Source organism: Sedimentitalea sp. XS_ASV28, assembly GCF_041224545.1.
In the GTDB taxonomy this organism is placed as follows: domain Bacteria; phylum Pseudomonadota; class Alphaproteobacteria; order Rhodobacterales; family Rhodobacteraceae; genus Sedimentitalea.
Map to the genome: position 1 here is coordinate 1 of NZ_JBGFGP010000135.1, position 55481 is coordinate 55481.

Sequence of the window (55481 nt, forward strand, 5' to 3'; positions counted from 1 at the left end):
CGCCACTGCAAGCGCGCCGAGCGCTTGAGCAATTTGAGGGCTCCGCGCCCGGCGCGCTTGCCCAAACCGAAACCCATGATTATCAAGATCAAACCCGCAGACTCTCGTTATGAACGAGGGACCGAAGGGGGGCAGGTCACAGGCAGAAGACCCTGGCCGTTCAGGTCCCTTATCGCCGCGCAGATGGGCCGCTGAAGCTGCTCGTGGACCGCACCGGCATCCAGTTTCCCGGCGACGGCGAACGGCAAGCGCGCAAGCACGATGTGCAAGGCCGTCGCCAATGGCGCAAGGTTCATCTGGCCATGGATAGCCACCTCCGACATCCGCGACATCGAGTTCCCCCCCAGCCGGGAAGGCGACAGCCCCGTCCTGCACGACCTGCTGGGCCAGTTCCCGGCAGAAGAGAAAATTGGCACCGTCACCGCCGACGATGCCTATGACAGGCGTTGCTGCCACACCGCCATAATCGCGCGTGATGCTGTGCCGATCATCGCGATACGCATGAATGGGCCGCCTTGGAAAGAAAACTGCCCGGCTGCCAAGGTCCGCAATGAGACATTGTGCGCCGCCCGCCACTACGGCCGGGCGTTCTGGAAGCGCTGGACCGGATATCACGCCCGCAGCCGGATCGAGGCAAACCCTCTCATGATTTACAGGCAAACCACTGCCCGGCAGTGGATGCGCTGCCTGAAAGCCTTCGGTGAGCGCATCATGGCGAGAGACCCCGACCGCCATACCGCCGAAATCCACATCCGCATTGCCCTAATGAACCGCTTCAACGCCCCCGGCACTGCCGAGATTGTCCGTATGGCATGACGTCAGTGGGGCAGGGGGAAATCAAGCCTCAAGCCGGAGTTCTGCAACAATGCCTACTCACGATGCCAAGTTAGCGTCGAAGAACATGCACTCGTCGCTAAGCCCGCCACAGAGGGTGTCGCCAAAAGACCGCAGTATCCTATCCTCCGGTTTTTACCGCGTCCGCTGGCGTCGCGATGAAATGGCTGCAGCGCAAACTTTTGCTTGCCTTCTTATGATCGACCCCCTATTGAGCGGCATCCTGCATGAACCTGCCGTTGGCGGGGGATTCGCATGTCTATCATTCATCCACCAGGTCAAAGGTGACCCTGCAGGGGGCCTTCTGGTGTTTTGAGAAAAGGAAAAGGCGATGAACGCCCAGGAACTTCGTGACAAGACTCCGGACCAGCTCCGCGAGGAACTGGCCAACCTGAAGAAAGAGAGCTTCAACCTGCGCTTTCAACAGGCGACCGGCCAGCTGGAAAACACAGCCGGCATCAAGGCCGCGCGCCGCAATGCGGCCCGTGTCAAGACCATTCTGAACGAAAAGGCCGCTGCTGCGGCATCCGAGGAGTAATCAGATGCCCAAGCGTATCCTGCAAGGCACCGTGACCAGCGACGCCAACGAACAGACCGTGACCGTTTCCGTGGAACGCCGTTTCACGCATCCGGTTCTGAAGAAGACCATCCGTAAGTCCAAGAAATACCGGGCTCACGATGAGAAGAACACGTTCAAGGTGGGCGACACCGTTCGCATCATCGAATGTGCACCCAAGTCGAAGACCAAACGCTGGGAGGTTCTGGAGGCATAAGCCTTCCGGACCGTCCGGTACAATCGAAACCCTGGGGCAGAACATCAGTCCCCAAAGGTCGGGAGAAACCACATGATCCAGATGCAGACCAATCTGGATGTTGCTGACAACAGCGGCGCACGCCGTGTTCAGTGCATCAAGGTCCTGGGTGGTTCCAAGCGTAAATACGCATCCGTCGGCGACATCATTGTCGTCTCGGTCAAGGAAGCCATCCCGCGCGGCCGCGTGAAAAAAGGAGACGTCCGCAAGGCCGTCGTCGTGCGCACCGCCAAGGAAGTCCGTCGCGAAGACGGCACCGCGATCCGCTTCGATCGCAACGCAGCCGTCATCCTGAACAACAACAACGAGCCGGTCGGAACACGTATCTTTGGCCCGGTCGTTCGCGAATTGCGCGGCAAGAACTTCATGAAAATCATTTCGCTCGCTCCGGAGGTGCTGTAACCATGGCTGCCAAACTCCGCAAAGGCGACAAGGTCGTCGTGTTGGCCGGCAAGGACAAGGGCAAGGAAGGCACCATTTCTTCCGTTGACCCGAAAGCCGGCAAGGCCGTTGTCGAGGGCGTGAACATCGCCATCCGTGCCACCCGTCAGAGCCAGCAGAGCCAGGGCGGCCGTATCCCCAAGGCGATGCCGATCCAGCTCAGCAATCTTGCGCTGATCGACGCCAATGGCAAACCCACCCGCGTGGGTTTCAAAATGGACGGCGACAAGAAAGTGCGCTTTGCCAAAACCACGGGGGACGTGATCGATGCTTGATTCCGCAAACTACACCCCGCGTCTCAAGGCCGAATACGCAGACCGCATCCGTGCGGCGCTGAAAGAGGAATTCGGCTACAAGAACGACATGCAGATCCCGCGACTGGACAAGATCGTCCTGAACATCGGCTGTGGTGCAGAAGCTGTCCGTGACAGCAAGAAGGCAAAATCGGCGCAGGAAGACCTGACCGCGATTGCCGGCCAGAAGGCCCTGACAACGCGTGCAAAGAAATCGATCGCCGGTTTCCGCGTGCGTGAAGACATGCCTCTGGGTGCCAAGGTGACCCTGCGCGGCGAGCGGATGTACGAATTCCTCGATCGCCTGATCACCATCGCCATGCCCCGTATCCGCGACTTCCGCGGCGTGTCGGGCAAATCGTTCGATGGCCGTGGCAACTATGCCATGGGCCTGAAGGAACACATCGTGTTCCCCGAGATCGATTTCGACAAGGTCGACGAAACCTGGGGGATGGACATCATAATCGCCACCACAGCGAAGACCGACGCTGAAGCCAAGGCGCTGTTGAAGCATTTCAACATGCCCTTCAATTCATAAGCGCGGGAAGGATTAGACATGGCTAAAAAAGCAATGATCGAGCGCGAGAAGAAGCGTGAACGCCTGGTGGAGAAATACGCCGCCAAACGTGCCGCTCTCAAAGAGATCGCGAATGACGAGAGCAAGCCGATGGAAGAGCGTTTCAAGGCGCGTCTCAAGCTTGCAAAACTGCCGCGCAACAGTTCGGCGACGCGTCTGCACAACCGGTGCCAACTGACCGGTCGTCCGCATGCGTATTATCGCAAACTGAAAATTTCGCGGATCGCGCTGCGGGATCTCGGCTCTGCCGGTCAGATCCCCGGCATGGTGAAATCGAGCTGGTAAGGGAGAGACTGTTATGAACGATCCTATCGCAGACATGCTCACCCGGATCCGCAACTCGTCGCTGCGCGGCAAGTCCACCGTCATGACCCCGGCCTCCAAGCTGCGGGCGTGGGTTCTGGATGTGCTGGCCGACGAAGGCTACATCCGCGGCTACGAGAAAGTCACCGGTGCCGACGGCCACCCGGCCATCGAGATCAGCCTGAAGTACTATGAAGGCGAGCCTGTCATTCGTGAGCTCAAGCGGGTCTCCAAGCCCGGTCGCCGCGTTTACATGGGCGTCAAGGACATTCCGCAGGTCCGTCAGGGGCTGGGTGTGTCGATCGTCTCGACGCCCAAGGGCGTGATGTCGGACGCAAGCGCGCGCGCAGCCAATGTTGGCGGCGAAGTGCTGTGCACCGTATTCTAAGGAGGTCTCTCGATGTCTCGTATTGGTAAGAAACCGGTCGAGCTGCCCAGCGGCGTTACCGCCACTGTGTCGGGTCAGACCATCGAAGTGAAAGGCCCCAAGGGCGCCCGCAGCTTCAGCGCCACGGACGACGTGACCCTCGCGGTCGAGGACAATGTCGTTACCATCACGCCGCGCGGCAGCTCCAAGCGGGCCCGCCAGCAGTGGGGCATGTCCCGCACCATGGTCGCCAATCTGGTGACCGGCGTTACCCAGGGGTTCAAGAAAGAGCTTGAAATCCAGGGTGTCGGTTATCGTGCGCAAATGCAGGGCAACACGCTCAAGCTGAACCTCGGCCTGTCGCATGACGTCGATTACGTTGCACCGGAAGGTGTCACCGTGACCGCGCCCAAGCAGACCGAGATCGTTGTGGAAGGCATTGACGAACAGCTTGTTGGTCAGGTTGCCGCGAACATCCGCTCCTGGCGCAAGCCCGAGCCCTACAAGGGCAAGGGAATCCGCTACAAGGGCGAGTTCATCTTCCGCAAAGAAGGCAAGAAGAAGTAAGGACCCAGGATATGGCAAACAGCAAAAGAACCCTGTTTCTGAAGCGCCGCCTGCGCGTTCGGAACAAGCTGCGCAAGGTCAACGCCGGGCGCCTGCGTCTGTCGGTGCACCGCAGCAACAAGAACATCAGCGTCCAGCTGATCGACGATGTGAATGGCGTCACCCTGGCGTCCGCGTCGTCGCTCGAAAAAGACCTGGGCGTTGTCGGCAAGAACAACGTCGAAGCCGCTGCCAAGGTGGGGTCGGCCATCGCCGAACGCGCCAAGAAGGCCGGTGTTGAAGAAGCCTATTTCGACCGTGGTGGTTTCCTTTTCCACGGCAAGGTCAAGGCTCTCGCCGATGCCGCCCGCGAGGGTGGCCTGAAAATCTAGGACCTGCAGGCGGCCTTCCGGGGCCGCCTCGATGATCCGGGGGCATGATGATGCCCACCAGGATTGAGACAATGGTGCCGAGCACCGCAAGACAGGAGGCCAGCATGGCCAGAGAACCCAATCAACGGGGCGGTCGCCGCAATCAGCGCGATGAAGCTCCGGAATTCGCAGATCGCCTGGTCGCGATCAACCGCGTATCCAAAACCGTCAAGGGTGGTAAGCGCTTCGGCTTTGCCGCGCTGGTCGTTGTCGGCGATCAGAAAGGTCGCGTCGGCTTTGGCAAGGGCAAGGCGAAAGAGGTCCCCGAGGCCATTCGTAAGGCCACGGAACAGGCCAAGCGTCAGATGATCCGCGTTCAACTGCGCGAAGGCCGTACCCTGCACCACGACATGGAAGGCCGGCATGGCGCAGGTCGCGTTGTCATGCGCACCGCGCCGGAAGGTACCGGTATCATCGCCGGTGGTCCGATGCGTGCGGTATTCGAGATGCTGGGCGTCAAGGACGTCGTGTCCAAGTCGATCGGCAGCCAGAACCCCTACAACATGATCCGGGCCACCATCGACGGTCTGCGCAAGGAATCCAGCCCGCGTGCTGTTGCGCAACGTCGCGGCAAGAAAGTGTCCGACATCCTGCCTAAGCGTGACGAAGCGCCTGTGGCGGAAGCCGCAGAAGCGTAAGGAGACGGGAACATGGCAAAAACCATCGTCGTCAAGCAGATCGGCAGCCCGATCCGCCGCCCGGCCAAACAGCGCGCGACGCTGATCGGCCTGGGACTGAACAAGATGCACAAGACCCGCGAACTGGAAGATACGCCCAGCGTGCGTGGAATGATCAACAGCATTCCGCACATGGTCGAGATCGTCGAAGAGCGCGATTAAGTCGCCTTTGAAGCGAAAACAAAAAACCGCTCCGGAGTGATCCGGGGCGGTTTTCTCATGTGTCGGCCACGGTTTTCTGGCGGGCTCAGGCCGTGGCACCCACCATGCCGACGATGTCATAGGTCTTGCGCAGGATCGGGGCGGTAATCTCGCGGGCGCGGGTGGCTCCACGCGTCAGAATACGGTCGATTTCGGCCGGATCATCCATCAGGCGCGCCATCTCGGTGGTGATTGGCGACATGCGTTCGACAGCGATGTCGGCCAGCGCCGGCTTGAACTGCCCAAACTGCTTGCCTGCAAATTCGTCGATAACCTGCTGCTGTGTGCGGTCGGTGAGCGCGGCGTAGATGTTCACGAGGTTGCGCGCTTCTGGCCGGTCATCCAGCCCGTCGATCGAATCGGGCAGCGGCTCCGCGTCGGTCTTGGCCTTGCGGATTTTCCTGGCGATGGTGTCCGCATCGTCGGTCAGGTTGATCCGGCTCATGTCCGAAGGATCGGATTTGCTCATCTTCTTGGAGCCGTCACGCAGGCTCATCACGCGGGTCGCGGTGCCTTCGATGACCGGTTCGGTGATCGGGAAGAAATCGACACCGTAATCGTGGTTGAACTTGGTCGCGATGTCGCGTGTCAACTCGAGGTGCTGTTTCTGATCCTCGCCCACGGGGACGTGGGTGGCATGATAAACCAGAATATCGGCGGCCATCAGCGACGGATAGGCATAGAGCCCAAGGCTCGCCTTTTCCGCGTTCTTGCCGGCCTTGTCCTTGAACTGCGTCATGCGGTTCATCCAGCCGATGCGGGCGACACAGTTGAAAATCCAGGCCAGTTGCGCGTGTTCGGGCACCTGGCTCTGGTTGATCAGGATGGATTTCTCGGGATCGATGCCGCTGGCGATGAACCCGGCGCAAAGCTCGCGGGTGCTGTGGCGCAGGTCCTTGGGATCCTGCCAGACGGTGATCGCGTGCAGATCGACCATGCAATAGATCGACTCGACCCCCTGGTTCTGCGCATCGGCAAAGCGTTTCAGCGCGCCGAGATAATTGCCGAGATGCAGGTCTCCGGACGGCTGGATCCCCGAAAAGACGCGGGGCTGGAAACTGGTATCGGTCATCTGGAGCAACTCCCGTCTGGCAAATCTGGTCGGCCTCGCTTACCCATGAGGCGGGGTATCGTCAACAGGCGCAACGAACAGGCATCGAGGAGTCCGGGCAGATGAATGAACAGGGCAGTGTTCCCGCAGTGAATCCGATGCCGCCGGTGGTGGTGGCAATGTTCTTTTTCATCATGGGGATCGAACTGGTGTTCCAGCTGGGCACGCGCGGAATCATCGGCGGCCCCACTGCCGTTGGCTGGCGGCTGGATGCGATGCAGACCTATGCGTTTTCTGCGGCGGTGTTCGACTGGATGATGGCGAACCATCGCTGGCCGGTCGAGCATCTGATACGCTTTGTAAGCTATCCGTTCGTTCATGCGTCTTTCACGCATGCGCTGTTTGTCGGTGTCTTCCTGCTGGCGATGGGCAAGATGGTGGCCGAGGTGTTCGGAAGCATTGCGTTCCTCGTGATCTTCGTGCTCTCCGGTATCGGTGGGGCTTTGGCCTATGCGCTGATGCTGAACGATCCCGCGCCTCTGATCGGTGGCTTCCCGCCGGTCTATGGGCTGATCGGAGCCTTTACCTATATGCTCTGGATGTCGCTGTCGCGGGTTGGTGCGAACCAGACGCGGGCCTTTACACTGATCAGCTTTCTGATGGGCATACAGCTGGTGTTCGGTCTGATCTTTGGCGGAAGTCCCGATTGGGTCGCCGATCTTGCCGGTTTCACGACCGGGTTTTGCCTCTCCACGGTGCTGGCGCCTGGCGGTCTCGCCCGTTTGCGGCGGCTGGTACAACGCAAATAGGCGCAGCAGTCCCGCGCGGATCAGCGGCGCCGCAGCGCGCCGCGAAACTCGGCGAGCCGAAAGGCGCCGATGAGCTGGCCCACGCCGAAATATGTCACGATGCCCGCAACGATCAGACTTGCGAGCGCCAGATAACGCAATCCCGCCGTATCAAGCGCGTCGGACAAGAGCGCGGCAACCACGACCAGCACCAGGCCCATTACCGCGGCGGCCGCGCAGATGCGCCAGAGACGGCGGTAGAACCGGTCGTCAAATCGCGCGACCTCGCCCATCGCGCGGGTGCCGAGCGCCAGTTGCAACGTCATTGTCCACGCGGCAACCGTGGTGCCGATCGCGGCGCCGATATAGCCCAGAAGATAGGCCATCGCGACGGCGACAACGACATTGACGATCATTGATATTACCGCAAAGCGAAACGGGGTTCGGGTGTCTTCTCGGGCAAAGTAAAGCGGTTGCAGGACCTTTTGCAGAACGAATGCCGGGAGTCCCAACCCATAGACCGCAACCGCAAGCGCGGTGGCGCCGGCATCGGCCGCGTCAAAGGCCCCGCGCTGAAACAGAACCGAAATCATCGGGTAGGGGATCACCACAAGGGCTACTGCCGACGGGATGGTAAGCGCCAGCGAGACCTCGCCCGCACGGCTGAGCGCGTTGCGCGCGCCGGTATCGTCGCGGGCGGCAAGACGGCGCGACAGGTCGGGCAGCAGCACGACGCCCACCGCAATCCCGACCACACCCAGCGGCAGCTGATAAAGACGGTCCGCATAGCTGAGCCACGCAATTGCCCCCTCGTAAAAGCTGGCGACCTGGCGGCCCACAAGCAGATTGATCTGAACGACCCCTCCGGCCAGCATCGCGGGCAGCGCAATGATGGCCAATCGCTTGATATCCGGTGTCAGGCGGGGCCGCTGCGGCGTGATGCGAAAACCGGCGCGTCTGGCCGCGACCCAGAGCAAGGCCAGTTGTGCGATACCGGCCACCAAAACGCCCCAGACAAGGAAAGTACCGTGGCGCATTCCTGGCTGCTGCATGGTGCCGTCGCCGCCGCCAGAGATGAAAAGATCGGTTTCGGCGAGGAGCAGGGCCAGGATCAGGATGACGTTCAGCAGAACCGGGGCGGCTGCGGCCGCGGCAAACCGTCCGGTGGCGTTCAGGATGCCGGAGAGCAGCGCCGCCAGCGAAATGAACAGGATATAGGGAAAGGCGATCCGCCCGAACAGCACCGCGAGATCGAACCGCTCATCCCCGGCAAAGCCGCTGGCCATGGCGAGCACCAGCCACGGCATGCATACCTGCGCCAGAAGCGTGAATACGATCAGCAGCGAGCCGAGTGCCGCAAAGGCATCATTGGCAAAGCGTTGCGCATCTCCGCCGATTTCCAGCTTCTTCGAGAATAACGGAATGAAAGCGGTATTGAACGCGCCCTCTGCGAAAAAGCGTCGAAACATGTTCGGCAGGCTGAACGCCACGAGAAACGCTTCGGCCACGGGCCCGGTGCCCAGCCAGCCGGCGATGAGAATGTCGCGCACGAAACCGAGGACCCGGCTGAGCAGGGTCCAGACTCCGACCGTCAGAAAGCCCGACATCAGGCGAATGGGTTTCAAGAAAAGGTCCTTTCACGCGCGAGGACGGGGTGTGCCGGTCATGGCGAACGGCGCGTCGCAGCGCCAGATTTCACGTTTCCGCCCGATCCGTTCCATCGGCAATCGCCTTGCGCAGCTTGGCTTCGAGCGAACGTTGCTTGGTTTCCGAATAGTATTTCAGCCCGAACATGTCCTTGACGTAAAAGGAGTCGACCACCTGCTCGCCATAGGTCGCGATCACTGCGTTGGCGATGTAGATATTGGCGTTGGCAAGGGTCCGTGTCAGATCATAGAGCAGGCCGGGCCGGTCGCGGGTGTCGACTTCGATGATCGTGTATATATCCGAACCTTCGTTGTCGAAGCTGATATGTGTCGGCACGTTGAATGCCTTTTCACGCTTCTTGATCTTGTCGCGGCTCTTGAAGGCGTCGCTGGCGATCACCTCTCCCTTCAGGGTCTTGTGGATCATCTTGGTCAGCCGGGGCAGGCGCTCGGCCTCGTAGGGGTGCCCGTCGCTGTCCTGTATCCAGAAGGCATCGGTCACGTAACCGTCCTTGGTGGTATAGCTGCGCGCGTCCACCACATTGGCCCCGACAAGCGCCAGCGCCCCGGCCAGCCGGGCGAAGATGCCCGGATGATCCGCCATCACGAAACAGGCGCGCGTGGCATCGCGATCGGGATCGGGATAGAGGTGGATCATGATCCCGCTGGGGTCACCCGAATCCTCGAGCGCGCGCAGCATCCGGGCGAAATCTACATGCGCGGTCACGTGCAAACCCTGCCAATACGGCGGGTAGTGACGCTTGGTTTCGGTGGCGAGTGCGGATTTGGGCCAGTCCGACAGCGCCGCACGCAGCGCTTTCTTGGCGCTGGCGCCGCGGTTCTCGCGGTTGAGGTCTTCCATGCCGGTTTCCAGCGCCCGCCGGGTCTGACGATAGAGGGCGCGGATCAGCGCGGCCTTCCAGTTGTTCCAGACATCCGGACCGACGCCGCGAATGTCGCAGACGGTCAGTACCGTGAGCAGGTCGAGCCGCTTGACGGTCTGCACCGCCTTGGCAAAATCACGAACGGTGCGGGGGTCTGCAATGTCGCGCTTTTGCGCCATATCGGACATCAGCAGGTGATAGCGGACAAGCCATTCCACCGTTTCCGAATCCGCCTTGTTCAGCCCGAGCCGTGGCGCCACCTTGCGAGCGATCTGCGCCCCGAGAATCGAATGATCTTCCGGACGGCCCTTGCCGATGTCGTGCAGCAGCAGGGCGACATAGAGAACCTTGCGGTTGACACCCTCCTTGAGGATCGACGACGCCACGGGCAGAGATTCGATCAACTCGCCCCGTTCAATCTGGGTCAGGTTGGCAATGCACTGGATGGTGTGCTCGTCCACCGTATAGCTGTGATACATGTTGAACTGCATCATCGCGACGATCGGTTCGAATTCGGGCACAAATGCCGACAGGACCCCCAGTTCGTTCATGCGACGCAGCGCGCGTTCCGGATTGCCATGCTTGAGCATCAGGTCGAGAAAGATGCGCCGGGCCTCACGGTTGTGACGCATGTCATTATCGATCAGCTTGAGATTCGACGCGATCAGCCGCATTGCATCGGGATGGATGAGCATTCCTGTGCGCAGCGCCTCTTCGAAGATGCGCAACATGTTCAGGTTGTCCTTGAGGAACGCGTCAGGGTCCGCGATCGCGAGTCGGTTCTTGACGACCTCGTAGCCCGGTTTGATCTTGGGTCTGCGGCGGAAGATGCGTTCGAGCAGAGGTTCGGACTTGGCGTTGATGTCTTCCAGTTTGCTCAGGAAGATGCGCGTCAGGTCGCCGACCGCCGTGGCGTGGCGAAAATAGTTCTGCATGAAGATTTCGACGCCGCGTCGTCCGGCCAGGTCCTTGTAGCCCATGGCCTCGGCGACCGCGACCTGCATGTCGAATGTCAGCTTTTCGGTCGGCCGGCCCGCGATCAGGTGCAGGTGCGCGCGCACGGCCCAGAGAAAATCCTCGGCCTTTTCGAACGTCGCGAATTCATCGGCCTGAAAGACACCCAGCGGAACGAGCTCGGCTGCGTCCTGAACACCGTGGATGTATTTTGCAATCCAGAACAGCGATTGCAGATCGCGCAGGCCACCCTTGCCTTCCTTGACGTTGGGCTCGACCATGTAGCGCTCGCCCTGTTTCAGATGGCGCGCTTCGCGTTCGTTCAGCTTGGCCTCGACGAAATCCAGCCCGTTGCCGGTAAAAAGCTCGGTATCCAGCCGCGTATCCAGCTTTTTCGCAAGCGGTGCGTGCCCGGCGATGAAGCGATGCTCCAGCAACGCTGTGCGGATGGTGAAATCCTCCTGTCCTAACCGGATGCAATCCTTGATGGTGCGGCTGGCATGTCCGACCTTGAGACGAATGTCCCAGAGAATATAGAGCATCGACTCGATGACGCTCTCGGCCCAGGGAGTGATCTTGTAGGGCGTCAGGAACATCAGGTCGACATCCGAGAACGGCGCCATTTCACCGCGGCCATACCCCCCGACCGCGATCACCGCGATACGTTCACCGGCTGTCGGGTTGGGTCGGGGATGCAGATGGGTATGGGCGACCATCAATGCGGTCATGACCAGCCCATCGGTCAGATAGGTATAGGAGCGGGTCAGTTCACGCGCGGCAAAGGGTTTCTCGGCAAAAGCCGCAGCGATGGCGGCCCGACCGCTTTCCTGCGCTTTCCGCAAAATCCTGACGGTATCCGACCGCAGGGCCGCATTGTCTGCCGCATCCTGCGCGGCGGCGACAATCTCGTCCTGCACCGAAACAGCATCGAAAATCGCGGTTTCATCGCAGATCAGCGGGCCGGGCGCGACCGGATGGTAGCGGCCCGGCGCGGCGGGATCAGAATCCGGCGCCGGAGAAGCTTGTTGGTGCAGGGTCAATCACAACCACCTGTTTGTTCTGAATTGTCGCCACCGCGAGTCCACGCTCGTTGGTGCCATCGGGCCGCAGGCGGAAGATGCCGCCGACCCCCTGAAAACCGGCCCCCTGGGTCAGGGCCCCACCGGTCAGCGCGTCGGCCTTGCCGGCACCGACCAGCGCGCCGATAGCCGCGATACCGTCATAGGCCAGACCGCCGATCGGGTGCGGGCTGCCGCCATAGGCGGCGGCATAGCGTGCGTTGAATTGCTGCGACTTGCCCGGATCGGGAAGCGCGAACCAGCCACCCTGAACCCCGGGCAGCGCCAGCGTCGGCGCGGGAATATCCCAACGGGTCAGGCCGACAAATTGGGTGGTGGCAGGCGAAACGCCGGCTTCGGGCAGCAACTGGCTCAGGAGCGGCAGCGCGCCCGCAGTTGTTGCCGCCAGAAACAGCGAGTCGGCGCCGGTGCTGTCAACCATGGATTTGATCTGCGGCACGGTCGCGATGACCGATTGCTGCGACAGGTCGTAGGGAACTGTCCCGGCGAGTCGCGCACCGCTGCCCCTGATGGCCTGCTGAATGGCGTCACGGCCCAGTTGTCCGGCAATATCGGTGCCATGAACGACAACAAAATTCCCCTTGCCACGGCTGGCGGAATAGCGCGCCAGACGGTTGGCCGTGTTGTAGAATGTCGGTCCGAGAATGAATACGTTGCCGCCCGCGATGGTCGGGTTGTTCGAGAAAGACAGGACGTTGATATTGCGCCCGCGCACCGCGAGCCCGACCGCGTTCGTCGATTCCGAATAGACCGGGCCGAGGATGATCCGCGCGCCGTCATTCACGGCCTGCGTTGCCTGTGCGGCCGCCGTGGCCGCGTTGCCGCCGGTATCGTACACCCGCAGGTCGATCTGCACGCCGTTCAGGTCGGCCATCGCGAGACGTGCCGAATTTTCGAGGCTGCGTGACAGAACCGCGTCGCCCGATTGCGGCGAACTGCGCGGCAGAAGCAGCGCCACCGGAACCGGTTTGTCGGTGTTGATGGTCGGCCCGCCTCCGGGTACTGCGTCACAGGCGGACAGCGCTGCGAGCGACAGCAGGGCCAGACAAAAGAACGCCACCTTGCGGGGCACGGCGAAAACGGCAAACATGGTTCGGCAACTCCCTCATGCGGCGGCCTTGCTGCGCCGCTCTAGCAAGTACGGGATAATAGACGTCAGCGGGAGAGGGTCCAGCGTTGAATCATCAAAAGGTCCGATTGCCGCCGGGGCTGTATTTCGTCGCAACGCCCATCGGAACGGCGCGCGACATCACACTGCGCGCCCTGGATGTGCTGGCCTCGGCCGACGTGATCGCCGCCGAGGACACACGCAGCCTGCGTCACCTGATGGAGATCCACGCCGTGCCGCTCGATGGGCGGCGGGTGCTCGCCTATCACGACCACAGCGGCGAGGACGCGCGCAGGAAGTTGCTTGATGCGCTGGCCGATGGGCGTTCCGTTGCCTATGCCTCGGAAGCGGGCATGCCACTGATCTCGGACCCGGGTTACGATCTGAGCCGTGCCGCACATGAGGCGGGGCATCTCGTCACCGTGGCGCCGGGTGCATCGGCGGTCCTGACCGCCTTGACGCTTGCGGGTCTGCCGACCGACGCGTTTTTCTTTGCCGGATTTCTGCCGAACGCTTCCGGGGCGCGCCGTGCGCGACTGGAAGAACTGCGGTCGGTGCCCGGCACGCTGGTTTTCTACGAATCGCCCAAACGTGTCGCGGCGAGTCTCGCAGATATGGCTGAGACGCTTGGTGCGGAGCGCCCCGCCGCGATCTGCCGGGAACTGACCAAGAGATTCGAGGAGGTGCGCAGGGGCGGCTTGCAGGAACTGGCCGACAGCGTGGCGAATGACAGGATCAAGGGTGAGATCGTGCTGGTGATCGACCGCGCCCGTTCAGAGGCGGTTAACGATTCAGACCTAGAAGGAGATCTGCGGGCGGCGTTGAAGGAACATTCGGTCAAGGATGCGGCCGATCTCGTATCGCAAAGTCACGGCGTTCCGCGCAGACGGGTTTACCAACTGGCGTTGACCCTTACAAAAACCTGAGCAGGGGTGGCATGATGGACGCGGAAGTCAGAGGCCGGATCGCGCATCATGCGGGCGACGCCGCCGAGCAACAGGTCGCGCGATACTACCGGCAGCAGGGCTATGACATTCTTGCGCGCCGATGGCGGGGTGCCTCGGGCGAGATCGACCTGATTCTGCGCGATACCGCCACCGTGGTCTTTGTCGAGGTCAAGAAAGGGCCAAGCATCGCCCGCGCCGCCGAACGGATCAACGTCCGCCAGATGCAGAGAATCATGATGTCGGCCCAGGAGTTTCTGGCGGATCAGCCATCCGGCGCGCTGACCGATATGCGGTTCGACGCCGCGCTGGTTGATGCGCAGGGCGCGTTCGAGATCGTCGAAAACGCATTCGGCGGTGATTGATCGGCATTGAACCCGTGGCCCCGCTGCGCCATGTATCAGGCGCAAGACAGAGGAACGCGCCATGAAGATTGCCTTTCAGATGGACCCGATCGGGAACGTCGACATCAACGCCGACAGCAGTTTTCGTCTGGCAGAAGAAGCTCAGGCGCGGGGGCATGATCTGTTCTATTACAGCCCGGATCGGCTGGCCTATCAGCAGGGCCGCATCACCGCACGCGGACAGGACATGCGTGTTCAACGGGTCGCCGGGCAGCCCGCGATCCTGGGTGATCTGCGCGATGTGGACCTGGCGGATTTCGACGTTGTCTGGCTGCGGCAGGACCCGCCGTTCGACATGCATTACATCACGTCGACCCATCTGCTTGACCGGCTCAGGGGCAAGGCGCTGGTGGTGAACGATCCGTTCTGGGTACGCAACTACCCGGAAAAGCTGCTGGTCCTCGATTTCCCTGACTTGACGCCGCCGACGACGATTGCCCGGGATCTGGACACGATCAAGGCCTTCAAGGCCGAGCACAGGGACATCATTCTCAAGCCGCTCTATGGCAATGGCGGTGCCGGGGTTTTCCGGCTCGACGAGAATGACCGGAATCTGACCTCGCTCTACGAATTGTTCACCGGATTTTCCCGCGAACCGCTGATCGTGCAGAAATTCCTGCCCGACGTGCGCAACGGGGACAAGCGGGTCATTCTTGTCGATGGCGAACCTGTCGGGGCGATCAACCGGGTGCCGGCCGAGGGCGAAACCCGTTCGAACATGCATGTGGGCGGCCGGCCGGAGCAGATTGGCCTGAGTGCGCGTGACAGGGAAATCTGTGCCGCGATCGGCCCGTTGCTGCGTGAAAAGGGTCAGATATTCGTGGGGATCGACGTGATCGGCGATTATCTCACGGAAATCAATGTGACCTCTCCCACCGGTATCCAGGAACTCGAACGCTTTGACGGGGTCAATATCGCCGAAAAGATCTGGTTGGCCATCGAAGGCAAACTCGGCTGACGTTCAGGCGGCGGCACCGGTGATGCGAAAGCTCAGCGCTTCGGCCACATGCGGTTTGCGGACGGTATCGCTGTTGTCGAGATCGGCTATGGTGCGCGAAACACGCAGGACGCGGTGATAGCCCCGCGCCGATAGGCCGAACCGTTCCGCTGCACGCGCGAGGATCGTGCGGCCGTCCTCGTCCGGGGTTGCGATTTCCTCGAGCTGAGCGCCCTCGACATCGGCATTCTGCCGGGGGCCCGTTGCATCGCCATAGCGTTCGGCCTGAACCTGACGCGCCGCCGCGACGCGACGGGCCACGTCTTGCGAACTGTCGCCGGATGCGGGAAGGTCGAGATCGGTAAAGGCCACCGGCGGCACTTCGAGCCGCAGGTCGAACCGGTCCATCAATGGTCCGGAGATACGCCCCATGTAGTCTTCGCCACAGGCCGGCACACGCGCGCAGGCGCGCGACGGATCCGTCAGATAGCCGCATTTGCAGGGATTGGCCGCCGCGACGAGCATGAATTTGCAGGGATATTTCACATGCGCGTTGGCGCGCGCGATCATCACCTCGCCGGTTTCGAGAGGTTGCCGCAGCGTTTCCAGCACGGCGCGGGCGAATTCGGGAAACTCGTCCATGAACAAGACGCCGTTATGGGCAAGGCTGATTTCGCCGGGGCGGGCATTGCGACCGCCACCGACAATCGCTGCCATCGAGGCGGTGTGATGCGGTTCGCGAAATGGCCGCGCGCGATTGATGCCGCCTTCGTCGAGCAGGCCGCAAAGCGACTGGATCATCGACGTGTCCAGCGCCTCGGCGGCTGTCAATGGCGGCAGGATGCCGGGAATGCGCGCGGCAAGCATGGATTTTCCCGATCCGGGCGTGCCGACCAGCATCAGATGATGCCGTCCGGCTGCGGCGATTTCCAGGGCGCGTTTGGCGCGTTCCTGACCTTTGACATCGCGCAGGTCACGGTCGGGCGCCGGTGCCGTCACTTCGCCGGGTTCCGCAGGGAGAATCGGGGACTGGCCGGTGAAATGCCGGACAGCGTCACCCAGGCTCGCGGCACCGATCACCTGTGTCGCGCCGACCCAGGCGGCCTCGGCTCCCGATGCTTGCGGGCACAGCAGCCCCCGCTCTTCCTGCGCTGCGGCCATTGCGGCGGGCAAGGCGCCGACGACGGGCACCAGCGAACCGTCCAGCGATAACTCCCCGAGGGCAACCATGCCTTCGATCACGTCCGGGGGAACGATCTCCAGCGCCGCCAGCAGCGAGAGCGCGATGGGCAAGTCGAAATGACTGCCCTCTTTGGGCAGGTCGGCCGGTGACAGGTTGATGGTGATGCGTTTTGACGGCAGCGCGATGGCCATAGATGCCAGCGCCGAGCGGACGCGGTCCCGTGCTTCGGACACGGCCTTGTCGGGCAGGCCGACGATCGAGAATGCCGGCAAGCCCGGGCTGACCGCGCATTGCACTTCGACCAGACGGGCATCGATCCCCTGAAAAGCAACGGTATAGGCGCGCGAGACCATCCAACCCCCGATCCATATGCGATCTGTTAACCGCTATCCGGATCATGGTTTAGGAATGGTTAACTCGAGGTCGTTCGGACCTGCGTCGTTGCAATGGCTTGTCTTGGAGAGAGTGAGAGGCTGGACATCGACCCAAGCGGGACTCGTTGTGGCTGCTTCCTTCCGGACCTGACCAGGTTGGCGAGGCGCTCGCCCGCGCCAACCTCTCGACTCCGGATATAAGCGCGTGCAGAGCGATTTGCAACCGATGTCAGATCGCGATGTCCAGCCGCAGGAACCCCTCTGGAGTGATCGGCCCCAGGTTCACGACGCGATCGCCAAGTTCGGCGATATGCCGTCTCGCCGCCGGGCCGGTCAGGGCGGTCACATGCGTGCCGGGCATGGGCACGAATCGCCAGGGCGCGGGCGCATCCTGCAACGGGTCCGCAGGCAGACGACCGCTGACATAATCCCCGATCACGTCGCGCAGCGCTACGGACGGCACGTCGAGCATCTGGATATCGGCCAGCAACGTGAAAGGGCGGCTGCCGCTGGCGCGATAGCTGTTCATCACAACGACATAGCGGTCTTCCGCTTTGACCGGATGATCGGCGTAGGTGACGTCGACGATTCTGCGGCTGTTCTGGCGGTCGGGGTAGGCCCCGGTGCCCCTGCTGCCGGAAATCGACAGGTCGATCCGGTAGCTCAACCCGTGGAGCACATCAAAGTCATGGCCGGGAATCTTTTCGTTGATCAGGGCCTGCCCGTCCGCGCCGGGCTCGATATGATTGAACAGCCGCGCCGAGACCTCTAGCCAGTCCCGCAATTGTTTTCCGGTCATGATCGCGGCGCGCAATTCGTTTGGAAATACGTGCAAATCCGCAAGGTGACGATAGGACAGCGGTCCCGCAGGAATGTCCGTATAATGGTTCGGCCCCGCCCGCCCCCCGAACCTGGCCGGGGCCGTTGCCGAGATCAGCGGAAGGCCCTCTGCCTCGGTTCCGGCGAGATAGGGGCGCACGGCGGCGGCCTGTGCGGCCGCGACCAGCGCCAGCGCGCGGTCGGGGGCAAAGAAGGAAAAATAGCTGTGCAGGGGAACGGCGCTGTACCCTACCGGCCGCCGCATCAGATTGCGGGTGCGGATGTGATCCTCTGACAATAGCCGAACCAGGCCGGGGTCTTCGGGGACAACCGAAGCCGTCTCGCCCCTGTCGGTGCGCCGCGCGATCGGGCGCAGATCGCAGCGAAACCCTGTCCGTGTCCACCCGCGCGGATGGTCCGCAACAAGGTCCAGATCTATGATGCCAAGATGCGAACCACAATTGCCGGCCATGACGACCGGCGTACCCTGAACCGAGCCGGTCTCGGCGTCCACCTTCTCGATGTCGCAATGATCCGGACCGGGCAGGCGCAGATGGGTGTGCCCGGAGATTACCGCGTCGATCCCGTCAAGCTCGGCCAACGGGCGCGCCGCATTTTCAAGATCGGTGTGATCTGGCGCATTGCTTAGCCCCGTATGGGCCAGGGCGACGATCAGGTCACATCCCGCCGCCTGCAAAGTCGGCAACCAGTGCCGCGCGGACTCCACGATCCCGCTGGTCGTCATGTGCCCGCTCAGGTGATGCGCGTCCCACTGAACCGTTTGCGGCGGAAGAAAGGACAGTACTCCGATCCGGATCGGCCACTCGTCATCGCCGCTGCGCAGCAGTCGGTCGAGGATGGCAAAGGGTTTGAAACCGGTCGTGTGAGGCGGGTGAATGCGCCGCATATTCGAACAGAGAACCGGGCAGGGGGCCCGTTGCAGCGCATTGATCAATGGTTTCAGGCCAAAGTTGAAGTCGTGATTTCCCAGCCCGATCGCATCATAACGCAGGTAGGAAAAAGCGCGTATCAGCGGATGGACACGATCGGGTTCTTTGGCGGCGGCGTCGCTCATCGGTGTGCCCTGAAACGCATCGCCATTGTCGAACAGCAACACGAGCCGGTCATCCATTTCCGCTTCGAGCCGGGCGGCGTTGATCAGCGTCGCCGTGCGGGTCAGCCCGACAGACGGATCCGGACGGTCGGCGTAATAATCGTGACTGAAAAGGTGCATGTGAAGATCGGTCGTCGCCAGCAAGCGCAAACGCACCCTGGTGCCAGTCGGCACGGGGCGTCGACCTGTCACAATCCTGTACCCTTCCGGGCGGGGCAAGCTGTTTTCATGGGTAGTCTGGCCCGAAGTCCCGGGTACAATTCCCGGTAAGCATATGAAAGCATGTACCGGGGTGTCTTAAAACAGGTTCCTGTGATCGACTTTGTGGCAGGACGGATGCCAATTGGCATCATCCGACGCGGCTTTGCGATTGAATTCCGACGGTGTTTTCTGCGATGCAGGCCCGATACCGCGCGGCGGTGGGATGGGCAACGATTTGGAAGTGACATGAAGCTGGCAGAACAGGTGACCTTTGGCGGCTCCGGTCTGGACCGGGCGGCACATATCCGCGGCGATGACGCGGCGCTCGCGGCGGCGCTCGCGCATCGCGATGCCGTGGCGGTCGTCCTCTGGCGCGGCAAGCCGCTTGTCAGGGACGAGGGGCGGGACAGGCTTGCGCTGATTCCGCTGGATCATCCGGTCCTGCAGGCCGGATATGCGGATGCGATCCTGAAGCCGGTGTTCCTCGGGCTGGATGAAGCCGGGGCGCCGCATTTCGCATGCGATATTTCGGCGTGGGAGCCCGGGGATCAGGACCTCGCGGCGCTCGGGCTGTTTCTGGATCCCTCCGAACAGGTGCATCCCGACCTTCCCCGGGATCACGTGTTCGCGGAACTGCGTCGCCTCATGACCCGGTTTCAGCGCCGCGATGCCGAACTTGCCGCCACCGCGAAGGCGATCATCGGCTGGCATGACAGCCATCGTTTTTGTGCGAGGTGCGGCGCGCCGAGCGAGATCACGCAGGCGGGTTGGCAGCGCACCTGCCCCAGTTGCAAGGCGCATCATTTCCCGCGAACCGATCCGGTGGTGATCATGCTGATCACGCACGGCAATTCGGTGTTGATGGGGCGCTCGCCAGGATGGCCGGACGGGATGTATTCGCTGCTTGCGGGTTTCGTAGAGCCGGGCGAGACGCTTGAGGCGGCGGTTCGGCGCGAGGTGTTTGAAGAGGCCGGCATCGAGGTTGGAGACGTCAATTATCTGGCAAGTCAGCCTTGGCCGTTCCCCGCTTCGTTGATGTTCGGATGCGCGGGGCGGGCGCTCGGGCGCGAGATCCGCATCGATCCGGTCGAAATCGAGGATGCGATCTGGGTGACGCGCGACGACATGATGGCTGCATTCGCCGGAGAACACGCTGTGCTGAAACCCGCGCGGCGTGGTGCCATTGCCCATTTTCTCTTGCAGAACTGGCTTGCGGACACGCTGGATTAGGCCGACACTGTCTGAACAGGACGCATGGAAGATATATGCAGTTTTCGAGCAAGGAAGACATTGAAGCCCCGGTGGCCGACGTTTTCGCCATGCTGTGCGAATTCGAAAGTTTCGAGCGTTTGGCGATCCGCCGCGGGGTCGAAGTCGAACGGCTGCAGGACAGCAACACCCCGGTGCTCGGGATGGGATGGCGCGTGGTCTTCGACCTGCGGGGCAAGCGGCGCGACGCGACCATCACGCTCGACGCCTACGACCCGCCAAACGTGATGCGGTTTACCACGGTTTCCAGCGGCCTGGCCGGCGCTCTGGATCTCGAACTCGTCCCGCTTTCGCCACGAAGGACGCGCATGGCGGTGGTGTTGAACCTCAAGCCGCGCACGCTGCCCGGTCGCCTGCTGATCCAGTCGCTCAAGCTCGCCAAAACCACTCTGACAAAGCGGTTCAAACTGAAGGTTGCGGATTACGCCAAGAGCCTCGAAGACCGGCATCGCGGGCTTGCTTAGGCGTAAATCGGCTCAACTTTAGATATCAGCCTCTGGCCGGATGACGCCGTCGGAAGTAATGTGGCGCCACGATGCCGAGCGCCATGTTGTACAGATTCAAATTCCTTGTCGTCCTGGCGTTGCTCTGCGCGCTTGGCGGGGCCGGTTTGGCGCATCGTCTTCCCGGATCGGTTCATGACCCCGCGCTCTCGGCCTTCGTCCAGGCGGGGGGATCGCTGGCCGATCTCTGCGCCCAGGATGACGGACTGCCGCAAGATGCCGTCAACGGGTGCGAGTTCTGTCGCCTGGTCGATAGCGTTGTGCTGGACGCGTACCAGGCCCGTGTGGTTTCGGATTTGGGCGGTCAATCCGTCTTGCAGGTCCCCGACCATCAAGACCATGACAACGCCGTTCGGCTTGACCAGTCGCGACCGGTACGAGGACCTCCTGCGATCTGAGGCGCGTGATGCACCAGTTGTGAAGGAACCTTGCCAGCCCCCGAACGTGTTCAGCGTGCCGGTCGCTGTTTCGGGGTAATGCTGCGGTAACGCGTGCCTGAAACGATATTCCAAAACTCAGATCAACCAACGGCACTCCGCAGAATGCATGCCGTAACTGGAGAACCCATATGGTTTCTATCGACCCGACCGAGGCATTGCCGGCCGAAGATGCCGCGCCAAAGCCCAACAAACTCTATTTTGCCGCATGGCGCTGGCATTTCTACGCCGGTCTCTATGTGATTCCCTTTCTTGTGATCCTAGCTCTGACAGGTCTTGTCATGTTGTGGGTCAGCGTGCTTTCCGGTCGCGATGGGGAATGGATCGCGGTTGTTCCAAAGGGCGAGACGCTCGCGGTTTCGGAACTCGCCGAGCGCGCCACCGATGCCGTGTCGGACGGCACGCTGGTACAATATATCGCGCCGCGTGCGGCCGACCTGGCCGCGATCTTTCGCGTCGATGCCGGGGGGGACGCCGTGATGGTCGCGATCAATCCCTATACCGGAGAAATCCTGTCGGAGATGCCGCGCAGGGCCGGTCTGTATGATCTGGCGAGTGATATTCACGGAACCCTCCTGCTGGGCGTCACCGGAGATCGCATGATCGAGATCGCGGCCTCGCTGGCCATGGTGCTGGTTGCGACCGGGCTCTACCTGTGGTGGCCCCGTGGAACGCGGGCCTTTCGCGTGCTGGTGCCCAACCTCTCTGCGCGCGGGCGGCAATTGTGGAAAAACCTTCATTCGACGATTGGCGCATGGGTGTCGGTCATATTGGTTTTCTTCCTGATTTCCGGGCTGTCCTGGGCCGGAATCTGGGGCGAAAAATTCGTGCAGGCATGGAATACGTTTCCTGCCGAAAAGTGGGGCGCGCCGCTTTCGGATGTGACTCATGCCAGCATGAATCATGGTGCCATCAAGGAGGTGCCCTGGGCGCTTGAACAGGCGCCGATGCCGGCGTCGGGTTCGGACGCGGGGTCGCGCGGGATCGCTGCGGCTTCCCCTGTCACTCTGGACAGCGTTACGGCCTTTGCGCGCCAGATCGGGTTCGAGAACCGGTTTCAGTTGAACGTGCCACAGGGTGCCGAGGGAGTCTGGACCATTTCACGCGATTCGATGAGCAATGACAGCAACCGACCCGCCGATGACCGCACGGTGCATCTCGACCGGTATACCGGCAGGATTCTCGCCGATGTGCGCTTTGCCGATTATTCCGTATACGGCAAGGGCATGGCTGTGGGGATCGCCCTGCATGAGGGCGATCTGGGTTGGTGGAACGTGGCGCTGAACACCGTGTTCTGCCTGTCGGTGATCTTTGTCGCGATCAGCGGGGCCGTGATGTGGTGGCTGCGCCGGCCGGCCGGAGCCTTTCGTCTTGCCGCGCCGCCGATGCCGCGCGATGTACCGCTCTGGCAGGGCGCCGTTCTGGTCGGGCTGGCGATATCGCTGGCCTTCCCGCTGGCCGGGCTGACCCTGCTCGCCGTTCTGGCCGCCGATGTTCTTGTGTTGTCGCGTATTCCGGCCTTGCGCCGGGTCCTGTCGTGATATGAGCCTGCGCCGGCCATCAGGGTCGGCGCAGGCCTTCAGTTGCGCCCGGGATCGGCCGGGTAAACGCCCAGTATCTCGACATTGGTGGTGAAGTAATTCAGTTCATCCAGCGCCAGGGCCACGTTGGGATCGTCCGGGTGGCCTTCGATATCCGCGTAGAACTGTGTTGCCGTGAACGAACCGTCAACCATGTAGCTCTCCAGCTTGGTCATGTTGACGCCGTTGGTGGCAAAGCCGCCCATCGCCTTGTAGAGTGCCGCCGGTATGTTGCGCACCTGGAACACGAATGTGGTGATCATGCCCGCGGTGCCCCGGCGGGACGTGTCGGAGTCCGGCGACATGATCAGGAACCGCGTGGTGTTGGTGGAGTTGTCCTCGATATGCTCGGCCAGTGCGTCCAGCCCATAGATTTCACCGGCCAACGGACTGGCCAGCGCCGCCAGCGAGCGGTCGCCGGCCTGTGACACATGCCGCGCGGAGCCGGCCGTATCGGCCCCGGTGACGCGGTGGATGCCATGTTCCTGCAGGAAACCCTTGCATTGACCCAAGAGTACGGTGTGGCTCATGGCGTGCTTGATATCGGGCACCTTGGTGCCGGGAAGGCCGAGCAGGTTGATGTGGACGCGAACGAATGCCTCTTCGATGATGTGCAACCCGGATTTCGGCAGCAGCGAATGAATGTCCGCGACGCGACCGTATGTCGAATTTTCAACCGGCAGCATGGCAAGCTCGGCCTGCCCGGTCTTGACGGCCTCGATGCTGTCCTCGAACGTCCGGCAGGGCAGGGCCTCCATGTGTGGACGGGCGTTGCGGCAGGCCTCGTGGCTATAGGCGCCGGGCTCTCCCTGGAATGCAATTCGGTTGGTCATCGATGGTTTTCCGTGCAACATGTTCAAATCGGGCGTTTCGTCGCGGTGTCTATACCTTGCCCAAGACAAGGGAAAGGCTTAGACAACGGCGAAACGGATCAAATGGACACGCGACCAAATGGATACGATGACCTTTACCAAGGCAGCGGGCGGTTTCCTCTCTGCTTTTCTGGTTCTCCTGCTCGGCAAATGGGCTGCTGCTGGTTTGTATCACGTAGGCGGGGATGGCAAAGAAGAACCTGCCTATGTGATTGAAACCGACAGCGGCGAAACCGTGGCCGAGGCAGAAGAAGTCAGCTTTGACGAATTGATTATGGCGGCCGACGTCGACAAGGGCGCCAAGGTTTTCAAGAAATGTTCGGCTTGTCACAAGCTTGAAGATGGCGCCAATGGTACCGGACCGTTCCTTTACGGTGTGGTCGGCCGCCCGGTCGCCTCTGTCGCCGGTTTCGGGTATTCCGACGCCTTGAAGGGTGTGGGCGGCGACTGGACCCAGGAACGGCTGAGCGAATTCCTGACCAAGCCGAGCGCATTTGCATCGGGCACGACGATGAGTTTCGCGGGCCTGAATAAGCTGACCGACCGGGTGAATCTGATTGCCTATCTCGACAGCCTCGACAACTGACCTCGGGTTATCGTTCAAACGAAAAGCCGCTGCAGGCCGCAGCGGCTTTTTTTGTGGTCGCCCTGTTTGCATGGTGGCATCCTCGTCGCTCTGTTACAGGGCAATTTCCGGTTTCTCACATTTTCGCAACTTGTATGTTGGCCCCTCGCTCCATTAGCGTACATCGGCAAGCGACAAGGCACTCCAAGGTGCCGTCTGACAGAGGAAGAGCAAGATGAACCACGACCCTGCCGCGCCGGCCACCCGCATCCTTTTACTGCAACGTCAGGTCGGGATCGTGGGATTGGCGCTCGTGATGGTGCTGGGTTTTGCAACGCTTGCTCTTGCAGAGGAAAAGATCATCAAGAGCCACGGGTTCACGGAATTCGGCGATCTGAAATATCCCGAGGGGTTCGCGCATTTCGATTATGTCAATCCGGATGCGCCCAAGGGGGGCGAGATTTCGATGGCCGCCGTGGGCACGTTCGACAGCATGAATCCCTATTCGCGCACCGGGCGTTCCGGGGCGCTTGCCTCGGAGCAGTTCGAGAGCCTGATGGTACGGTCATATGACGAACCGGGTTCGTTTTACGGATTGCTTGCCGAAAGTCTGGAATATCCCGAAAGCCAGGACTGGGTGATATTCAACCTGCGGCCCGAGGCGCGGTTTTCCGATGGCACGCCGGTGACGGCGCAGGATGTCGCCTTCTCCCACGAGATATTGCTGGAACAGGGGCTTCAATCCTATCGGGACGCCGTGCGCAAGCGCATCCCGCGCGTCGAGGTTCTGAGCGATCACCGGGTCAAGTTCTATTTCACGCCGGGTATCTCGCGGCGTTCGCTGATCACGCAGGTGGCGAATACCTCCGTGTTTTCGAAAGCCTGGTTCGAGGCGGATCCGGACAACCGGCGCATCGACCGGCCACGGCTGGATCCGGGCATCGGTTCGGGACCCTATGTTCTGGATGTCGTCGATGTGAACCAGCGCATCACCTATCGACGTAATCCCGATTACTGGGGCGCCGAGGTCAATGTTAACGTTGGGCGCCACAATTACGATCGCATTCGCATCGAGTATTTCGGCGATTCCGTTGCCGCGCTCGAGGGGTTCAAGGCCGGAGTTTACACGGTGCGGCCAGAGAACAGCTCCAAGAACTGGGGCACTGCCTATGATTTTGCAGCGGTCAATGATGGCGATGTTGTCAAGGTGACGCTGCCGGATGGCAATCTGGCGGCACCGGCGGGTTTCGTCATGAACCTGTTGCGTCCGGTGTTCCAGGACATCCGGGTGCGCGAAGCCGTGCAACTGGCATTCAATTTCGAATGGACCAATGACAGTCTGCAATATGGCCTGTTCAGGCAGAGACATGCCTTTTGGCAGGATACCGACCTGGAAGCCCAGGGTGCACCCGAAGGACGCGAGAAAGAGGTTCTGGAGGCCCTTGGCGAGTTGATCGACCCGGCGGTTCTGGACAGCGATCCGGTCATGGCGCACACCTCAAGCGTCGATCGTCCGACGGATCGCAGAAACCTGCGCCGGGCGATGAAGCTGCTGGATGCCGCCGGTTGGGCGGTCGGCGACGACGGCGTGCGCCGCAACGCGCGGGGCGAGATTCTGGCCATCGAATTTCTGATCGACAGTCCGACCACCGCCCGCGTCGTCGAGCCCTTTATTGCCAATCTCAAGAACATGGGCATCGCGGCGTCGCTGAACCGGGTGGATTATGCACAATATTCCAGCCGCAGGCGCGACAAGGATTTTGACATGATCTTTGCCTCGTATCCGCTGGATCTGGAACCCTCGACCGAGTTGATGCAGTTTTTCGGCTCGGAAGCACATGAGTATTCGGTGTTCAACCCGGCGGGGCTTGCGGACCCGGCGATCGATGCGGTGATCGACAATATTATCGATGCGACCACCAAGGATGAACTCTATGCGAATACCCGCGCCCTTGACCGGCTGTTGCGGGCCAAGCGGTTCATGATCCCGGTGTGGTATCTCGATGTGAACTGGATCGCCTATTGGGACATGTACGCGCATCCGCAGACCCTGCCGCCCTACAGCATTGGCCTGCTTGATCTTTGGTGGATCGATGCCGACAAATCCGCGGCGCTGAAAGCCCGGGGCGCTCTGCGGTAGATCATGGGAGCCTATATCGCAAGACGACTGCTGTTGGTCATTCCGACGCTTCTGGGCATTCTGCTGATCAATTTCGCGCTGGTGCAGTTCGTCCCCGGCGGGCCGGTGGAACAGATTATCGCCCAGATGGAAGGCGGCGGGGATGTGTTCGAAGGCATCGCCGGCGGCGGGGCCGATGTCGAGATCGAGACAACCGGGGCCAATGACCGATACGTGGGGGCGCGGGGCCTGCCGCCGGAATTCATCGAGGAACTCGAACGGCAATACGGGCTCGACAAGCCGCCGCTGGAACGGTTTTTCAAGATGCTGTGGGATTATGCCCGGTTCGATTTCGGCGAAAGCTATTTCCGCTCGACCGGGGTGATCGACCTGATCCTCGAAAAGATGCCGGTTTCGATCACGCTTGGGCTTTGGTCGACGCTGATCGCGTATGCGATCTCGATTCCGCTGGGCATTCGCAAGGCGGTGCGCGACGGGTCGAGCTTTGATACCTGGACCAGCGGGATCATCATCATGGCCTATGCGATCCCCGGTTTCCTGTTTGCGATCCTGCTCTTGGTGCTGTTCGCGGGTGGATCGTACTGGCAGGTGTTCCCGTTGCGCGGGTTGACGTCGGACAACTGGGACCAACTCAGCCTGCTGGGCAAGATTGCCGACTATTTCTGGCATATCACGCTGCCGGTCGTGGCCTCGACCATTTCGGCTTTTGCGACGCTGACGCTGCTGACCAAGAACAGCTTTCTGGACGAAATCAAGAAACACTATGTCATGACAGCCCGTGCCAAGGGTCTGAGCGAGCGTAGGGTGCTGTATGGCCATGTGTTCCGCAACGCCATGCTGATCGTGATCGCGGGGTTCCCGGCAGTGTTCATCGGGGTGTTTTTTGGCGGCTCTGTCATCATCGAGACGATCTTCTCGCTGGATGGGCTGGGCCGGCTCGGATACGAGGCCGCAGTGGCACGGGACTATCCGGTGGTGTTCGGCACGCTTTACATGTTCGGCCTGATCGGGCTGCTGACGGGCATATTGTCGGACCTGATGTATGTTCTGGTCGATCCACGCATCGATTTCGAACGGCGGGAGGGATAAGTGGCTCTGTCACCGCTCAACCAGCGCCGCTGGCGCAATTTCCGTCGCAATGGCCGGGCCTTCTGGTCGCTGATCATTTTCAGCATCCTGTTCGGCCTGTCGCTGTTTGCCGAGTTCATCGCGAATGACAAACCGATCCTCGTGAGCTATCGCGGCGACTATTATGCCCCGATCTTCAAATTCTATCCGGAAACCGCATTTGGCGGGGATTTCCAGACAGAGGCGATATATCGCGATCCCGAGGTCGAATGCCTGATCCGTTCGGGCGGGTCGGACCTGTGTTTCGATGATCCAGAAGCGATCATGCAAGAGGCAAAGACCGGCATGATCGATGGTGAGCCGATTGAAACGGGTTGGACGCTTTGGCCGCCGATCCGCTATTCGTTCAACACCACCGTGGACCGCCCCGGCGCGGCGCCCCTGCCGCCGAATGGCGAGAACCTGCTGGGCACGGACGACACCAAGCGCGACGTGCTGGCGCGGGTCATCTATGGCTTCCGCCTGTCGATCCTGTTCACCCTGATTGTGACCACAGTGTCCAGCCTCATCGGCATCGCTGCGGGCGCGGTGCAGGGGTATGTCGGGGGCTGGCTCGACCTGATCTTCCAGCGGGTGATCGAGGTATGGTCGGGTACGCCGCAACTCTACGTCATCATCATCATGTTCGCGATCCTTGGCCGCAGTTTCTGGCTGCTGGTGTTTCTGATGATCGCCTTTGGCTGGATGGCCCTTGTCGGGGTGGTCCGGGCCGAGTTCCTGCGCGCCCGCAATCTCGAATATGTACGCGCAGCCAAGGCACTGGGGGTCGGCAATCTGACGATCATGTTCCGTCACATGCTGCCCAACGCGATGGTGGCAACACTGACCATGCTGCCCTTCATCGTGACCGGAACCATCTCGGCGCTGGCCTCTCTCGACTTTCTGGGCTTCGGTCTGCCCTCGTCCGCGCCGTCGCTGGGCGAGTTGACCTTGCAGGCCAAGCAGAACCTGCAAGCGCCGTGGCTGGCGTTCACGGCGTTCTTTACCTTCGCCATCATGCTGTCGTTGCTGGTGTTCATATTCGAGGGCGTGCGCGACGCGTTTGATCCGAGAAAGACGTTTTCATGAGCCTTCTGACCGTCGAAAACCTTCGGGTGTCCTTTTCGCAGGATGGCCAGCTCAGCCCAGCCGTGCGCGGTGTTTCCTTTTCGCTGGACAGGGGCGAGACCGTGGCGCTTGTGGGCGAGTCCGGATCGGGCAAGTCGGTGACCGCGCTGTCCACCGTGTCACTGCTGGGTGACAGCGCACGTGTCGAAGGCAGCGTGACCTACGATGGCCAGCAGATGATCGGCGCGCCGGAACGCCTGCTGCGCAAGGTGCGGGGGAATGACATCAGCTTTATCTTTCAGGAGCCGATGACCTCGCTCAACCCGCTGCACACGATCGAACGGCAATTGTCCGAATCCCTTGCCCTGCATCAGGGCCTGGAAGGCCAGGCCGCGCGCGAGCGTATCATCGACCTGTTGAACAAGGTCGGTATCCGCGATCCGGAGACCCGGCTGGAGGCCTATCCGCATCAACTCTCGGGCGGGCAGCGTCAGCGCGTGATGATCGCCATGGCGCTGGCGAACAAGCCCGACATCCTGATCGCGGACGAGCCGACAACCGCGCTGGATGTGACGATCCAGGCCCAGATTCTGGAATTGCTCGCGGATCTCAAGACGCAGGAAAACATGGGCCTGTTGTTCATTACCCATGACCTTGGCATCGTGCGACGGGTGGCTGACCGGGTCTGCGTGATGAAGGGCGGCGAGATCGTCGAGGCCGGGCCGACCGCCGAGATTTTCGAGAACCCACAGCATCCCTATACGCAAAAGTTGCTGGCGGCCGAGCCGTCGGGGCACCCCGCGCCGGTGCCTGCGGATGCCGAGCAGGTTGTCAGCACCGATCACCTCAAGGTCTGGTTCCCGATCCAGAAAGGGTTCCTGAAAAAGACCGTTGGCCATGTCAAGGCAGTCAATGATGCGACCCTGACCGTGCGTGCGGGCGAAACCGTCGGCATCGTTGGCGAATCCGGGTCAGGCAAAACCACGTTGGCGCTGGCCATGATGCGGCTGATCGCTTCGCAGGGGGCGATCACCTTTCGTGCGCAGGACGTTCGCAAATGGTCAACGCGGGAATTGCGGCGTCTGCGGGCGGAAATGCAGATCGTCTTTCAGGACCCGTTCGGTTCGCTTTCGCCGCGCATGACCTGCCAGCAGATCATTTCCGAGGGTTTGAACGTTCACAAGGTCGATCCGACGCGGGACAAGCGCGAACTGGTTGCCGAGGCGATGCGCGAAACCGGGCTCGACCCAGACACGATGGACCGCTATCCGCATGAATTCTCGGGCGGTCAGCGCCAGCGCATCGCGATTGCGCGGGCGATGGTGCTGCGGCCACGGCTGCTGGTGCTGGATGAACCGACCTCGGCGCTGGATATGACGGTTCAGGTGCAGATCGTCGATCTGCTGCGTGACCTGCAACAGAAATACGGGTTGGCTTACCTGTTCATTTCGCACGATCTCAAGGTGGTGCGGGCGATGAGCCACAAGGTTCTGGTGATGAAACAGGGCGACGTGGTCGAGCAGGGGGCGACCGAAGATCTGTTCAACCGCCCCCGCACCGAATATACCCGTGCGCTGATTGCAGCAGCGGGCTGACGGTCCTTCAGATTGCCGAACTGTGCCCGGCCTTGCTCAGGTCGTAGGCGTCAAAGCTGCGGGCGATCATCCGGGTGAGTGATCGCGCGTCCTGCGGAATAAACAACGCGTTGCCTGCCACGATCAGAATTCCGGGAAACTCCCGCTGTGCCTTGTCATACATCTCATCCAGGTCGGCTTGCGCGGCACCAAAGGCGCGGATGATTTCGTCGCCATCAATGCGGAAATCGCACATCAGGCTTTCGATCATGCGGGCGCGCATGGCGTCCTGGCCGGTGAACTGATGCCCGCGCGAGGTCGAGAAGGCGCCGTCGCGGATCTTGCCGCTATGAGCGGATGTCGCCGGGGCGTTCTGGGCGAAGCCCTGTGGAAAACGCGAAATCGAAGACGCACCGACACCGATGAGCACATTCGATGTGTCGTCGGTATATCCCTGGAAGTTGCGGCGCAGCCGACCAAGCTGTTGCGCGCGTGTCAGGCCGTCTTGCTTGGTGGCAAAGTGATCGATCCCGATCTCGTGGTAGTGATCCCACAGGAACAGATTGCGCGCGGTTTCGAACAGCGCCAGGCGTTCCTGCGGCGTCGGCAGGGCCTTGGACGGGATCAGCTGCTGGCGCTTGGCCATCCAGGGGACGTGCGCATAGCCGTAGAGCGCGACCCGGTCGGGCGTCAGCGACAGCAGTTTCTGAACGCTTTCGGTCATCCGCGCCTGAGTCTGGTGCGGCAGGCCGAAGAGGATATCGGCATTCAGGCTGCTGATGCCCCGGTCGCGTATCATCTCTACCGCTTCGCGCGTGACGTCATAGCCCTGAATGCGTCCGATGGTCTGTTGAATGGTGTCGTCGAAATCCTGCACCCCGATCGAGGCCCGGTTCATCCCCGCCGCCACCAGCGCGTCCAGCCTTGCCGCGTCAAGCTCGTTGGGGTCGATCTCGACCGAAAATTCGGCGTCCGGTGCAAACGGGGCCACGTCTGAAATCGCCCCCGCAAGGTCGGCGATCATCGATGCAGTCAGCAATGTTGGTGTGCCACCCCCCCAATGCAGGCGCGACAGTGTGACGCCACGCGGCAGGTGCCGTTTCAACAGCCGGAGTTCGGATTTGAGCGTTTCGAGATAGGCGAACACCGGAGACATATTCTGGGTGCCCTGTGTTCGGCAGGCGCAGAACCAGCAGAGGCGCCGACAGAAGGGCACATGCACATAGAGGGATATCGCGCTGCCCTCAGGGATTTGCGAGATCCACGTTGCGAATTTATCCGGACCCACGTCATTGCTGAACTGGGGCGCTGTCGGGTAGCTGGTATAGCGGGGCACCTTGGCGTCAAAGAGTCCCAACTCGGCCAATTGTGATTTCGGTATCATAAGTATACGCTAAATCGCGTTTAAGCTCCTGATCCTTGACACAGATCAACTGGGTGAAAAGTACACATCGCGAGACTGACATGAACGTGCCAAGACACAAGATCGCCCCGCAATGCGCAGAATGCCCAATTCGTCACAAGGCCGTCTGTGCCCGATGCGATGCGGATGAGCTCGAACAGCTGGACCGTATCAAATACTATCGCAGCTTCGAGGCCGGTCAGACGATCATCTGGTCCGGGGACAAGATGGATTTTGTCGGTTCGGTCGTGTCCGGTGTCGCGACCCTGACCCAGACGATGGAGGATGGCCGCACGCAGATGGTCGGCCTGTTGTTGCCGTCGGATTTCGTCGGTCGCCCCGGACGTGACGGTGCGCCTTATGACGTGCTGGCAACCACCGATATCGTGATGTGCTGTTTCCGCAAACTCCCGTTTGAAAAGATGATGAACGAAACACCGCATATCGCCCATCGTCTGCTTGAGATGACGCTGGACGAACTTGACGCGGCACGCGAGTGGATGCTGGTTCTCGGGCGCAAGACGGCGCGCGAGAAGATCGCCAGCCTGTTGTGCATTATCGGGCGCCGTGACGCATCGCTGACTCCGGGCGGGCAGGGTGACACGATGGAATTCGACCTGCCCCTGACGCGCGAGGCGATGGCGGATTACCTGGGTCTGACGCTGGAAACCGTGAGCCGGCAAATGTCGGCTTTGCGCAAGGACGGTGTCATCGAACTCAGGGGCAAACGCCACGTCATCGTACCCGATCCCGGCCGGTTGATGGATGTCGCTGGTGACGACAGCGACGGCGGTCTTTACGGGTGATCCGCACCCATTGAGCGCAGCCAGCCCGCGACGCGTCCCGCCGGGCTCTTGGCGGAGGCTGGGCGCAAACTCCACATTCTGAGCGATGAGCTTAGCGGCACGGGCATGTCAAACGGCGCGACCAGCTTGCCGCTTGCGAGATGGGATGAAACGAGCGCCGTGTGCCCCATCAGGATGCCCGCGCCGTTGATCGTTTCCTCGACCGCGAGGGAATAAAGCGAAAACAGCGGTCCGCGTGGTGTAAAACCGGCGTCGGGCAGGGCAGCACGGATCCATGTGCGCCAGTCGTCGGGCCAGCCGGTGTCGGTCAGGCAGGGCATCTCGGCCATATCGCCCGGATGCCTCATGCGATCCGCGAGAGCAGGGGCGCAGACGGGCAGCAACGCATCCTGTGCGACGGTTTCGCCACCGGTTTCGGAGTGGAACAGGCAAAGGTCATAGGGCACACGCTTGAGATTTGGCGGATGCTCCAGCGCGGTGATCGAAATCTGGATTTCCGGCGCGGCGGCGCGCAGGGCGGGCAGCCGTGGCGACAACCAGAACTGGGCAATTGCCGGCAGCGCGGAAATATGCACGACGCCGGGCGCGGCATCGGTGCGCAGCCTTTGAACCGCCTCGCCAAGCCCGTCGAACGCCTCGGCAAAATGGGGCAACGCCCGTTGCCCGAGCGGTGTAAGGCGCACGCCGCGCGCCGAGCGCTCGAACAGGGCGGCACCCAGCTCGGACTCGATCGTCTTGATATGCGCCGAAATCGCGCCGGAGCTGACATGCAATTCTTCGGCTGCGGCGGCAAAGCCGCCAAGCCGGGCTGCTGCCTCGAAGGCGCGCAGCGCGGTCAGGGGCAGAGATTTGGGGCGCGGCGGCGCAACTGTCATAAGGTTAGCCTTATTTTTTCTAACCCTAATTTCCATGAATAATCGTTTGCGCGCAAGCGGTCCCGATGATTTGACGGTCACAAGAGATCATAGGAGTTGCACATGACCAACCTTGCCCACCGGTCCTGGGTTCCGGCCCATTGCGAAACCCGTGTCCAGCAGATTGCACAAAGCCTCTCGGAGCAGACCGCCTGCGAGGTTGCGGCGCGTGTCGACGCGCTGGTTCGGCGGAACCGGGAAATCCACGATGTCGAATGCTTCAACCTGAACCCGGCGACGAACGTGATGAACCCGCGCGCCGAAGCCATCCTCGCCGCTGGTCTCGGTAGTCGTCCGTCGCTTGGGTATCCGGGGGACAAATACGAAATGGGCCTTGAGGCGATTGAAGAGATCGAAGTCATCGCGGCAGAGCTGGCCGCGCGGGTATTCGATGCCGCCTATGCCGAGATCAGGGTCGCTTCGGGAGCGCAGTCGAACCTTTATGCGTTCATGGCGCTGACGTCGCCGGGCGATACGATCATTGCCCCGCCAGCGGCGGTGGGCGGGCACGTCACCCATCACGCCGATGGATGCGCCGGGTTGTATGGGCTGACCACCCATCCGGCACCGGTGGACGCGGATGGATATACAGTCGATCTGGATGCGCTGCGCGATCTGGCCCTGCGGGTGCGCCCGCAACTGATCACCATCGGCGGCAGCCTCAACCTGTTGCCGCATCCGGTGCGCGAGATACGCGCCATCGCGGATGAGGTCGGCGCCAGGGTTCTGTTCGATGCGGCGCATCAATGCGGGATCATTGCGGGTGGGATCTGGGCCAATCCGATCAAGGAAGGCGCACATCTGATGACGATGAGCACCTACAAGAGTCTCGGCGGGCCGGCCGGTGGGCTGATCGTGACAGATGATGCCGAGATCGCCGAGCGGCTCGACAAGATCGCCTTTCCGGGCATGACCGCCAATTTCGACGCTGCGAAATCGGCCGCGCTGGCATTGACCATGTTGGACTGGATCGATTTCGGGTCTGACTATGCGCGCGCAATGCTGGACCTGGCCGCGGCACTGGCAGGTGAATTGGCGGCGCTGGGCCTGCCCGTCTTCGAAACAGGCAAGGGTGCGACAGGCTCACATCAATTCGCGCTGGAGGCCGCGCGGTTCGGTGGCGGACAGGCCGCATCGAAAACCCTGCGCCGCGCCGGGTTCCTCGCCTGTGGGATCGGGTTGCCGATTGCCGGAGTCGAGGGCGACATGAACGGCCTGCGGATCGGCACGCCGGAACTGGTGCGGCGTGGCGTAAAACCGGCTGATGCCGGACGGCTGGCGCAGTTGATCGCGGATGGCTTGCTTGGTGACGATCCTGCGACCGTGGCGCCGCGCACCCGCGAGATGCGCGGTGAATTCCAGGGTATGCACTTTGTCCATGCCTGATCGCGCCAAGGGTTGCGGGCGGGGACGCTTGGTGCGAACCTGCCGGCAATCAACCGGGTAAGGGGTGACAGATGGAATTTGGCAGTGTTCTCGCGATGATCCTCATCGGGGCAATCGCCGGCTGGATTGCCGGAAAGCTGATGAAGGGGCGCGGTTTCGGCGTCATCGGCAATATTATCGTCGGTGTCGTCGGCGCGTTCGTGGCCGGAATGATCTTTCCGGCGCTTGGTTTCTCGGTCGGGGGCGGGGTGATCGCCTCGGTCTTTCATGCCACGATCGGCGCGGTCATCCTCCTGTTTCTGATCGGGCTGATCCGCAAGGCGTGAATGTCGCGACTGCCCTGACAGCGTATCAGAGCACGGCCCGGCGTATTTTGCGCGAAAGCTGAAGCATCTGATGCCAGATGCTTCAGGTTAATCGCGAAACCCTTTAATGCGCCATGAACACCGGTAACTTGGCCTGCTCAAGCATGTTGCGTGTGGCGCCGCCCAGGATCGCTTCCCGGAAACGGGAATGGCCATAGGCTCCCATCACCACCATGTCGGCGTTGGTGTCGACCGCATGTCGGTTCAGCGCGTCGGACACGCGGTTCAGCGTCTTGCTGAGCACGTCGATTTCGCATGTGACCCCGTGCCGGGCCAGCATCTGCGCCAGCAGGCCGCCCGGGTCCGAGCGCTCCGGTCCGTGGCTCGGCGGGTCGATCACCACGATCCGGACGAGCTCGGCACCGCGCAGGAAGGGCAGCGCGCGGCGGATCGCACGCATCGCCTCGACGCTCTGGTTCCACGCCACAAGGATGTTCCGAGGAGCAGAAACCGGTTCGCCCTGATCGGGTACGACAAGTACCGGTGCGTGCCCTTCGAACATCGCGGCCTCGATGATCGGCTCGGCCTCTGTGCCGTGGGAGTCTCCGTAGGGTTGCGGCAGCACGACCAGATCCGAGAAGCGCGCCCGGTGTGCGACATGACGACCCAGGTCAGCCAGCTGTGCGACCCCGTCATCGGCTGACCAGCGTATTCCGGATTTGCCGAGAACGTCGCTGGCATGGGCCAGGATTTCCGCCCCCTCGGCATTCGCGCGGGTCAAAGTTTCCTGCAGGATCATGGCAGTAGCGCCCGCATAGTAATATCCGGTCTGGGTTCGATCGACGCCGAGACATAACGCGTCGGCATGGGCATCCTGTGCGTTGGCCAGTGCGATGATCTGTCTGAGCACAGGATCGGCGTCCTCAAGGTTTGTCAGAACGGTGAGCAGGGATTTGAAAGCCATCTGAACCTCGCGGAATATGATGTGACCGGCTGCAATCGTGACCGGGATAGTGTAGCCTGGAAGCTGCCACAGAACACCGGCGGTTGTATTGATACAGATCAATGCGGTTATGTCCGCCATTCTGCATCAAGCGGCCAGCCTAACCCATGTCCGCCCGGCAAGCGAATCGAGCGGGCAAGACCAAAGGGACGAAACATGTCGAATTACATCAAGCTTGTCGTGCTTGGTCTGATCACGTTGATATCGATGATCGCGATCAACTACGCGCGAGATACGGCTTACATGGTTCACGGCGTCATCGTGATGTTCGTGGCCGGTGGGCTGTTCCTGTACACTGTGCGCCGCACCGATGAACCCGAACCCCCCGTTGCGCCGCAGACAGAGTATTTCGACTCGGTCGTGCGTGCCGGCGTCATTGCCACGGCACTTTGGGGCGTTGTCGGATTCCTCGTGGGGGTCGTCATCGCGTTTCAGCTGGCTTTTCCGCAACTGAACCTTGATTGGGCACAAGGCTTTACCAATTTCGGCCGGTTGCGCCCGCTGCACACGTCGGCGGTGATCTTTGCCTTTGGCGGCAACGCGTTGATCGCGACGTCCTTTTACGTCGTCCAGCGGACCTGCGCGGCGCGTCTGTGGGGCGGTAATCTGGCGTGGTTCGTGTTCTGGGGCTATCAGCTGTTCATTATTCTGGCGGCCACCGGCTATCTGCTGGGTTCGACCCAGTCCAAGGAATATGCCGAACCGGAATGGCATGTCGACCTGTGGCTGACCGTGGTCTGGCTGGCCTATCTGGCGGTATTCCTCGGAACGCTCGTCAAACGCAAAGAGCCGCATATCTACGTGGCCAACTGGTTCTACCTTTCCTTCATCGTGACCGTCGCGATGCTGCACGTGATCAACAACCTGTCGATTCCGGTGTCGATCTGGGGGTCCAAGTCGGTGCAGGTTTTCTCGGGTGTGCAGGACGCCATGACACAATGGTGGTATGGCCACAACGCGGTGGGCTTTTTCCTGACGGCGGGGTTCCTCGGGATGATGTACTATTTCATCCCGAAACAGGCCGAACGCCCGGTTTATTCCTACAAGCTCTCGATCATCCACTTCTGGGCGCTGATCTTCCTCTATATCTGGGCCGGCCCGCACCACCTGCATTACACGGCGTTGCCAGACTGGGCGACGACACTGGGCATGGTGTTCTCGATCGTTCTCTGGATGCCGTCCTGGGGTGGCATGATCAACGGACTGATGACGCTGTCCGGCGCGTGGGACAAGCTGCGCACCGATCCGGTGATCCGGATGATGGTGATCTCGGTCGGGTTCTACGGCATGTCCACCTTCGAAGGGCCGATGATGTCGATCCGCGCGGTAAACGCCCTGTCGCATTACACCGACTGGACCATCGGGCACGTGCATTCCGGTGCGCTTGGCTGGAACGGCATGATCACCTTTGGTGCGCTCTATTACCTCGTGCCCGTCCTGTGGAAGCGCGAACGCCTCTATTCGCTGTCCCTGGTCAGCTGGCATTTCTGGCTCGCGACAACCGGCATCGTGCTCTACGCAGCGGCCATGTGGGTGACCGGCATCATGGAGGGCCTGATGTGGCGCGAAGTGGACGCCAACGGCTTCCTCGTGAACTCGTTCGCCGACACCGTCGCAGCCAAGTTCCCGATGTATGTGGTGCGCGGTCTGGGTGGGGTCATGTACCTCGCCGGTGCTGTGATCATGTGTTACAATCTTTGGATGACTGTGCGGTCCGCTCCGGCCAAGGAAGCCGTCGGCACCACAGCCATTCCGGCCGAATAAGGAGGCCAGGATCATGGCAATTCTCGACAAGCACAAAATCCTGGAAACCAATGCGACGCTGTTGCTGATCTTCAGCTTTCTCGTCGTGACCATCGGTGGACTCGTCCAGATCGTTCCGCTGTTCTATCTCGAAAACACGATCGAGGAAGTGGAAGGCATGCGGCCCTATTCGCCGCTCGAACTGACCGGCCGTGACATCTATATCCGCGAAGGCTGCTATGTCTGTCACAGCCAGATGATCCGCGCGATGCGTGATGAGGTCGAGCGGTACGGACATTACAGCCTTGCCGCCGAGTCGATGTATGACCATCCGTTCCAGTGGGGCTCCAAGCGCACGGGACCGGACCTGGCGCGGGTCGGCGGGCGCTATTCCGACGAATGGCATGTGGACCACCTGCGCGATCCGCAATCGGTGGTGCCCGAGTCGGTGATGCCGAAATACGGTTTCCTTGAACGCAAACTGATCGAGCCGGACAATATCGATGATCTGGTCAAGACACATCGCATGGTAGGTGTACCCTATACCGACGAGATGCTTGAAAACGCGGCGGCGGATTTCCGGGCGCAGGCGGACCCGGAGAGCGATTATGATGCCATGCTCGAACGGTATCCGGGCGCGCAGGTGCGCAATTTCGATGGCCAGCCGGGTATTTCCGAAGCGGACGCGCTGATCGCCTATCTGCAGATGCTGGGTACGCTGGTCGATTTCTCGACCTTCACACCCGACGCGAACCGATAGGAGAGGCTGATGCAACTCTATACGATGCTGCGCCAACTCGCCGATAGCTGGATGCTGTTGTTCCTCTTCGTCTTTTTCATCGGTGTCGTGCTGTGGGTGTTCCGGCCCGGCAGTACGAAAACCTACGAGGACACGTCCAAGATCCCCTTCCGGCACGAGAACAAACCCGCCACATCCGAGGAGGCGCGGAAATGAGCAAGAAATCGCAAAAGTTCGAAGGCGATCCGAAGACCACGGGCCATAGCTGGGACGGGATCGAGGAATTCGACAATCCGATGCCCCGCTGGTGGCTGTGGACGCTATACGCCACCATTATCTGGGCTGTCGGATATACGATTGCCTATCCCGCCTGGCCGATGATCAACAGCGCGACAGCGGGGTTGTTGGGCTGGTCATCGCGCGCCGCTGTGGCCGAGCAGATTGCCGCGGTCGAAGAGGGCAATGCGTCGATCAATAACCAGTTGGTCGAAGTTGCGCTTACCTCGATTCCCGACAATGCCGAACTCGACACCTATGCGGTTTCCGCGGGCGGTGCCGTTTTTCGTACCTGGTGTGCGCAATGCCACGGTTCCGGTGCCGCCGGTGCCAAGGGTTACCCCAACCTGCTGGATGATGACTGGCTGTGGGGGGGCGACATCGAAGCGATCTACAACACGGTTGCTCATGGCATCCGCAACGAGGACGACGAGGATGCCCGTTATTCCGAAATGCCAGCCTTTGGTCGCGACGAGATTCTGGAACCCGAGCAGGTCGATCAGGTCGTGAACTATGTCATGTCGCTCTCCGGGACGCCGCAGGATGCCAGCAAGGTCGCGGCGGGCGCAGAGGTGTATGCCGACAATTGCGTTTCCTGCCACGGCGAGGACGGGACCGGCGACCGCGAACAGGGAGCGCCGAACCTGGCGGATGCGATCTGGCTCTATGGCGGCGATTACGACACGTTGACTGCCACGGTGCATGGCAGCCGCTTTGGCGTGATGCCCGCATGGACCAGCCGCCTGACCGAGGCGCAAATCCGGGCGGTTTCAGTGTATGTTCATCAGTTGGGAGGCGGCGAGTAACCGCCAGCCAGACACTCCCGAGCGGCCCTGGCAACTCGGGAGCGTGGTACCGGCCTTTCGATCTGTTCGCGCGTTTCCTGAGAGGCCGGTACCATCATAGCGCAAAACCGCAGGCCCGGGCCAGATCGGTCACGACGCAGCAAGGACATTTGATGAGATCCACGGGCCGTCGTCTTTCTAAAGCGTTTCGCGATTAACTTGAAACATCTCGCATCAACTAACGCGTTGAAATCTTTGATTTCAGGCAGCGCTAGGTGATTCAGGTTTATCGCGAAATGCTATAGCCGGTTGGTGATCGGGATGACGTGTCATAGTCAATCGCGCGTCAGCGTTTGTCGTGCTCGGGAACCGGCAGGCGCCGCAGCCACCAGTGACCTTTGGGGAGCCAGCGTCGTTTCGGTTTTGGCTTCGATCGGTTGTCGAGCTGCACGGCCGGATCGATGCGTGTCGCGGTCATGAAACTGCGGGCATAGATATCAAGCATGTCAGTCTCCTGTGTCGAGGGGTGTGCGATGCCTAAACTCTTGACGATCAGCCCGCGGTTTGCGACTCAGAAATAAAACCAATCTGTAAGTACCAATTACATATGAACTGGCTTGATCTTCCCCCCTTGTCGATGTTGCGCGCCTTTGCTGCATTTGCGCAGACCGGTTCGGTGAGCAAGGCGGGTGAAGCGTTAAATGTCAGCCACGCTGCCATCAGCCAGCATTTGCGCGGGCTAGAGGCACATCTGGACACGCGGTTGCTGGAGCGATCGGGACGAGCGCTTGTCCTGACCGAACAGGGGCAGAAGCTGGCGGATGCGCTGGTTCTCGGATTTGGAGCGATCGGCACCGCGGTTCAGGAACTTTCGGCGGCGGACGCTGCCCGTCCACTGCATATTTCGACCACCCCGACATTCGCCGCGCAATGGCTGATGCCGCGATTGCCGGGATTCCGCGCAGCCCATCCGGACATCGACCTCATGCTCGACCCGAGCGCTGCCGTCGTCGCGCTGGTGCCGGGTGGTATCGACGTGGCCCTTCGGCATGGCCAGGGCGGGTGGCCCGGATTGACGGCGGAACCCTTGTTGACGTCCTGCCTTGTCGTGGTTGCCGCGCCCTCGCTGTTGCAAGGACGGGCGGTTGCCGGTCCTAGCGATCTCGCCGATTTGCCGTGGCTCGAAGAACTGGGAACCAGCGAGGCCAGCCATTGGCTGCGTACCAAGGGAATCAATCGGGCCAATGCCGGCGGCCGGGTGCAAATGCCGGGTAATCTGCTGCTTGATGCGGTGCGGGACGGTCAGGGCGTGAGCGTCGTCGTGCGCGACTTCGTCGAATCCGACCTGCGGGCCGGACGGTTGGTCGAACTGTTCCGTGAAAAGCCGTCTGCCTATTACATCGTCACGCGTCCGGGCGTGCTGCGCCCGCATGCAATGGCGTTTGTGCGTTGGTTGCGACGTCAGAGAGCCGATGGTCAAAAGACGTCGATGCCCGAAACCTGAATGTCCCGCTGGCAGTGACATACTGCCACGATGCGAAAGCAGGGCCACCCATTATACTATAATATGAATGCCCGATGCGCTTTTTGACCCATGTCAAAGCCTGCATCTGCGGCATCTTTACAAGGCCAAGGAACAAGGCCCAGAATCGGAGCGAGTCCGTGAGCAAATCCGAACCAGCACCCAGCCTATATGCCCCGCGCGAGCCGATCTTTCCCAAGCGGGTGTCAGGGCCGTTTCGCAATCTGAAATGGATCATCATGGCGGTGACCCTGGGCATCTACTATGCGCTGCCCTGGATTCGTTGGGACCGTGGATCGAACCTGCCGGATCAGGCGGTGTTGCTCGATCTCGCGAACCGCCGGTTCTATTTCTTCTGGATCGAGATCTGGCCGCACGAGTTCTATTTTGTCGCGGGCCTTCTGATCATGGCCGGGCTGGGATTGTTCCTGTTCACTTCGGCACTGGGCCGGGTCTGGTGCGGCTATGCCTGTCCGCAGACCGTCTGGACGGACCTTTTCATCCTCGTCGAGCGCTGGATCGAAGGCGACCGCAATGCGAGGCTGCGACTGCATCGCCAGAAAAAGATGGATTTCCGAAAATTCCGCCTGCGCGTGACCAAGTGGATCGCCTGGCTGTTGATCGGTCTCGCCACCGGTGGCGCCTGGGTTTTCTATTTCGCCGATGCGCCGACGCTCCTGCGGGATCTCGTGACGCTGAATGCGCATCCCGTGGCCTATACGACGATGGCGATCCTGACCGCGACCACCTTCTTTTTCGGTGGTTTCGCGCGTGAACAAATCTGTATCTATGCTTGTCCGTGGCCGCGCATCCAGGCGGCGATGATGGACGAGGACACGCTGGTCGTCGGGTATCGCGAATGGCGTGGCGAGCCGCGCAAGCATTCGGAAGCGGCCAAGGCGGGCGAACCGCAGGGCGATTGCATCGATTGCATGGCCTGCGTGAATGTCTGCCCGGTGGGTATTGATATTCGTGACGGGCAGCAACTGGAGTGCATCACCTGCGCCCTGTGTATCGATGCCTGCGATGACATCATGGCCAAGATCGGCAAGCCGCGTGGCCTGATCGACTACATGGCCCTGTCCGATGAAACGCTCGAACGCGGCGGTGCCGCGCCAAGAAGCGTGTGGAAGCATATTCTGCGCCCGCGCACGCTCATGTACACGGGTTTGTGGTCGCTGGTGGGTGTCGGGCTGCTTTTTGCCCTGTTCATCCGTCAGGATATCGAGATGACGGTGGCCCCGATCCGCAACCCGACCTTTGTGACGCTGTCCGACGGATCGATCCGCAACACCTATGACGTGCGCCTGCGCAACAAGAACGGCGATGACCGCCAGTTCCAGCTTTCGGTCACCGGTGATCCGACGTTGCGCATTCAACTGGAAGGCGTTCCAGAAGACACCGTACCGGTTCCGGCTGACACGGCGCTTCTGCAACGGGTATATGTGGTCTCACCGCAAGAGTCGGGCCCGTCCACGTCGGGCAATACGGATATCCGCTTCTGGGTCGAGGACCTGAGCAATGGGGATCGCGCCTATCGCGACAGTACGTTCAACGGCAAGGAGAACTAGGCCATGGCGCAGCGCGAATTTACCGGCAAGCATGCCGCAGCATTGTTCATCGGCGCATTTGCAGTGATTATCGGCGTGAATATCGCGTTGGCCTGGAATGCGGTGCGCACGTTTCCGGGGCTTGAGGTCAGCAATGCCTACGTGGCCAGCCAGCAGTTCAACACGCGACTGGCGGCCCAGCAATCTCTGGGCTGGACGGTTCACGCGGACGCGCGCGATGGCCAGGTCTTTCTGTCGATTACCGATCGCGATGGCGCGCCGGTCGAGGTTGCCAAACTGTCGGCCGTGGTCGGGCGGGCGACGCAGATCAAGGACGACATCGAGCCAGCCTTCGAATTCGACGGAACATCCTATGTCGCGTCCGCCGATCTTGCCAAGGGAAACTGGAACATCCGGATGGTGGCCTGGGCGGATGACGGGACAGAGTTCACCCAACGTGTGATCCTGCACGTCCGGGGATAACGTGGCATGACGGCTGAACTGCGCCCTCCCTCTGCCGCTGCGTGCCCCGGCTGCCTTGTCGCTCCGGCGGACGCGGTGGACGTGGCCAGGAAGGATGCCCGCATCGCACTGTCGTTGCCGGGCATTCATTGCCAGGCCTGTATCTCGGCGGTCGAACGCGGACTGAACGCCCACCCCGGTGTCAGGGACGCGCGCGTCAACCTGACCCTGAAGCGGGCGATGATCGAAGCAGATGACGGGGTGGCCGCCGCCGACCTGATCCCGGTGCTGGCCGATCTGGGATATGAGGCGCATGAGCTGGACCCGGGTGCGCTCAGCGCGACGCAATCGGACAAGGCGGGTCGCGAGCTGTTGATCAGGCTTGCGGTGGCCGGGTTCGCGTCGATGAACGTGATGCTCTTGTCGGTTTCGGTCTGGTCCGGTGCGACGGACGCGACACGCGACATGTTTCACTGGATCTCGGCCTTCATCACCCTGCCGGCCATCGCATATGCGGCGCAACCGTTTTTTCGCAATGCCTGGGAGGCGGTGTCGGTGCGCCGGCTGAACATGGATGTGCCAATCGTGCTGGCCATCGTTCTGGCTTTGGCGACATCGCTCTGGGAAACCTCGCTTTCAGGTGAACATGCCTATTTCGATGCGGCCTTGACGCTGACGTTTTTCCTGCTGGCGGGGCGCTATCTCGACTATCGGACCCGCGCTGTCGCGCGCTCGGCGGCGCAAGAGCTTGCAGCGCTGGAGGTGCCACGGGCGATCCGGATGGTGAACGGAGCAGAGCAGGAGATTGCAGTGGCCGAACTGGCCGTCGGTGATCTGGTGCTCGTCCGTCCCGGCGGGCGCATGCCCGTTGACGGCGTTGTGACCCAAGGAAGCTCCGAGCTGGACCGTTCCCTGCTGACCGGTGAGACCGTTCCGATTTTTGCCGAGCCGGGGCAGGGAGTGAGCGCGGGCGAGGTGAACCTGACCGGGCCGCTTGTCATCCGGGCCAGCGCGGTTGGTCAGGATACGTCGCTGCATCGTATGGCCGATCTCGTGGCCATCGCGGAATCCGGGCGCTCCCGCTATACGTCGCTCGCGGATGCGGCGGCCAAGCTCTATGCGCCGGGCGTGCATATCCTGTCTGCGCTCAGCTTTCTGGGCTGGTATCTGTGGTCCGGGGACGTGCGGGTTGCTTTGAATATCGCGGCGGCGGTGCTGATCATCACCTGCCCCTGCGCGCTTGGGTTGGCGGTTCCGGCGGTCACCACGGCGGCGTCGGGGCGGTTGTTCAAGAAAGGCATGCTGATCAAGCACGCGACCGCCCTGGAGCGGCTCGCGCAGGTGGATACGGTCGTCTTCGACAAAACCGGAACGCTGACAGCCGGGACGCCGGAAACCAGCAACATGGGTGACTTTTCGCGCCGCGATCTCGAGATCGCCCACGCGCTGGCCGCAGCGTCGGCGCATCCGCTATCCATTGCCTTGAACCGGGCTACGCGAGAGGCCGGGATCAAGCCAGCCCGGGTGCAGAACGTCGTCGAGGTGCCGGGATATGGTATCGAAGGCGTGTGGCACGGCCAGCGCGTGCGCCTGGGGCGTGCAGCCTGGGTTGGGGCGCGGCAGGGGGGCCGGACGGCTGTCTGGCTCGCCGTCGGAGACGCACCGCCGCAAGCGTTCCTGTTCACCGATGCGCTGCGGCCGGGGGCGGCGGAGGCGGTCCGGGCGCTTTACGATGCCGGTATGGATGTCATGTTGATATCGGGGGATTCGTCTGGCGCGGTCAGGGCTCTGGCCGAGCGGCTGGGTATCGGACATTGGGAGGCCGAAGCCTTGCCGCAGGACAAGGCGGCGCGGATCGCGGCACTTGGCGCGGCCGATCACAAGGTCCTGATGGTGGGGGACGGGCTTAACGACACGGCGGCGCTGGCGGCGGCGGATGTCTCGATTTCTCCGGCCAGCGCGCTGGACGCCGCCCGCGTGGCATCGGATATCGTGCTTCTGGGGCAGGACCTGTCGCCGATCGCGGAAGCCTGCGATGTCGCGAAAAAGGCAACGCGGCGCATTCGCGAGAATTTCAGGATCGCCACGGTCTATAACGTGATCGCGGTTCCTCTCGCGGTCGCCGGTCTGGCCACGCCGCTGATCGCGGCGCTGGCAATGTCGGCCAGTTCGATTACCGTATCGCTGAACGCGCTGCGTCTGAGGTGAAACAATGACGATCCTGACCTATCTCATACCGATCTCGCTGACACTCGGGGCCGTTGGCCTCGCGGCCTTTGTCTATACGGTACGCTCGAACCAGTATGACGACCCGGAAGGCGACAGCCGCCGGATTCTGTCGGATGAATGGGACGATCACCCGAAACCGTGAGTTGGTGAACGTCCGGGCGGGGCATCGAACCCCGCCCGGACGTGTTGCCACGGATATCCGGCGAGCACGGCGTTCTTTTCCGCGAGGTCGGTTTTGTGCGGATTTGGGTCGGATGGATTTGGCGCGAACCGCGCCGGACAGGCATAAACCCATCAGAACAACACTCGATCCGGGAGAGGTCCGATGAAGACGCATGTCAAAGCTTTGGTAGTGGGTGGTGGCGCCGTCGGAACGTCGATTGCCTATCATCTCGCAAAGGCCGGCTGGCAGGATGTCATGCTGCTTGAGCGGGATGAGCTGACCTCTGGTTCGACCTGGCATGCGGCAGGGCTCTTGCCGTTGTTCAACATGTCCTATGCCACGACCCACATCCACAAGTATTCGGTCGATTTCTACAAGACGCTCGAAGAGGAAACCGGGCTGAATGCCGGGTTTGCCGTGGTAGGCAACCTCCGCATGGCGCAGACGCAGGAGCGCATGGACGAGTACATGCTCTATGCCAGCACCGCCGAAACCTGCGATGTGCCCTATGTGTTTCTGACCCCCGAGGAGATCAAGGACCGCTGGCCCCTGATCCGTACCGAAGATCTGAAGGGCGCGCTCTACCACCACACCGACGGGTACATCAACCCGGCCGACGTGACCATGGCGATGGCCAAGGGCGCGCGGCAGCGCGGTGTGATGATCGAACGGAAATGGCAGGCGGATGCGTTTCACTGGACCGGCGATGCGTGGGAGGTGACCGCCACCAGGATGGTCGAGAAGGGGGGCAATCTGGTTCCATCCGAGGAGCAGATCGTCATCACCGCCGAGCATGTCGTCACCGCGTCCGGCAACCACGCGCAACGCACCGCAAGGATGCTTGGTATCAAGATGCCGGCAATCCCGGTCGAGCACCAGTTCATCGTGATGGATCAGGACCCTGAACTGGTCGAGTTCCGCAAGGATCACCCCGAGCACCCGGTTATCCGGGATGCCGACGCGCAAAGCTATGTGCGCGAGGAACGGGGCGGCTGGATCCTGGGGGTTTACGAAAAGAACGCCCCGGCACGGTTCGAATATGGCGTGCCGGACAGTTTCCGCGCCGACCTGTTCCAGCTCGATCTCGACCGGATCGAAGAGCAGTACATGGCGATGAACCACCGGATGCCGAGCGCCGAGAATTGCGGTCTCAAGGACGATTTCAACGGTCCGATCTGTTACACGCCCGATGGCAATCCGCTGGTCGGCCCGGCACCCGGCCTGCGCAACATGTGGCTGGCCGAAGGTTTCAGCTTTGGCATCACGGCGGCCGGGGGCACAGGTCACTATCTGGCGCAGATGATGGTCGAGGGCGAGGCCGAGATCGATATGGCGAGCCTCGATCCCAAGCGCTATGGCGACTGGATGACCACCGAGTTTGCCGCGCGCAAGAACGAGGAATGCTACGACCACGTCTATATCCTGCATCATCCGGACGAAGAGCGCCCGGCCTGCCGCCCGTTGCGCACGGCACCGGCCTATGACCGGCAAAAGGCGTTGGGGGCGCAGTTCGGGTTTGTCAACGGCTGGGAACGGCCGAACTATTACGGGCCGCTGGATGCGCCGGACAACTTTGATCACGATAGCCGCTCGTTCCGGCGCGGTGGTTGGTGGCGATACGCGGTCGAGGAAGCCCGGGCCGTGCGCGAGGGGGTCGGGCTGATCGATGCGACCGCCTTCACCAAGCACGTGGTCAAGGGGCCGGGTGCGACCGCGTTCCTTGACTGGTTCACTTGCAACAGGTTGCCCGGCGTGGGGCGGATCAACCTGACCTATGCCCTCACGGCGGCGGGCACCACCCGGACCGAATACACCATCGTGCGGCTGGGCCAGGATGAATATTACCTCGTTTCCGCCGGCGCCTGGACCGCCTATGACGCGGATTTCCTGCGCAAGGCGGCCGAGGACAAGATGGGGGAGTTCGGCTATATCGAGATCCAGGACGTGACCAGCCAATGGGGCGTTCTTGCCATTGCCGGGCCGAAATCGCGCGATGTTCTGAATGAAATCGTCAGGGATGCCGACCCTGCGACCGTGCTGGGAAACAAGCGGTTTCCGTGGCTGTCGATGCGCAATATCGAGCTTGGAATGTGCCCGGTCCGCGCGATTCGTGTGGCCTATACCGGCGAGCTGGGCTGGGAGCTGCACCATCCGATCGAGATGCAGAATTATCTGTGGGATCACCTGATGGCCGCGGGCGCGAAACACGGCATGAAGCTGGTTGGCGCGCGGGCGCAAAACTGGTTGAGGCAGGAAAAATCGTACCGTGCGTTCGGGACGGAACTCGGCCGTGATGCGACGCCTCTTGAGGCGGACCTGCCGCGCTTTGTCGATCTGTCCAAGGCGTTTCACGGCAAGGCGGAGATGCAGGCCAAGGGTATTCGCAGCACCTGTGTCACGTTGCTGATCGACGGGCCCGGCGATGCCGATCCCTGGGGCCGCGAGGCGCTTTATCATGGGGACAAGCGGGTTGGTCGTCTGACCTCGGGGGGCTATTCGGTTGTCTTTGAAAAGAGCATCGGCATGGGCTATGTCTCGCCTGAGTTGGCGGTCCCGGGAACCCGGCTGAAGGTCAGGATGCTGGATCAGCTTTGGGATGCCGAGATCGTGGAGGACAGCCCATATGACCCCAAAAACGAGGGTATCCGCAAAGACGCCTGAGCCGCGCCGCATTTCGCTGCTCTGGCTGGTCCTGATCGCCGTGCTCGCATTGGGCGCGGCGGTATTTCATCGGCACAATCCGCTGTCACAGCAGGCACAGGGCTACGCTGCGACGGTTTCGGCCGCAAGCGCCGCCACCTATGTGACGCTGCGCATGTTGAACGCGGCCCTGTCAACCGCGCAGGAGGTCGAGGTCGGGGCATCGCTCGGCTTCTCGGGTACGGTTCAGCCGGGTAAGATGCTTGAACCGGTGGACGACACGATCGAGCGGATTGCAGGGGTGGTCTTTGCACTGATGCTGGTGACGGGTGTGCTCGCGGTCGCGATGGGGCCGGTCGGTGCGGTGGGTGCGGCGATGATCGCAGGCGCTTCGGCACTCTGGATTGCCGATCGTCTGCTGGGGCCGCGCGACGTGATATCGATGCTGTCGCGACGGTTGGTGTGGTATGGCTTATTCTTTCTGCTGGCGCTGCCGGGGGCTTTTGTGCTGACCGATCTGCTGGCGAATAGGTTCACCGGCGATGTCATGATGCGCCATCAGGCGATCATTGCAGAGATTACCGATACGGTAGAGGTCGATCCGGCTTTGGCGCGGGATCAGGGCTGGTGGGATCGGCTGACCGAGGGCATGTCCGAGGTTGACCGGTATCGCGAACTGGCCAGCAACATCTGGTCGCGGGCCGACGAATTGATCGCGAGCTATCTTGCGTTGCTGTCGGTCTACATATTTCAGATCTTCGTTCTGCCGGCCTTGCTGGTTGGCGCCTTCTTCATCCTGGCGCGGTTCTTTGCCAGCCGCGCCTAAACAGGCTTTTGCAGGATGATCGACAGGTTGTTCGCCGGCATTTCGATGATCTCAAGCGGCGACAATCCAGCGGCCTGGCTCCAGTCGAGCACATCGAAATCGTCCTTGTAGCCAGTCTCGGGATCGGTGGCGCGCAGGCTGGCGTGAAACCGTTCGTCGCCTTCGCTGGTCAGTTCCCCGCCCCGCATGAACGGCCCGTAAATGACGAAACGGCCACCGGGGAGGAGCGCTTGCGCGGCTTCGGTGATCAGTGTGCGCACTTCGCCGGAACTGATCAGATGCAACAGGTTCACGAGCACGATCAGCGATTGCCCGCCATAGTCTGCCGCCCAGCCGGGCATGGCCGCATCCAGATCGCGGGCGGCAAGCAGGTTGGTCAATCCGGTCTCGGCTGCATGGGCATCGATACTGGCGCGTCGCGTGGGATCGGGATCGGTCGGTTGCCATGTCAGGCCGGGCAGACGTTCGGCAAAGGCGACGACATGCTGGCCGGTGCCACTGGCGATTTCGAGCGCAAGACCGGTTTGCGGCGCCACACGGGCCAGCAGGTCGGAAATGGGTTGGCGGTTGCGTTCCGCCGACGGCGCGCTGAGCCGTGCGCCCTCGATCGGGTTGGCGATGCTGGCGGAACCGGGGACATTGCGGATCATTTGCGGAGCCTGCCCGGAGTCAGTTCGGCAACAATGTCGGCATCCAGTTCGCTGCTCTTGCCGGTGACGAGGTCCGCGAGCAGTTGCGACGCCGCCGGCGCGGTCTGGAAACCATAGCCGCCCTGACCTGCGCACCAGATGAAATCAGGTTGCAAGGGATCGGGGCCGAGGACCAGCGCCCGGTCGGGGGCAAAGCTGCGCAGCCCCGCCCAATTGGTCTCGACCCGTGTAACCGGTTCCGTGACCATCTCTTCATAGCGGGCCAGCCCTTCGGCAAGCACCATGTCATCGGCAAAAGCGCCGTGGGGATGCGTGGCATCCTCGTCCGCCGGAGAGACCAGCAACTTGCCCGCATCCGGCTTGGCGTACCAGCTCTCAGCGACACCCATCAGCATCGGCCAGCCTGTCACGTCATGCCCGCCGGGCGCGGGCAGTCGGGCCATGGATCGCCGGTATGGGGTGATGCCAATCGTCGCGATCCCTGCCAGTGCGGCAATTTCGTCGGCCCAGGCTCCGGCGGCGTTGACGAGGTTGTGCGCGGTGTGTGTGCCACCGGCGGTGGCCACCTGCCAGCCACTATCGCCGCGGTGGATGCCACTTGCCCGGGCACCGGTCAGCACGGCTCCGCCATTGGCGCGAATGAGGCGGGCGAAATCCTGCAACATGCGGTCGGTGTCGATATCGAGCGCTGCCTCGTGATGCGCGGCAAAGGAGACGGTATCGGGGTTGACGATCGGCACGATGGACCGGGCCTGCTCAACCGATATTGGAACAAGACCGAGTTCCTCGACATCCTGGGCAAATGCGGCCTCTTGCGACGCCCCAGCGACCAGAAGCAGCCCCCTTGGGGTCAGATACCCGCCATTGGCACTGCGATGGTATTCGCCACTGGCAACGCTGAGCGCAACGACAGCCGGCTTGCCGTAATTCGGCTCGTAGAGTGCCGCAGAGCGCCCGGAGGCATGATATCCCAATGCATCCTCGGCCTCGAGAACCGTCACGGTTCCGTGGGCCGACAGGCGCGCGCCCGCGCTCAGCCCGGCGATGCCTCCGCCTATGACGACAAAATCATTCATCTTGCGCTCTCGCATTCCTGTGTTGATCGGAACCCGTCGGGTCCCGGATGTGTCATGACATGACAGCGCAGGATCGGAAAGGGTCGTCGGGATTTGCGCGACAAAGCGGGTTCTGAAGTCTCATGGCATCGTCGATGCCCAAGCCATCAATCACGAGCGGATCGGATTTGGGAGATCACCCCGCCAGCGGGACCGGCCCGGTCCCGCTCCATGCGGCGAGCCTGCGAACATTGCTCTTGTCGGCAACATCGCCACTGATCTAAAGCCACCGATCCTGACGGCTGGCGGCGAACAATCAACCAAAGGGTTGAATATGGGAAAGGCCGGTGAAACTGCTCTGTCTGAATGCGTGGCCGCGCCGCGCCGGGCGCGATCTGATATTTAGTTATTTTATATCAATGCTTTGCAGAGAAATGGGGCGATGCAATGTCGCAATTGACTCTGGCCTGCCCGCACCGTAGCACCTACGCAGACAAAACGTGAGGGACACCCCGGTGATCGACAAGGACCAAAGGCAGCGTTTGGCGCAGCTTGAGGCCCGGATCGAAGCGGCCAAGAAGGCCAAGCCGGAGAAGTCGCACAAAGAAGAACACTATTCACAGGCACAATTGGCCTGGCGCATGGTGATAGAACTTGTTGCCGGTCTCGGGATCGGTTTCGGGATGGGGTACGGGCTGGATCGCCTGTTCGGTACGATACCGATCTTCCTCGTCCTGTTCACATTTCTGGGCCTTGCCGCCGGTATCAAGACGATGCTGCGCAGCGCGCAAGAAATCCAGGACAGGAAAATGGCCCAAGAGGCCGCGACGAAAGACGAAGGGGACTGAACCTTGGCAAGCGAAGCGACAGGTGCAGAACAAGGTGCCGAAGGTGGCAGCCTGGTATTCCACCCGATGGACCAGTTCATCGTTAAGCCGCTGTTTGGCGGCGATACGGTCGCGTGGTACACCCCGACGAATGTGACGCTGTGGATGGCGCTCGCCGTGGTGGCGGTCATCGCGCTCCTCGTTCTGGGTACCAGCAAGCGTGGCATCGTGCCGTCGCGCAGCCAGTCGGTTGCCGAACTGGCCTATGGTTTCGTCTACAAGATGGTCGAGGACGTGACCGGCAAGGACGGTATCAAGTATTTCCCCTATATCATGACGCTGTTCATGTTCATCGTCTGCTCGAACTTCCTGGGTCTGATCCCGGCATCATTCACCACGACCAGCCATATCGCGGTCACGTCGATCATGGGCTTCGGCGTGTTCTTCGCAGTCACCATTCTGGGTTTTGTCAAGAATGGCTCGGCTTTCCTCGGTCTGTTCTGGGTATCGAGCGCGCCGCTCGCGTTGCGCCCGATCCTGGCGATCATCGAACTGATCTCTTATTTCGTGCGCCCCGTCAGCCATTCCATCCGTCTTGCCGGTAACATGATGGCCGGTCACGCGGTTCTGAAGGTGTTCGCGGGCTTTGCGCAGGTCACGGCGATCGCGCCCGTTGCGATCCTGAGTGTCACCGCGATCTATGGTCTCGAACTGCTCGTGGCGTTCATTCAGGCCTACGTCTTCACCATCCTGACTTGCGTGTATCTCAAGGATGCACTGCACCCGAGCCACTAATCACATATCGCGGGGGAAGCCCCGCGTTCACCTTATCCCACAATTCCATCGTAAGGAGAAAATCATGGAAGGCGATATCGCACAACTGGGTCAATTCATCGGTGCCGGCCTGGCCGCAATCGGTTCGGGCGCTGCAGCAATCGGTGTGGGCCACGTGGCCGGCAACTTCCTGGCCGGTGCCCTGCGCAACCCGTCGGCCGCCGCATCGCAGACCGCAACGCTGTTCATCGGCATCGCGTTTGCCGAAGCTCTGGGGATCTTCTCGTTCCTCGTCGCGCTGCTGTTGATGTTCGCCGTCTAAACCTGCGGAACCGAAATCCTTACGGTCGGGCGGCGCGTGATGCGCGCTGCCCGATGTAACGGCTGGTTTCCAAGGAGAACGACATGGCAACCGAAACAACAGCAGGCGGGCACGTCGAACCGGTCTACCAGGAAGTCGCTGGCATGTGCACCGATTCCAATGGCGGTGCCATCGGAATGCCCCAGCTCTGCTTTGACTGGTTCCCTAACCAGATTTTCTGGCTGGTGGTCACGCTGGTCGTGATCTTTTTGGTGCTGTCGCGCGTGGCGCTCCCGCGCATTTCGGCGATTCTTGCCGAACGTCAGGGCACCATCACCAATGATCTCGCCGCTGCCGAAGATCTGAAGGCCAAGGCGACCGAAGCCGAAGAAGCCTATAACAAGGCGCTGGCGGATGCCCGTACCGAGGCACAGGCCATTGTCGCGAAGGCGCGGGCCGAGATCCAGGCAGATCTGGATGTCGCCATTGAAAAGGCCGATGCCGAGATCGCGGCCCGATCCGCAGAATCCGAAAAGGCGATTGCCGAGATCCGCGCGGGTGCGTTGGAGAACGTCAAGATCGTTGCGACGGACACGGCCGCCGAAATCGTCACGGCACTGGGTGGTCAGGCCGATGCGGACGCCATTCAGACCGCCGTCGCAAGCCAGATGAAAGGATAAGAGATATGCGCAACATCATTGCCCTTGTCCTGACTTTCGGGGCGGCTGGTCCTGCGCTGGCGGCCGGTGACTCGTTCTTTTCGCTCGAAAACACGAACTTTGTCGTTCTTCTGGCCTTCCTGCTCTTCATCGGCATTCTGTTCTACATGAAAGTGCCCGGTAAGCTGGGCGGCATGCTGGACAGCCGGGCGGAAGGCATCAAGTCAGAACTCGACGAGGCCCGGGCCCTGCGTGAAGAGGCCCAGACCATTCTGGCCTCCTACGAGCGCAAGCAGAAGGAAGTCCAGGAACAGGCCGACCGCATCGTGACATCCGCGCGCGAAGAAGCTGCGAAAGCGGCGGAGCAGGCCAAGGCGGACCTTAAGCTTTCGATCGAGCGCCGCATCGCGGCAGCGGAAGATCAGATCGCATCTGCAGAAGCATCGGCGGTCAAGGACGTACGCGACCAGGCCGTGCTCATCGCTGTCGCCACAGCGCGCGAGGTGATCGCCAAGCAGATGACCGCCGCGGAAGGCAACAAGCTGATCGACAGCGCCATCGCCGAGGTGGATGCAAAGCTGCATTAGGCCAGCTATCAACAGAGATCGCAGGAGCCCCGGTTGTCGAAGGCGCCGGGGCTTTCATTTTGCCCGTTGGAATTGCCAATGCGGGGATGGTTGTCTAGTCTTCGCAAGACTTTGTCCCGACCTATACACGCGAACCCACAATCATGACCGTTGCTCCTGTCTGCGTTTTCGCGTTTCGGCGTCCCGAACACACACGCCGAACACTGAACGCGCTTGCAGCGTCGCCTCTGGCAGATCAGACTCCGCTCACCGTATTCGTGGATGGGCCGCGGAACCAGGACGATGTGGACCCGGTTCGGCAGGTGGTTGATATCGCCAAGGCTCAGACCGGATTTGCCAGTGTGAACGTTCTTGCGCGTCGTGAAAATGCTGGGTTGGCAACATCCATTCAGGACGGCGTAAGTCGCATGATGTGCGATCATGGGCGTGCTATCGTTGTCGAGGATGATATCGTGACCTCTCCCGCATTTCTGAGCTATATGAACGCGGCGCTGGATCGATATGCGGATACGCCGGACGTCTGGCACGTCGCCGGTTATAACGAACCCATCGCCGCCAATCGAGACCGGCGGGGCGCAACGTTCTGGCGATTCATGAGTTGCTGGGGCTGGGCGAGTTGGGCGGATCGGTGGAGCCATTTCGAACGCGATCCCGAGGAACTTATTTCGCATTTTACCGATGCGGATATTCAACGTTTCAATCTTGACGGCGCACAGGATTTCTGGGGTCAGGTGCTCGCAAACCAGCGCGGAGATATTCGGACATGGGCGGTATTTTGGTATGCAACGATTTTCCGCAACAACGGTCTCTGCCTGTCACCACATTTCTCCTACGCCGAGAACATCGGCTTTGATGGATCCGGCACTCACGGGTTCAAGATCGACGCGTTTTCACAGGAGTCGCTGAACCAGGACATGACGCCACCATTGCCTGATCTGATCGCCGAGGATGCCGTGGCGCTGGAGCGCTTGCGGGGATATTATACCTATCGGCCCAATCGGCTGCAGCGACTAAAGCGTAAGTGGGGCAGGCTTGTCGGCCGTCTCACCTGAGCTTGATTTCCAGATGTGATCGGATAGTGTCTGCTCTTGCTCGAACGACAAAAACTGTTCATTTGCGCCCTGATGACAATGTGTAATCTCGCCGACCAGTAGCTTGTCATCATCTACGTAGAAATCGACACGTACGAAACCGAAGGGGCGTGAAAGGCGTGCGGCGACGGACAGCATCTCAGACAGTACCTTTGGAGGGTCTGGCAGTGGCTTTTCAATGCCAAAAGGTGAAAGTTCGACAGGCAGTTGTGACCAGCTACAATCGAACAAAAGTCGATAATAGAACCGGCTTCGATCGTTCACGTACAGAATACATCGTGGTTCGCCGTTCCAACAAAACACCTTGAAATCGTGTACGTCCTGCCCCTCGAACAAAAGCGGTTCAACGATGAGTTTTCCCTTCAGTCTGCGGTAATTGCGTTCTCGTACAACATCATAGTAGTTTTCGCTTAGTTGCTTTGTGAGGGTGTCCCGGTCGATCTCATCACCGGGTCTTACGAATGTTACCTGGCCGCAGCCGTGCGCGGGCTTGATAACGCAGGCTCGGTCAAAAACAGCGGCTTGCACATCCTGTGGACTGCGTAGAATCGCGAGCGTGGGAACGTGACCTGCCCCCCTTCGGTCCCTCGTTCATAACGAGAGTCTGCGGGTTTGATCTTGATAATCATGGGTTTCGGTTTGGGCAAGCGCGCCGGGCGCGGAGCCCTCAAATTGCTCAAGCGCTCGGCGCGCTTGCAGTGGC

Annotated in this window: 57 protein-coding genes, 1 other RNA gene and 2 pseudogenes; 45 read left to right on the forward strand and 15 right to left on the reverse strand. The window is 61.4% G+C overall.

The features are described from left to right. Positions 1-140: 140 nt before the first annotated feature. From AB9K34_RS12295 to rpmD, 12 genes and pseudogenes are all read left to right on the forward strand, one after another. A pseudogene (locus AB9K34_RS12295) lies at positions 141-816 on the forward strand (IS5 family transposase); the annotation flags it as partial. 349 nt (positions 817-1165) lie between these two features. Beyond that, entirely contained in the window at positions 1166-1372 is a 207-nt protein-coding gene (gene rpmC / locus AB9K34_RS12300) for a 50S ribosomal protein L29 (protein ID WP_010437082.1), read from the forward strand. Between the two features lie 4 nt (positions 1373-1376). Beyond that, on the forward strand, positions 1377-1607 hold the full coding sequence (gene rpsQ, locus AB9K34_RS12305) for a 30S ribosomal protein S17 (protein ID WP_369954726.1): 231 nt from the start codon (positions 1377-1379) through the stop codon (positions 1605-1607). A gap of 72 nt (positions 1608-1679) precedes the next feature. Continuing rightward, a complete protein-coding gene (gene rplN, locus AB9K34_RS12310) occupies positions 1680-2048 on the forward strand; it encodes a 50S ribosomal protein L14 (RefSeq protein ID WP_008757934.1) in 369 nt (122 codons plus the stop codon). Between the two features lie 2 nt (positions 2049-2050). Beyond that, positions 2051-2362, forward strand: coding sequence for a 50S ribosomal protein L24 (gene rplX, locus AB9K34_RS12315; protein WP_369954727.1), 312 nt, complete (start codon positions 2051-2053; stop codon positions 2360-2362). After that, the gene (rplE, locus tag AB9K34_RS12320) at positions 2355-2918 is read left to right on the forward strand and encodes a 50S ribosomal protein L5 (protein ID WP_369954728.1); all 564 of its coding nucleotides are present in this window, start codon (positions 2355-2357) and stop codon (positions 2916-2918) included. Before rplX ends, rplE begins: the two co-directional genes overlap by 8 nt. Before the next feature lie 18 nt (positions 2919-2936). Next, on the forward strand, positions 2937-3242 hold the full coding sequence (rpsN, locus tag AB9K34_RS12325) for a 30S ribosomal protein S14 (RefSeq protein WP_369954729.1): 306 nt from the start codon (positions 2937-2939) through the stop codon (positions 3240-3242). A gap of 13 nt (positions 3243-3255) precedes the next feature. Next, positions 3256-3648: a 30S ribosomal protein S8 gene (rpsH, locus tag AB9K34_RS12330; RefSeq protein WP_369954730.1), complete on the forward strand. Its 393-nt coding sequence runs from the start codon at positions 3256-3258 to the stop codon at positions 3646-3648. A gap of 12 nt (positions 3649-3660) precedes the next feature. Continuing rightward, positions 3661-4194: a 50S ribosomal protein L6 gene (gene rplF, locus AB9K34_RS12335; RefSeq protein WP_369954731.1), complete on the forward strand. Its 534-nt coding sequence runs from the start codon at positions 3661-3663 to the stop codon at positions 4192-4194. Between the two features lie 11 nt (positions 4195-4205). Next, positions 4206-4565, forward strand: a complete 360-nt coding sequence (rplR, locus tag AB9K34_RS12340; RefSeq protein WP_369954732.1) for a 50S ribosomal protein L18 — start codon at positions 4206-4208, stop codon at positions 4563-4565. A 104-nt stretch (positions 4566-4669) separates the two neighbouring features. Next, positions 4670-5242 (forward strand): 30S ribosomal protein S5, encoded by a 573-nt coding sequence (rpsE, locus tag AB9K34_RS12345; RefSeq protein ID WP_369954733.1) that lies wholly within the window; start codon positions 4670-4672, stop codon positions 5240-5242. Positions 5243-5254: 12 nt separating this feature from the next. Further along, the gene (gene rpmD / locus AB9K34_RS12350; RefSeq protein WP_299829231.1) at positions 5255-5443 is read left to right on the forward strand and encodes a 50S ribosomal protein L30; all 189 of its coding nucleotides are present in this window, start codon (positions 5255-5257) and stop codon (positions 5441-5443) included. An 85-nt stretch (positions 5444-5528) separates the two neighbouring features. Here the strand turns inward: rpmD and trpS are convergent, their stop codons facing one another. Further along, entirely contained in the window at positions 5529-6554 is a 1026-nt protein-coding gene (gene trpS / locus AB9K34_RS12355; protein ID WP_369954735.1) for a tryptophan--tRNA ligase, read from the reverse strand. 101 nt (positions 6555-6655) lie between these two features. Here trpS and AB9K34_RS12360 point away from each other — a divergent pair, with 101 nt between their 5' ends. Then, complete coding sequence (locus AB9K34_RS12360) at positions 6656-7342, forward strand: rhomboid family intramembrane serine protease (protein ID WP_369954736.1); 687 nt, start codon at positions 6656-6658, stop codon at positions 7340-7342. A gap of 20 nt (positions 7343-7362) precedes the next feature. Here AB9K34_RS12360 and murJ read toward each other — a convergent pair whose 3' ends face one another. From murJ to AB9K34_RS12375, 3 genes are all read right to left on the reverse strand, one after another. After that, positions 7363-8946 carry a murein biosynthesis integral membrane protein MurJ gene (murJ, locus tag AB9K34_RS12365; RefSeq protein ID WP_369954737.1) on the reverse strand — a complete coding sequence of 528 codons (1584 nt, stop codon included), beginning with the start codon at positions 8944-8946 and terminating at the stop codon, positions 7363-7365. Positions 8947-9016: 70 nt separating this feature from the next. Further along, positions 9017-11845, reverse strand: a complete 2829-nt coding sequence (locus AB9K34_RS12370) for a [protein-PII] uridylyltransferase (RefSeq protein WP_369954738.1) — start codon at positions 11843-11845, stop codon at positions 9017-9019. After that, positions 11805-12974 (reverse strand): penicillin-binding protein activator, encoded by a 1170-nt coding sequence (locus AB9K34_RS12375; protein WP_369954739.1) that lies wholly within the window; start codon positions 12972-12974, stop codon positions 11805-11807. Before AB9K34_RS12375 ends, AB9K34_RS12370 begins: the two co-directional genes overlap by 41 nt. Positions 12975-13060: 86 nt before the next feature. On the opposite strand from AB9K34_RS12375, the gene rsmI reads away from it, so the two are divergent. From rsmI to gshB, 3 genes are all read left to right on the forward strand, one after another. Next, positions 13061-13918 (forward strand): 16S rRNA (cytidine(1402)-2'-O)-methyltransferase, encoded by an 858-nt coding sequence (rsmI, locus tag AB9K34_RS12380; RefSeq protein WP_369954740.1) that lies wholly within the window; start codon positions 13061-13063, stop codon positions 13916-13918. 11 nt (positions 13919-13929) lie between these two features. Then, positions 13930-14301 carry a YraN family protein gene (locus tag AB9K34_RS12385; protein ID WP_369954741.1) on the forward strand — a complete coding sequence of 124 codons (372 nt, stop codon included), beginning with the start codon at positions 13930-13932 and terminating at the stop codon, positions 14299-14301. A gap of 61 nt (positions 14302-14362) precedes the next feature. Further along, the gene (gene gshB, locus AB9K34_RS12390) at positions 14363-15298 is read left to right on the forward strand and encodes a glutathione synthase (RefSeq protein ID WP_369954742.1); all 936 of its coding nucleotides are present in this window, start codon (positions 14363-14365) and stop codon (positions 15296-15298) included. Between the two features lie 3 nt (positions 15299-15301). Here gshB and AB9K34_RS12395 read toward each other — a convergent pair whose 3' ends face one another. The 3 genes from AB9K34_RS12395 to AB9K34_RS12405 form a co-directional block, all read right to left on the reverse strand. Further along, complete coding sequence (locus AB9K34_RS12395) at positions 15302-16813, reverse strand: YifB family Mg chelatase-like AAA ATPase (RefSeq protein WP_369954743.1); 1512 nt, start codon at positions 16811-16813, stop codon at positions 15302-15304. A gap of 110 nt (positions 16814-16923) precedes the next feature. Continuing rightward, positions 16924-17022, reverse strand: an RNA gene (gene ffs, locus AB9K34_RS12400) — signal recognition particle sRNA small type. A gap of 41 nt (positions 17023-17063) precedes the next feature. After that, entirely contained in the window at positions 17064-18959 is a 1896-nt protein-coding gene (locus AB9K34_RS12405; protein WP_369954744.1) for a bifunctional 2',3'-cyclic-nucleotide 2'-phosphodiesterase/3'-nucleotidase, read from the reverse strand. Positions 18960-19214: 255 nt separating this feature from the next. On the opposite strand from AB9K34_RS12405, the gene nudC reads away from it, so the two are divergent. From nudC to AB9K34_RS12425, 4 genes are all read left to right on the forward strand, one after another. Beyond that, positions 19215-20198: an NAD(+) diphosphatase gene (nudC, locus tag AB9K34_RS12410; RefSeq protein ID WP_369954745.1), complete on the forward strand. Its 984-nt coding sequence runs from the start codon at positions 19215-19217 to the stop codon at positions 20196-20198. Between the two features lie 35 nt (positions 20199-20233). Further along, positions 20234-20701: an SRPBCC family protein gene (locus AB9K34_RS12415; protein ID WP_369954746.1), complete on the forward strand. Its 468-nt coding sequence runs from the start codon at positions 20234-20236 to the stop codon at positions 20699-20701. An 83-nt stretch (positions 20702-20784) separates the two neighbouring features. Further along, on the forward strand, positions 20785-21138 hold the full coding sequence (locus tag AB9K34_RS12420; RefSeq protein WP_369954747.1) for a hypothetical protein: 354 nt from the start codon (positions 20785-20787) through the stop codon (positions 21136-21138). 170 nt (positions 21139-21308) lie between these two features. Beyond that, positions 21309-22718 (forward strand): PepSY-associated TM helix domain-containing protein, encoded by a 1410-nt coding sequence (locus tag AB9K34_RS12425; RefSeq protein ID WP_369954748.1) that lies wholly within the window; start codon positions 21309-21311, stop codon positions 22716-22718. A 38-nt stretch (positions 22719-22756) separates the two neighbouring features. Here the strand turns inward: AB9K34_RS12425 and AB9K34_RS12430 are convergent, their stop codons facing one another. After that, a complete protein-coding gene (locus tag AB9K34_RS12430; RefSeq protein ID WP_369954749.1) occupies positions 22757-23590 on the reverse strand; it encodes a prephenate dehydratase in 834 nt (277 codons plus the stop codon). Positions 23591-23708: 118 nt separating this feature from the next. Here AB9K34_RS12430 and AB9K34_RS12435 point away from each other — a divergent pair, with 118 nt between their 5' ends. From AB9K34_RS12435 to AB9K34_RS12455, 5 genes are all read left to right on the forward strand, one after another. After that, positions 23709-24215: a cytochrome c family protein gene (locus AB9K34_RS12435; protein ID WP_369954751.1), complete on the forward strand. Its 507-nt coding sequence runs from the start codon at positions 23709-23711 to the stop codon at positions 24213-24215. A 214-nt stretch (positions 24216-24429) separates the two neighbouring features. After that, on the forward strand, positions 24430-26334 hold the full coding sequence (locus AB9K34_RS12440) for an extracellular solute-binding protein (protein WP_369954752.1): 1905 nt from the start codon (positions 24430-24432) through the stop codon (positions 26332-26334). A gap of 3 nt (positions 26335-26337) precedes the next feature. Further along, positions 26338-27423: a microcin C ABC transporter permease YejB gene (locus AB9K34_RS12445; protein ID WP_369954753.1), complete on the forward strand. Its 1086-nt coding sequence runs from the start codon at positions 26338-26340 to the stop codon at positions 27421-27423. Beyond that, positions 27424-28530, forward strand: a complete 1107-nt coding sequence (locus tag AB9K34_RS12450; protein ID WP_369954754.1) for an ABC transporter permease — start codon at positions 27424-27426, stop codon at positions 28528-28530. Further along, on the forward strand, positions 28527-30104 hold the full coding sequence (locus AB9K34_RS12455) for an ABC transporter ATP-binding protein (protein ID WP_369954755.1): 1578 nt from the start codon (positions 28527-28529) through the stop codon (positions 30102-30104). The genes AB9K34_RS12450 and AB9K34_RS12455 overlap by 4 nt, the downstream gene beginning before the upstream one ends. A 7-nt stretch (positions 30105-30111) precedes the next feature. Here the strand turns inward: AB9K34_RS12455 and hemN are convergent, their stop codons facing one another. Then, positions 30112-31467: an oxygen-independent coproporphyrinogen III oxidase gene (gene hemN / locus AB9K34_RS12460; protein WP_369954756.1), complete on the reverse strand. Its 1356-nt coding sequence runs from the start codon at positions 31465-31467 to the stop codon at positions 30112-30114. Positions 31468-31547: 80 nt separating this feature from the next. Between hemN and fnrL the strand changes: the two genes are divergently transcribed. Beyond that, on the forward strand, positions 31548-32291 hold the full coding sequence (fnrL, locus tag AB9K34_RS12465; RefSeq protein WP_369954757.1) for a transcriptional regulator FnrL: 744 nt from the start codon (positions 31548-31550) through the stop codon (positions 32289-32291). Here the strand turns inward: fnrL and AB9K34_RS12470 are convergent. Next, a complete protein-coding gene (locus tag AB9K34_RS12470) occupies positions 32282-33166 on the reverse strand; it encodes a LysR family transcriptional regulator (RefSeq protein ID WP_369954758.1) in 885 nt (294 codons plus the stop codon). The genes fnrL and AB9K34_RS12470 overlap by 10 nt on opposite strands. Before the next feature lie 102 nt (positions 33167-33268). Between AB9K34_RS12470 and glyA the strand changes: the two genes are divergently transcribed. Next, the gene (gene glyA / locus AB9K34_RS12475) at positions 33269-34591 is read left to right on the forward strand and encodes a serine hydroxymethyltransferase (RefSeq protein WP_369954759.1); all 1323 of its coding nucleotides are present in this window, start codon (positions 33269-33271) and stop codon (positions 34589-34591) included. Between the two features lie 71 nt (positions 34592-34662). After that, positions 34663-34917: a GlsB/YeaQ/YmgE family stress response membrane protein gene (locus tag AB9K34_RS12480; RefSeq protein ID WP_369954760.1), complete on the forward strand. Its 255-nt coding sequence runs from the start codon at positions 34663-34665 to the stop codon at positions 34915-34917. 103 nt (positions 34918-35020) lie between these two features. Here AB9K34_RS12480 and AB9K34_RS12485 read toward each other — a convergent pair whose 3' ends face one another. After that, positions 35021-35860 (reverse strand): universal stress protein, encoded by an 840-nt coding sequence (locus tag AB9K34_RS12485; protein WP_369954778.1) that lies wholly within the window; start codon positions 35858-35860, stop codon positions 35021-35023. A gap of 195 nt (positions 35861-36055) precedes the next feature. Here AB9K34_RS12485 and ccoN point away from each other — a divergent pair, with 195 nt between their 5' ends. From ccoN to ccoP, 4 genes are read left to right on the forward strand one after another with little or no spacing between them, the layout of a single operon-like run. After that, positions 36056-37663, forward strand: coding sequence for a cytochrome-c oxidase, cbb3-type subunit I (gene ccoN, locus AB9K34_RS12490; protein ID WP_369954761.1), 1608 nt, complete (start codon positions 36056-36058; stop codon positions 37661-37663). A 13-nt stretch (positions 37664-37676) separates the two neighbouring features. Further along, a complete protein-coding gene (gene ccoO, locus AB9K34_RS12495) occupies positions 37677-38402 on the forward strand; it encodes a cytochrome-c oxidase, cbb3-type subunit II (RefSeq protein WP_369954762.1) in 726 nt (241 codons plus the stop codon). Positions 38403-38411: 9 nt separating this feature from the next. Beyond that, positions 38412-38597 (forward strand): cbb3-type cytochrome oxidase subunit 3, encoded by a 186-nt coding sequence (locus tag AB9K34_RS12500; protein ID WP_369954763.1) that lies wholly within the window; start codon positions 38412-38414, stop codon positions 38595-38597. Beyond that, the gene (ccoP, locus tag AB9K34_RS12505) at positions 38594-39463 is read left to right on the forward strand and encodes a cytochrome-c oxidase, cbb3-type subunit III (protein ID WP_369954764.1); all 870 of its coding nucleotides are present in this window, start codon (positions 38594-38596) and stop codon (positions 39461-39463) included. The genes AB9K34_RS12500 and ccoP overlap by 4 nt, the downstream gene beginning before the upstream one ends. A 325-nt stretch (positions 39464-39788) precedes the next feature. On the opposite strand, the gene AB9K34_RS12510 is transcribed toward ccoP, so the two are convergent. Beyond that, on the reverse strand, positions 39789-39947 hold the full coding sequence (locus tag AB9K34_RS12510; RefSeq protein ID WP_369954765.1) for a hypothetical protein: 159 nt from the start codon (positions 39945-39947) through the stop codon (positions 39789-39791). A gap of 102 nt (positions 39948-40049) precedes the next feature. Between AB9K34_RS12510 and AB9K34_RS12515 the strand changes: the two genes are divergently transcribed. From AB9K34_RS12515 to AB9K34_RS12545, 7 genes are all read left to right on the forward strand, one after another. Beyond that, positions 40050-40946, forward strand: coding sequence for a LysR family transcriptional regulator (locus tag AB9K34_RS12515; RefSeq protein ID WP_369954766.1), 897 nt, complete (start codon positions 40050-40052; stop codon positions 40944-40946). A 158-nt stretch (positions 40947-41104) separates the two neighbouring features. Next, positions 41105-42535 carry a cytochrome c oxidase accessory protein CcoG gene (gene ccoG / locus AB9K34_RS12520; RefSeq protein WP_369954767.1) on the forward strand — a complete coding sequence of 477 codons (1431 nt, stop codon included), beginning with the start codon at positions 41105-41107 and terminating at the stop codon, positions 42533-42535. A 3-nt stretch (positions 42536-42538) separates the two neighbouring features. Further along, on the forward strand, positions 42539-42997 hold the full coding sequence (locus AB9K34_RS12525) for a FixH family protein (protein WP_369954768.1): 459 nt from the start codon (positions 42539-42541) through the stop codon (positions 42995-42997). Between the two features lie 6 nt (positions 42998-43003). After that, positions 43004-45184 (forward strand): heavy metal translocating P-type ATPase, encoded by a 2181-nt coding sequence (locus tag AB9K34_RS12530; protein WP_369954769.1) that lies wholly within the window; start codon positions 43004-43006, stop codon positions 45182-45184. Between the two features lie 4 nt (positions 45185-45188). Then, complete coding sequence (gene ccoS / locus AB9K34_RS12535; protein ID WP_369954770.1) at positions 45189-45347, forward strand: cbb3-type cytochrome oxidase assembly protein CcoS; 159 nt, start codon at positions 45189-45191, stop codon at positions 45345-45347. 183 nt (positions 45348-45530) lie between these two features. Next, a complete protein-coding gene (locus AB9K34_RS12540; protein ID WP_369954771.1) occupies positions 45531-48029 on the forward strand; it encodes an FAD-dependent oxidoreductase in 2499 nt (832 codons plus the stop codon). Next, entirely contained in the window at positions 47992-48834 is an 843-nt protein-coding gene (locus AB9K34_RS12545) for a hypothetical protein (protein ID WP_369954772.1), read from the forward strand. The genes AB9K34_RS12540 and AB9K34_RS12545 overlap by 38 nt, the downstream gene beginning before the upstream one ends. Here the strand turns inward: AB9K34_RS12545 and AB9K34_RS12550 are convergent. Both AB9K34_RS12550 and AB9K34_RS12555 read right to left on the reverse strand, forming a co-directional pair. Further along, complete coding sequence (locus AB9K34_RS12550; RefSeq protein ID WP_369954773.1) at positions 48831-49484, reverse strand: DUF938 domain-containing protein; 654 nt, start codon at positions 49482-49484, stop codon at positions 48831-48833. The genes AB9K34_RS12545 and AB9K34_RS12550 overlap by 4 nt on opposite strands. Next, positions 49481-50560: an NAD(P)/FAD-dependent oxidoreductase gene (locus AB9K34_RS12555; RefSeq protein WP_369954774.1), complete on the reverse strand. Its 1080-nt coding sequence runs from the start codon at positions 50558-50560 to the stop codon at positions 49481-49483. The genes AB9K34_RS12550 and AB9K34_RS12555 overlap by 4 nt, the downstream gene beginning before the upstream one ends. Positions 50561-51054: 494 nt before the next feature. On the opposite strand from AB9K34_RS12555, the gene AB9K34_RS12560 reads away from it, so the two are divergent. The 6 genes from AB9K34_RS12560 (at position 51055) to AB9K34_RS12585 (ending at position 54739) form a co-directional block, all read left to right on the forward strand. Beyond that, positions 51055-51387: an AtpZ/AtpI family protein gene (locus AB9K34_RS12560; RefSeq protein ID WP_369954779.1), complete on the forward strand. Its 333-nt coding sequence runs from the start codon at positions 51055-51057 to the stop codon at positions 51385-51387. A 66-nt stretch (positions 51388-51453) separates the two neighbouring features. Then, positions 51454-52161, forward strand: coding sequence for a F0F1 ATP synthase subunit A (locus tag AB9K34_RS12565; RefSeq protein WP_369954780.1), 708 nt, complete (start codon positions 51454-51456; stop codon positions 52159-52161). 64 nt (positions 52162-52225) lie between these two features. Beyond that, positions 52226-52462 (forward strand): F0F1 ATP synthase subunit C, encoded by a 237-nt coding sequence (locus tag AB9K34_RS12570; protein ID WP_368345609.1) that lies wholly within the window; start codon positions 52226-52228, stop codon positions 52460-52462. A gap of 83 nt (positions 52463-52545) precedes the next feature. Next, positions 52546-53121 (forward strand): F0F1 ATP synthase subunit B', encoded by a 576-nt coding sequence (locus AB9K34_RS12575; RefSeq protein ID WP_369954775.1) that lies wholly within the window; start codon positions 52546-52548, stop codon positions 53119-53121. Between the two features lie 5 nt (positions 53122-53126). Continuing rightward, a complete protein-coding gene (locus AB9K34_RS12580) occupies positions 53127-53687 on the forward strand; it encodes a F0F1 ATP synthase subunit B (RefSeq protein WP_369954776.1) in 561 nt (186 codons plus the stop codon). A gap of 143 nt (positions 53688-53830) precedes the next feature. Continuing rightward, positions 53831-54739, forward strand: a complete 909-nt coding sequence (locus AB9K34_RS12585) for a hypothetical protein (RefSeq protein WP_369954777.1) — start codon at positions 53831-53833, stop codon at positions 54737-54739. Here the strand turns inward: AB9K34_RS12585 and AB9K34_RS12590 are convergent. Further along, positions 54698-55330 (reverse strand): annotated as a pseudogene (locus AB9K34_RS12590) (ATP-grasp fold amidoligase family protein); the annotation flags it as partial. The gene AB9K34_RS12585 and the pseudogene AB9K34_RS12590 overlap by 42 nt on opposite strands. Between the last annotated feature and the right edge of the window lie 151 nt (positions 55331-55481).

Bases quoted from the DNA above. Each gene is read 5' to 3' on its own strand.
- rpmC (WP_010437082.1), top strand. From the start codon at position 1,166: ATGAACGCCCAGGAACTTCGTGACAAGACTCCGGACCAGCTCCGCGAG.
- rpsQ (WP_369954726.1), top strand. From the start codon at position 1,377: ATGCCCAAGCGTATCCTGCAAGGCACCGTGACCAGCGACGCCAACGAA.
- rplN (WP_008757934.1), top strand. From the start codon at position 1,680: ATGATCCAGATGCAGACCAATCTGGATGTTGCTGACAACAGCGGCGCA.
- rplX (WP_369954727.1), top strand. From the start codon at position 2,051: ATGGCTGCCAAACTCCGCAAAGGCGACAAGGTCGTCGTGTTGGCCGGC.
- rplE (WP_369954728.1), top strand. From the start codon at position 2,355: ATGCTTGATTCCGCAAACTACACCCCGCGTCTCAAGGCCGAATACGCA.
- rpsN (WP_369954729.1), top strand. From the start codon at position 2,937: ATGGCTAAAAAAGCAATGATCGAGCGCGAGAAGAAGCGTGAACGCCTG.
- rpsH (WP_369954730.1), top strand. From the start codon at position 3,256: ATGAACGATCCTATCGCAGACATGCTCACCCGGATCCGCAACTCGTCG.
- rplF (WP_369954731.1), top strand. From the start codon at position 3,661: ATGTCTCGTATTGGTAAGAAACCGGTCGAGCTGCCCAGCGGCGTTACC.
- rplR (WP_369954732.1), top strand. From the start codon at position 4,206: ATGGCAAACAGCAAAAGAACCCTGTTTCTGAAGCGCCGCCTGCGCGTT.
- rpsE (WP_369954733.1), top strand. From the start codon at position 4,670: ATGGCCAGAGAACCCAATCAACGGGGCGGTCGCCGCAATCAGCGCGAT.
- rpmD (WP_299829231.1), top strand. From the start codon at position 5,255: ATGGCAAAAACCATCGTCGTCAAGCAGATCGGCAGCCCGATCCGCCGC.
- trpS (WP_369954735.1), bottom strand. From the start codon at position 6,554: ATGACCGATACCAGTTTCCAGCCCCGCGTCTTTTCGGGGATCCAGCCG.
- AB9K34_RS12360 (WP_369954736.1), top strand. From the start codon at position 6,656: ATGAATGAACAGGGCAGTGTTCCCGCAGTGAATCCGATGCCGCCGGTG.
- AB9K34_RS12375 (WP_369954739.1), bottom strand. From the start codon at position 12,974: ATGTTTGCCGTTTTCGCCGTGCCCCGCAAGGTGGCGTTCTTTTGTCTG.
- AB9K34_RS12385 (WP_369954741.1), top strand. From the start codon at position 13,930: ATGATGGACGCGGAAGTCAGAGGCCGGATCGCGCATCATGCGGGCGAC.
- gshB (WP_369954742.1), top strand. From the start codon at position 14,363: ATGAAGATTGCCTTTCAGATGGACCCGATCGGGAACGTCGACATCAAC.
- AB9K34_RS12395 (WP_369954743.1), bottom strand. From the start codon at position 16,813: ATGGTCTCGCGCGCCTATACCGTTGCTTTTCAGGGGATCGATGCCCGT.
- nudC (WP_369954745.1), top strand. From the start codon at position 19,215: ATGAAGCTGGCAGAACAGGTGACCTTTGGCGGCTCCGGTCTGGACCGG.
- AB9K34_RS12415 (WP_369954746.1), top strand. From the start codon at position 20,234: ATGCAGTTTTCGAGCAAGGAAGACATTGAAGCCCCGGTGGCCGACGTT.
- AB9K34_RS12420 (WP_369954747.1), top strand. From the start codon at position 20,785: ATGTTGTACAGATTCAAATTCCTTGTCGTCCTGGCGTTGCTCTGCGCG.
- AB9K34_RS12425 (WP_369954748.1), top strand. From the start codon at position 21,309: ATGGTTTCTATCGACCCGACCGAGGCATTGCCGGCCGAAGATGCCGCG.
- AB9K34_RS12430 (WP_369954749.1), bottom strand. From the start codon at position 23,590: ATGACCAACCGAATTGCATTCCAGGGAGAGCCCGGCGCCTATAGCCAC.
- AB9K34_RS12435 (WP_369954751.1), top strand. From the start codon at position 23,709: ATGGATACGATGACCTTTACCAAGGCAGCGGGCGGTTTCCTCTCTGCT.
- AB9K34_RS12440 (WP_369954752.1), top strand. From the start codon at position 24,430: ATGAACCACGACCCTGCCGCGCCGGCCACCCGCATCCTTTTACTGCAA.
- AB9K34_RS12445 (WP_369954753.1), top strand. From the start codon at position 26,338: ATGGGAGCCTATATCGCAAGACGACTGCTGTTGGTCATTCCGACGCTT.
- AB9K34_RS12455 (WP_369954755.1), top strand. From the start codon at position 28,527: ATGAGCCTTCTGACCGTCGAAAACCTTCGGGTGTCCTTTTCGCAGGAT.
- hemN (WP_369954756.1), bottom strand. From the start codon at position 31,467: ATGATACCGAAATCACAATTGGCCGAGTTGGGACTCTTTGACGCCAAG.
- fnrL (WP_369954757.1), top strand. From the start codon at position 31,548: ATGAACGTGCCAAGACACAAGATCGCCCCGCAATGCGCAGAATGCCCA.
- AB9K34_RS12470 (WP_369954758.1), bottom strand. From the start codon at position 33,166: ATGACAGTTGCGCCGCCGCGCCCCAAATCTCTGCCCCTGACCGCGCTG.
- glyA (WP_369954759.1), top strand. From the start codon at position 33,269: ATGACCAACCTTGCCCACCGGTCCTGGGTTCCGGCCCATTGCGAAACC.
- AB9K34_RS12480 (WP_369954760.1), top strand. From the start codon at position 34,663: ATGGAATTTGGCAGTGTTCTCGCGATGATCCTCATCGGGGCAATCGCC.
- AB9K34_RS12485 (WP_369954778.1), bottom strand. From the start codon at position 35,860: ATGGCTTTCAAATCCCTGCTCACCGTTCTGACAAACCTTGAGGACGCC.
- ccoN (WP_369954761.1), top strand. From the start codon at position 36,056: ATGTCGAATTACATCAAGCTTGTCGTGCTTGGTCTGATCACGTTGATA.
- ccoO (WP_369954762.1), top strand. From the start codon at position 37,677: ATGGCAATTCTCGACAAGCACAAAATCCTGGAAACCAATGCGACGCTG.
- AB9K34_RS12500 (WP_369954763.1), top strand. From the start codon at position 38,412: ATGCAACTCTATACGATGCTGCGCCAACTCGCCGATAGCTGGATGCTG.
- ccoP (WP_369954764.1), top strand. From the start codon at position 38,594: ATGAGCAAGAAATCGCAAAAGTTCGAAGGCGATCCGAAGACCACGGGC.
- AB9K34_RS12510 (WP_369954765.1), bottom strand. From the start codon at position 39,947: ATGCTTGATATCTATGCCCGCAGTTTCATGACCGCGACACGCATCGAT.
- AB9K34_RS12515 (WP_369954766.1), top strand. From the start codon at position 40,050: ATGAACTGGCTTGATCTTCCCCCCTTGTCGATGTTGCGCGCCTTTGCT.
- AB9K34_RS12525 (WP_369954768.1), top strand. From the start codon at position 42,539: ATGGCGCAGCGCGAATTTACCGGCAAGCATGCCGCAGCATTGTTCATC.
- AB9K34_RS12530 (WP_369954769.1), top strand. From the start codon at position 43,004: ATGACGGCTGAACTGCGCCCTCCCTCTGCCGCTGCGTGCCCCGGCTGC.
- ccoS (WP_369954770.1), top strand. From the start codon at position 45,189: ATGACGATCCTGACCTATCTCATACCGATCTCGCTGACACTCGGGGCC.
- AB9K34_RS12540 (WP_369954771.1), top strand. From the start codon at position 45,531: ATGAAGACGCATGTCAAAGCTTTGGTAGTGGGTGGTGGCGCCGTCGGA.
- AB9K34_RS12545 (WP_369954772.1), top strand. From the start codon at position 47,992: ATGACCCCAAAAACGAGGGTATCCGCAAAGACGCCTGAGCCGCGCCGC.
- AB9K34_RS12550 (WP_369954773.1), bottom strand. From the start codon at position 49,484: ATGATCCGCAATGTCCCCGGTTCCGCCAGCATCGCCAACCCGATCGAG.
- AB9K34_RS12555 (WP_369954774.1), bottom strand. From the start codon at position 50,560: ATGAATGATTTTGTCGTCATAGGCGGAGGCATCGCCGGGCTGAGCGCG.
- AB9K34_RS12565 (WP_369954780.1), top strand. From the start codon at position 51,454: ATGGACCAGTTCATCGTTAAGCCGCTGTTTGGCGGCGATACGGTCGCG.
- AB9K34_RS12570 (WP_368345609.1), top strand. From the start codon at position 52,226: ATGGAAGGCGATATCGCACAACTGGGTCAATTCATCGGTGCCGGCCTG.
- AB9K34_RS12575 (WP_369954775.1), top strand. From the start codon at position 52,546: ATGGCAACCGAAACAACAGCAGGCGGGCACGTCGAACCGGTCTACCAG.
- AB9K34_RS12580 (WP_369954776.1), top strand. From the start codon at position 53,127: ATGCGCAACATCATTGCCCTTGTCCTGACTTTCGGGGCGGCTGGTCCT.
- AB9K34_RS12585 (WP_369954777.1), top strand. From the start codon at position 53,831: ATGACCGTTGCTCCTGTCTGCGTTTTCGCGTTTCGGCGTCCCGAACAC.